The 57,671-nt window shown below is 67.7% G+C and carries 49 protein-coding genes and 1 pseudogene (2 of these 50 only partly in view); 31 read left to right on the top strand and 19 right to left on the bottom strand.

The window, feature by feature from the left end; translation table 11 throughout:
- A protein-coding gene (locus tag IEZ09_RS09260) for a type ISP restriction/modification enzyme (RefSeq protein ID WP_189253174.1) crosses the window boundary here: on the top strand, window positions 1–3,090 show its 3' portion. 243 nt of this gene lie to the left of the window's left edge; the window shows 3,090 of its 3,333 coding nt (coding positions 244–3,333); its start codon lies off the left edge, out of view; it ends in the stop codon at window positions 3,088–3,090.
- Window positions 3,091–3,099: 9 nt separating this feature from the next.
- Here the strand turns inward: IEZ09_RS09260 and IEZ09_RS09255 are convergent, their stop codons facing one another.
- A complete protein-coding gene (locus IEZ09_RS09255) occupies window positions 3,100–3,630 on the bottom strand; it encodes a hypothetical protein (RefSeq protein WP_189253173.1) in 531 nt (176 codons plus the stop codon).
- 83 nt (window positions 3,631–3,713) lie between these two features.
- Here IEZ09_RS09255 and IEZ09_RS09250 point away from each other — a divergent pair, with 83 nt between their 5' ends.
- Genes IEZ09_RS09250 through IEZ09_RS09230 form a run of 5 tightly spaced genes read left to right on the top strand, consistent with a single transcriptional unit; the run spans window position 3,714 to window position 7,096 of the window.
- Entirely contained in the window at window positions 3,714–4,166 is a 453-nt protein-coding gene (locus tag IEZ09_RS09250; RefSeq protein WP_189253172.1) for a YbaB/EbfC family nucleoid-associated protein, read from the top strand.
- Window positions 4,163–4,471: a hypothetical protein gene (locus tag IEZ09_RS09245; RefSeq protein ID WP_189253171.1), complete on the top strand. Its 309-nt coding sequence runs from the start codon at window positions 4,163–4,165 to the stop codon at window positions 4,469–4,471. The genes IEZ09_RS09250 and IEZ09_RS09245 overlap by 4 nt, the downstream gene beginning before the upstream one ends.
- Window positions 4,468–5,766 carry a WXG100 family type VII secretion target gene (locus IEZ09_RS09240; protein WP_189253170.1) on the top strand — a complete coding sequence of 433 codons (1,299 nt, stop codon included), beginning with the start codon at window positions 4,468–4,470 and terminating at the stop codon, window positions 5,764–5,766. Before IEZ09_RS09245 ends, IEZ09_RS09240 begins: the two co-directional genes overlap by 4 nt.
- Entirely contained in the window at window positions 5,763–6,209 is a 447-nt protein-coding gene (locus IEZ09_RS09235; RefSeq protein WP_189253169.1) for a DUF6346 domain-containing protein, read from the top strand. The genes IEZ09_RS09240 and IEZ09_RS09235 overlap by 4 nt, the downstream gene beginning before the upstream one ends.
- Window positions 6,206–7,096 (top strand): DUF6346 domain-containing protein, encoded by an 891-nt coding sequence (locus IEZ09_RS09230; protein ID WP_189253168.1) that lies wholly within the window; start codon window positions 6,206–6,208, stop codon window positions 7,094–7,096. Before IEZ09_RS09235 ends, IEZ09_RS09230 begins: the two co-directional genes overlap by 4 nt.
- A gap of 409 nt (window positions 7,097–7,505) precedes the next feature.
- Here IEZ09_RS09230 and IEZ09_RS09225 read toward each other — a convergent pair whose 3' ends face one another.
- Genes IEZ09_RS09225 through IEZ09_RS09210 form a run of 4 tightly spaced genes read right to left on the bottom strand, consistent with a single transcriptional unit; the run spans window position 7,506 to window position 9,971 of the window.
- Complete coding sequence (locus tag IEZ09_RS09225; protein ID WP_189253167.1) at window positions 7,506–8,123, bottom strand: hypothetical protein; 618 nt, start codon at window positions 8,121–8,123, stop codon at window positions 7,506–7,508.
- A gap of 26 nt (window positions 8,124–8,149) precedes the next feature.
- The gene (locus IEZ09_RS09220) at window positions 8,150–8,854 is read right to left on the bottom strand and encodes a hypothetical protein (protein ID WP_189253166.1); all 705 of its coding nucleotides are present in this window, start codon (window positions 8,852–8,854) and stop codon (window positions 8,150–8,152) included.
- Window positions 8,855–8,887: 33 nt separating this feature from the next.
- Complete coding sequence (locus IEZ09_RS09215) at window positions 8,888–9,229, bottom strand: hypothetical protein (protein WP_189253165.1); 342 nt, start codon at window positions 9,227–9,229, stop codon at window positions 8,888–8,890.
- Window positions 9,222–9,971: a YbaB/EbfC family nucleoid-associated protein gene (locus IEZ09_RS09210; RefSeq protein WP_189253164.1), complete on the bottom strand. Its 750-nt coding sequence runs from the start codon at window positions 9,969–9,971 to the stop codon at window positions 9,222–9,224. Before IEZ09_RS09210 ends, IEZ09_RS09215 begins: the two co-directional genes overlap by 8 nt.
- Before the next feature lie 232 nt (window positions 9,972–10,203).
- On the opposite strand from IEZ09_RS09210, the gene IEZ09_RS09205 reads away from it, so the two are divergent.
- The 8 genes from IEZ09_RS09205 to IEZ09_RS09170 all read left to right on the top strand — a co-directional run bounded on the left by IEZ09_RS09205 (window position 10,204) and on the right by IEZ09_RS09170 (window position 25,412).
- The gene (locus IEZ09_RS09205) at window positions 10,204–11,250 is read left to right on the top strand and encodes a hypothetical protein (protein ID WP_189253163.1); all 1,047 of its coding nucleotides are present in this window, start codon (window positions 10,204–10,206) and stop codon (window positions 11,248–11,250) included.
- Window positions 11,251–11,327: 77 nt separating this feature from the next.
- Window positions 11,328–12,842: a TIGR02677 family protein gene (locus IEZ09_RS09200; protein ID WP_189253162.1), complete on the top strand. Its 1,515-nt coding sequence runs from the start codon at window positions 11,328–11,330 to the stop codon at window positions 12,840–12,842.
- A complete protein-coding gene (locus IEZ09_RS09195; protein WP_189253161.1) occupies window positions 12,839–14,005 on the top strand; it encodes a TIGR02678 family protein in 1,167 nt (388 codons plus the stop codon). Before IEZ09_RS09200 ends, IEZ09_RS09195 begins: the two co-directional genes overlap by 4 nt.
- A gap of 5 nt (window positions 14,006–14,010) precedes the next feature.
- Complete coding sequence (locus IEZ09_RS09190; RefSeq protein WP_229812383.1) at window positions 14,011–17,949, top strand: TIGR02680 family protein; 3,939 nt, start codon at window positions 14,011–14,013, stop codon at window positions 17,947–17,949.
- Entirely contained in the window at window positions 17,946–19,112 is a 1,167-nt protein-coding gene (locus IEZ09_RS09185; protein ID WP_189253159.1) for a TIGR02679 family protein, read from the top strand. The genes IEZ09_RS09190 and IEZ09_RS09185 overlap by 4 nt, the downstream gene beginning before the upstream one ends.
- A 42-nt stretch (window positions 19,113–19,154) precedes the next feature.
- Window positions 19,155–20,555 carry a TIGR02677 family protein gene (locus tag IEZ09_RS09180; protein ID WP_229812382.1) on the top strand — a complete coding sequence of 467 codons (1,401 nt, stop codon included), beginning with the start codon at window positions 19,155–19,157 and terminating at the stop codon, window positions 20,553–20,555.
- Window positions 20,552–21,637, top strand: coding sequence for a TIGR02678 family protein (locus IEZ09_RS09175; RefSeq protein WP_189253158.1), 1,086 nt, complete (start codon window positions 20,552–20,554; stop codon window positions 21,635–21,637). The genes IEZ09_RS09180 and IEZ09_RS09175 overlap by 4 nt, the downstream gene beginning before the upstream one ends.
- Window positions 21,630–25,412: a TIGR02680 family protein gene (locus IEZ09_RS09170; RefSeq protein ID WP_189253157.1), complete on the top strand. Its 3,783-nt coding sequence runs from the start codon at window positions 21,630–21,632 to the stop codon at window positions 25,410–25,412. Before IEZ09_RS09175 ends, IEZ09_RS09170 begins: the two co-directional genes overlap by 8 nt.
- On the opposite strand, the gene IEZ09_RS09165 is transcribed toward IEZ09_RS09170, so the two are convergent.
- The 3 genes from IEZ09_RS09165 to IEZ09_RS47685 are packed head-to-tail and all read right to left on the bottom strand — an operon-like array spanning window position 25,396 to window position 29,365.
- Window positions 25,396–25,917, bottom strand: a complete 522-nt coding sequence (locus IEZ09_RS09165) for a hypothetical protein (RefSeq protein ID WP_189253156.1) — start codon at window positions 25,915–25,917, stop codon at window positions 25,396–25,398. The two genes, IEZ09_RS09170 and IEZ09_RS09165, sit on opposite strands and share 17 nt — an antisense overlap.
- On the bottom strand, window positions 25,914–27,059 hold the full coding sequence (locus tag IEZ09_RS09160; protein WP_189253155.1) for an exonuclease domain-containing protein: 1,146 nt from the start codon (window positions 27,057–27,059) through the stop codon (window positions 25,914–25,916). Before IEZ09_RS09160 ends, IEZ09_RS09165 begins: the two co-directional genes overlap by 4 nt.
- Before the next feature lie 35 nt (window positions 27,060–27,094).
- On the bottom strand, window positions 27,095–29,365 hold the full coding sequence (locus IEZ09_RS47685; protein WP_301325017.1) for a LuxR family transcriptional regulator: 2,271 nt from the start codon (window positions 29,363–29,365) through the stop codon (window positions 27,095–27,097).
- Between the two features lie 84 nt (window positions 29,366–29,449).
- Between IEZ09_RS47685 and IEZ09_RS09150 the strand changes: the two genes are divergently transcribed.
- Window positions 29,450–30,502, top strand: a complete 1,053-nt coding sequence (locus IEZ09_RS09150) for a cytochrome P450 family protein (RefSeq protein ID WP_189253154.1) — start codon at window positions 29,450–29,452, stop codon at window positions 30,500–30,502.
- Here IEZ09_RS09150 and IEZ09_RS09145 read toward each other — a convergent pair.
- Genes IEZ09_RS09145 through folP form a run of 3 tightly spaced genes read right to left on the bottom strand, consistent with a single transcriptional unit; the run spans window position 30,459 to window position 32,568 of the window.
- The gene (locus tag IEZ09_RS09145; protein ID WP_189253153.1) at window positions 30,459–30,743 is read right to left on the bottom strand and encodes a hypothetical protein; all 285 of its coding nucleotides are present in this window, start codon (window positions 30,741–30,743) and stop codon (window positions 30,459–30,461) included. The two genes, IEZ09_RS09150 and IEZ09_RS09145, sit on opposite strands and share 44 nt — an antisense overlap.
- Before the next feature lie 48 nt (window positions 30,744–30,791).
- On the bottom strand, window positions 30,792–31,730 hold the full coding sequence (locus tag IEZ09_RS09140; RefSeq protein WP_189253152.1) for a hypothetical protein: 939 nt from the start codon (window positions 31,728–31,730) through the stop codon (window positions 30,792–30,794).
- A 1-nt stretch (window position 31,731) separates the two neighbouring features.
- On the bottom strand, window positions 31,732–32,568 hold the full coding sequence (folP, locus tag IEZ09_RS09135; RefSeq protein WP_229812381.1) for a dihydropteroate synthase: 837 nt from the start codon (window positions 32,566–32,568) through the stop codon (window positions 31,732–31,734).
- 62 nt (window positions 32,569–32,630) lie between these two features.
- On the opposite strand from folP, the gene IEZ09_RS09130 reads away from it, so the two are divergent.
- The 4 genes from IEZ09_RS09130 to IEZ09_RS09115 all read left to right on the top strand — a co-directional run bounded on the left by IEZ09_RS09130 (window position 32,631) and on the right by IEZ09_RS09115 (window position 35,813).
- Complete coding sequence (locus tag IEZ09_RS09130) at window positions 32,631–33,668, top strand: DUF2786 domain-containing protein (RefSeq protein WP_189253151.1); 1,038 nt, start codon at window positions 32,631–32,633, stop codon at window positions 33,666–33,668.
- 40 nt (window positions 33,669–33,708) lie between these two features.
- Window positions 33,709–34,944: a TolB family protein gene (locus IEZ09_RS09125; RefSeq protein ID WP_189253150.1), complete on the top strand. Its 1,236-nt coding sequence runs from the start codon at window positions 33,709–33,711 to the stop codon at window positions 34,942–34,944.
- A gap of 49 nt (window positions 34,945–34,993) precedes the next feature.
- Complete coding sequence (locus tag IEZ09_RS09120; RefSeq protein ID WP_189253149.1) at window positions 34,994–35,476, top strand: hypothetical protein; 483 nt, start codon at window positions 34,994–34,996, stop codon at window positions 35,474–35,476.
- A 64-nt stretch (window positions 35,477–35,540) separates the two neighbouring features.
- Complete coding sequence (locus tag IEZ09_RS09115; protein ID WP_189253148.1) at window positions 35,541–35,813, top strand: GlsB/YeaQ/YmgE family stress response membrane protein; 273 nt, start codon at window positions 35,541–35,543, stop codon at window positions 35,811–35,813.
- 853 nt (window positions 35,814–36,666) lie between these two features.
- Here the strand turns inward: IEZ09_RS09115 and IEZ09_RS09110 are convergent.
- Both IEZ09_RS09110 and IEZ09_RS09105 read right to left on the bottom strand, forming a co-directional pair.
- Window positions 36,667–37,488: an SWIM zinc finger family protein gene (locus IEZ09_RS09110; protein WP_189253147.1), complete on the bottom strand. Its 822-nt coding sequence runs from the start codon at window positions 37,486–37,488 to the stop codon at window positions 36,667–36,669.
- Window positions 37,481–40,456 (bottom strand): DEAD/DEAH box helicase, encoded by a 2,976-nt coding sequence (locus IEZ09_RS09105; RefSeq protein WP_189253146.1) that lies wholly within the window; start codon window positions 40,454–40,456, stop codon window positions 37,481–37,483. Before IEZ09_RS09105 ends, IEZ09_RS09110 begins: the two co-directional genes overlap by 8 nt.
- A 29-nt stretch (window positions 40,457–40,485) precedes the next feature.
- Between IEZ09_RS09105 and IEZ09_RS09100 the strand changes: the two genes are divergently transcribed.
- Genes IEZ09_RS09100 through IEZ09_RS09090 form a run of 3 tightly spaced genes read left to right on the top strand, consistent with a single transcriptional unit; the run spans window position 40,486 to window position 43,840 of the window.
- Window positions 40,486–41,952, top strand: coding sequence for an aromatic amino acid ammonia-lyase (locus tag IEZ09_RS09100; protein WP_229812380.1), 1,467 nt, complete (start codon window positions 40,486–40,488; stop codon window positions 41,950–41,952).
- Between the two features lie 41 nt (window positions 41,953–41,993).
- Window positions 41,994–42,992, top strand: coding sequence for a zinc-binding dehydrogenase (locus IEZ09_RS09095; RefSeq protein ID WP_229812379.1), 999 nt, complete (start codon window positions 41,994–41,996; stop codon window positions 42,990–42,992).
- Window positions 42,993–43,039: 47 nt separating this feature from the next.
- The gene (locus IEZ09_RS09090; RefSeq protein ID WP_229812378.1) at window positions 43,040–43,840 is read left to right on the top strand and encodes an alpha/beta fold hydrolase; all 801 of its coding nucleotides are present in this window, start codon (window positions 43,040–43,042) and stop codon (window positions 43,838–43,840) included.
- A gap of 546 nt (window positions 43,841–44,386) precedes the next feature.
- Here the strand turns inward: IEZ09_RS09090 and IEZ09_RS09085 are convergent.
- Both IEZ09_RS09085 and IEZ09_RS09080 read right to left on the bottom strand, forming a co-directional pair.
- Entirely contained in the window at window positions 44,387–44,671 is a 285-nt protein-coding gene (locus IEZ09_RS09085) for a MoaD/ThiS family protein (RefSeq protein WP_189253143.1), read from the bottom strand.
- Complete coding sequence (locus IEZ09_RS09080) at window positions 44,668–45,747, bottom strand: WD40/YVTN/BNR-like repeat-containing protein (protein ID WP_189253142.1); 1,080 nt, start codon at window positions 45,745–45,747, stop codon at window positions 44,668–44,670. The genes IEZ09_RS09085 and IEZ09_RS09080 overlap by 4 nt, the downstream gene beginning before the upstream one ends.
- A 141-nt stretch (window positions 45,748–45,888) precedes the next feature.
- Here IEZ09_RS09080 and IEZ09_RS09075 point away from each other — a divergent pair, with 141 nt between their 5' ends.
- The 4 genes and pseudogenes from IEZ09_RS09075 to IEZ09_RS09060 all read left to right on the top strand — a co-directional run bounded on the left by IEZ09_RS09075 (window position 45,889) and on the right by IEZ09_RS09060 (window position 51,580).
- Window positions 45,889–47,571, top strand: coding sequence for an acyl-CoA dehydrogenase family protein (locus tag IEZ09_RS09075; protein ID WP_189253141.1), 1,683 nt, complete (start codon window positions 45,889–45,891; stop codon window positions 47,569–47,571).
- Between the two features lie 218 nt (window positions 47,572–47,789).
- A pseudogene (locus IEZ09_RS09070) lies at window positions 47,790–48,161 on the top strand (glycoside hydrolase family 27 protein); the annotation flags it as partial.
- Window positions 48,162–49,933: 1,772 nt separating this feature from the next.
- Window positions 49,934–50,557, top strand: coding sequence for a DUF4241 domain-containing protein (locus IEZ09_RS09065; protein ID WP_189253140.1), 624 nt, complete (start codon window positions 49,934–49,936; stop codon window positions 50,555–50,557).
- A 795-nt stretch (window positions 50,558–51,352) separates the two neighbouring features.
- A complete protein-coding gene (locus IEZ09_RS09060) occupies window positions 51,353–51,580 on the top strand; it encodes a hypothetical protein (RefSeq protein WP_189253264.1) in 228 nt (75 codons plus the stop codon).
- 259 nt (window positions 51,581–51,839) lie between these two features.
- Here the strand turns inward: IEZ09_RS09060 and IEZ09_RS09055 are convergent, their stop codons facing one another.
- From IEZ09_RS09055 to IEZ09_RS09040, 4 genes are all read right to left on the bottom strand, one after another.
- The gene (locus IEZ09_RS09055) at window positions 51,840–52,550 is read right to left on the bottom strand and encodes a hypothetical protein (protein ID WP_189253139.1); all 711 of its coding nucleotides are present in this window, start codon (window positions 52,548–52,550) and stop codon (window positions 51,840–51,842) included.
- A gap of 288 nt (window positions 52,551–52,838) precedes the next feature.
- Window positions 52,839–53,510 carry an Rv1352/Rv1906c domain-containing protein gene (locus tag IEZ09_RS09050; protein ID WP_189253138.1) on the bottom strand — a complete coding sequence of 224 codons (672 nt, stop codon included), beginning with the start codon at window positions 53,508–53,510 and terminating at the stop codon, window positions 52,839–52,841.
- Window positions 53,511–53,639: 129 nt separating this feature from the next.
- The gene (locus IEZ09_RS09045) at window positions 53,640–54,443 is read right to left on the bottom strand and encodes an inositol monophosphatase family protein (RefSeq protein ID WP_189253137.1); all 804 of its coding nucleotides are present in this window, start codon (window positions 54,441–54,443) and stop codon (window positions 53,640–53,642) included.
- Window positions 54,443–55,327, bottom strand: a complete 885-nt coding sequence (locus IEZ09_RS09040; RefSeq protein ID WP_189253136.1) for a DUF5919 domain-containing protein — start codon at window positions 55,325–55,327, stop codon at window positions 54,443–54,445. The genes IEZ09_RS09045 and IEZ09_RS09040 overlap by 1 nt, the downstream gene beginning before the upstream one ends.
- A gap of 194 nt (window positions 55,328–55,521) precedes the next feature.
- On the opposite strand from IEZ09_RS09040, the gene IEZ09_RS09035 reads away from it, so the two are divergent.
- The 5 genes from IEZ09_RS09035 to IEZ09_RS09015 form a co-directional block, all read left to right on the top strand.
- Entirely contained in the window at window positions 55,522–55,917 is a 396-nt protein-coding gene (locus IEZ09_RS09035) for a hypothetical protein (RefSeq protein WP_189253135.1), read from the top strand.
- Window positions 55,918–55,920: 3 nt separating this feature from the next.
- Window positions 55,921–56,226, top strand: a complete 306-nt coding sequence (locus IEZ09_RS09030) for a hypothetical protein (protein ID WP_189253134.1) — start codon at window positions 55,921–55,923, stop codon at window positions 56,224–56,226.
- Window positions 56,223–56,474, top strand: coding sequence for an AMED_5909 family protein (locus IEZ09_RS09025; RefSeq protein ID WP_229812377.1), 252 nt, complete (start codon window positions 56,223–56,225; stop codon window positions 56,472–56,474). The genes IEZ09_RS09030 and IEZ09_RS09025 overlap by 4 nt, the downstream gene beginning before the upstream one ends.
- Before the next feature lie 19 nt (window positions 56,475–56,493).
- Window positions 56,494–56,760: a hypothetical protein gene (locus IEZ09_RS09020; protein ID WP_189253133.1), complete on the top strand. Its 267-nt coding sequence runs from the start codon at window positions 56,494–56,496 to the stop codon at window positions 56,758–56,760.
- Window positions 56,761–57,179: 419 nt separating this feature from the next.
- Window positions 57,180–57,671, top strand: the 5' end (the start) of a protein-coding gene (locus tag IEZ09_RS09015) for an FtsK/SpoIIIE domain-containing protein (protein WP_229812376.1). The gene runs 957 nt beyond the window's last position; 492 of the gene's 1,449 nt are visible here — the first part of the coding sequence; its start codon is at window positions 57,180–57,182; its stop codon lies off the right edge, out of view.

Genomic DNA, 57,671 nt, shown 5'->3' with positions numbered 1-57,671 from the left:
CCGAGTGGCCGTGCGGGCTATGTCGAGCTCAAAGCGCCGGGCAAGGGAACGCCGGAAACGAGCACATGGCGTCCACACAAACACGACCGTGAGCAGTGGGAGAAGCTGAAGGCGTTACCGAATCTGATCTACACGGACGGTAGTTCGTTCGCTCGCTACGAGAAAGGCGTACTTGTCGGCAGCGTCGCGAGACTGGACGGCGACCTCTCGAGGGCCGGAAGCCGGCTCACCGCACCGGACGCCTTCGAACGCCTGATACGAGACTTCCTCTTCTGGCGGCCGCCGGAACCCAGAAGCCTCCGCGCGATCGTCACCGAGGTCGCTCCGTTGTGCAGGCTGCTCCGCGACCAGGTGCTGGAGACCCTGCAGAAGGAGAAGTCCACGCCTGGCCGTAAGCCGTTCACGGGCTTGGCGAGCGAGTGGAGGGACATTCTCTTCCCCAACCCCGACGGGCGGGACAACGACGCCAACTTCGCCGACTCCTACGCACAGGCCGTCACGTTCGCTCTGCTGCTGGCACGCGTCGACGGGATCAACTTCGAAGGCCGTACGCCGTGGGCGATCGCCGAGCAGCTCGCCAAGAAGCATTCGTTGCTCGGCGCGGCACTCGCCATGCTCGCGAACCCGAAGTGGGTGGGTCACCTCAACATCGTGGATTCGCTGGTGCGGGTCATCGGCAACGTCGACTGGACGCACGTCCAGCTCGGTGACGCCGACACCTACGCGCGGCTCTACGAAACCTTCCTTGAAGACTACGATCCCGCGCTCCGGCGCCAGAGCGGCACTTATTACACCCCTGCGCCGGTCGCGAGGTCGATGGTCGCGTTCGTCGACCAGATCCTGAAGAAGCGACTCAAGAAGAAGCGTGGGTTCGCAGCCGATGACGTGACGGTCCTGGATCCGTCGATGGGTGCAGGCACCTTCCTGGCCGAGGTACTCGAAAGTGCGGCCAACACCCTGCGCCGCATCCGCAACACCGACGCCGTTCCCGCCGCCCACCTCCGCGAGCTCTTCGCCAACCGGCTCGTGGGTTTCGAACTGCAGGCCGCGCCGTTCGCCGTCGCGGAGCTCCGGCTGCATGCCGTGCTCAAGAACCGGTACCAGGTCGAGCTGCCGAAGGACGAACCACGCTTCCTCACCAATGCCCTTGACGACCCCTACGCCCAACCGTTCCCCCTCGGTCAGCTGTATGAGGTGCTGATGGAGTCGAGGGAGAAGGCTAATCACCACAAGCGGAATAAGCCTGTCATGGTCGTGATCGGCAACCCGCCGTGGCGCGAGAACGCCCGCGGCGCCGCGCCGTGGCTGGAGCGACGCCGCGATCCCAAGAAGCTCGTCGACACCTCGAACAGACCTTCGCTCGACGAGTTCCGCGTTCCCGGTGCAGGACGCCACGAGTTCAACCTGAGCAACATGTGGACGTACTTCTGGCGGTGGTCGGCGTGGAAAGCGTTCGAAGCCAACGACCCCGCTGGTGTCGTCGCGTTGATCACGCCCAGCGCCTACCTCACCTCGAAGTCATACGCAGGCATGCGCAGGTATCTGCGGGAGACAGCGGATGAAGGGTGGATCATCGATCTGTCCCCCGAGGAGCACCGCGCCGACACCAACACAAGGATCTTCCCGATCACGCAGCACAAGATCTGCATAGGCGTCTTCGTTCGCGCAGGCGAGCCGCAACCTGAAGTGCCTGCGAAAGTGCATTATCGGGCGCTGGAGGGCACGCAGGCGCAGAAGTTCGAGGCTTTGGCGGAACTGGATCTCGACACTGGGTGGTCGAGGTGCTCTCCCGACTGGCAGGCAGCCTTCCGGCCAAGCGACGACACCTGGGCAACCTATCCGGCACTCGGAGACCTGCTGCCGTGGCAACAACCTGGCGTGAAACCCAACCGGAACTGGGTGTACGCACCCGACGCCGACACACTGATGCAGCGATGGGCACGCCTGGTACAGGCCGACAAGCAGGAAAAGGCAGTGCTGTTCAAAGAAACTCGGGACCGAACCACTGTCGAGCACGTTCGACCGCAGCCCGGCGTCCCTGCTGGTGCAGCTTCCATCGCGACTGAATCGGAGCTCACTCCGCGGCTGGTTCGCCTCACCTTCCGCAGCTTCGATCGCCAGATGGTGATCCACGATCGCCGGGTGATCGACTTTCCCAGACCTGAACTGTGGCAGGTAAGCGGCCCGCAACAGGTCTACGTGACCGAGCAGCATGCCGACGTCTTCAGTGAGGGAACCGCACTGCATTTCACAGTCAACGTTCCTGACATGCACTGCTTCAACAGCCGTGGTGGGCGAGTGTTACCGCTGTACCGGGACGCACGAGGCACCGTCCCGAACATGGCTCCCTCTCTGCTGACAACCTTGCGACACTTCACCGGAATGCAGGTCAGCGCCGAGAACCTGTTGGCTTACATCGCCGCGATCACCGCGCATCCCGGCTACACGAAACGGTTCCGCGAGCAGTTGAAGACGCCAGGCATCCGGGTACCGATCACAATGGACGCCCGGCTGTGGCGACGAGCCGTCGAGATCGGGCGCAGAGTCATTTGGCTGCACACGTTCGGCGAGCGGATGGTGGACCTGGCCGCTGGGCGCCCCGCGGGGATACCGGACGACGCCAAGCCCCAACCTGTCTCGCCGGTACCGTCAGGAGAGGGAGAAATTCCCAGTTCGGCGCGTCTGGACGAGGCGACGGAGACCCTCATCCTTGGCGAGGACACGCTGTTTCACACGGCTGGCTGCTTCCGGCCGGTCAGTCGCGCCGTGTGGAACTACACGACAGGTGGCATGCCGGTCGTCCGCAAGTGGCTCAGCTATCGGCAGAGTGATCCCCGGCACCGCAAGCGCACGTCCGAGCTGGACGACATCAACCCGCAGCGGTGGACCGCCCAGTTCGACGACGAACTACTGGAACTCCTAGCCGTGCTTGACATGTGCGTCCAGCTCGAACCCGAGCAAGACCAACTGCTCGACGAGGTGGTCAGCGGTCCGCTTGTCACCGTGGAGGATCTCGAACGTGAGGGAATCTTGCCGATATCAGCTGCCTACCGAAAGCCGCCCAAACTGGGTGAGCCCCCACTTCTCTGACTGATCGAGTCAGTCGAGAATTACGGCGCGCAGCCCTTCTACGAGCAACTCGCCCGGAATCTCGAACTGGACGCCACCCTGCGCGGTGACCAGCAGCGTGACAGGCCGCTCCAGCGCATCGACGACGACCGCAAGCTCCACCCCGCGAAAGCGATGCCAATACGGCGGCCAGTCCCGTGGCCGGGCCTGTTCCGAAGCGAAGACATCCACGATGTCGCCGCGCATCACCAGGTGCCCGCGCGGCTCGCGAGCCGGATCGGCGGGCAGCACCAGGTCGGCCGCCAGGACCGCGTCCACGAGCGTCTGCTTCTCCTCGTACCCACGCTGTACGAGGTACATCGCCGATTCGAGGTCGTTCTCGAAGGTGATCTCACGCGGCTGATACCGAGGGTTCGGCACGTACTGGTCGGTGATCTCACCCCGAGCGTCGACGAGGTACCGCCCGATCACAGCCTCGGCGGGAACGCCGCCGGTGCTGTCGTGGGCGGGGTCGACAACGTGCAGCCAGTTGTTGGGAGCGCGCCTGGCGCGTTCCCTCATCTCCCTCGTCACGAGCGGCTTGATCATGCACGCATTGTGCCGAACAGTGCGCGGAGAGTACGACTGAATGGGATCATCCGGTCGTGACCGATCCGCACCAGTACCTCGCTGACTTCGAGCAGCGGCTTCAGCAGGCCCAGGAGCAGGCGAACGCCATCCAGACCGCGTTCCGGGAGTCCCGCACCCAGGCTCAGAGCCCGGACGGCTCAGTCATCGTCACGGTGGGCTCCGGCGGCCGCATCGAGTCGCTCCAGCTCACTCCGCGCGCCGACGACCTCGGCCACACCGCGCTGGGCCGCACGATCATGGACACCATCCGCCGTGCCCAGGTCGAAGCCGCGCACAAGATCGAGGACACCATGCGGCCGCTGCTCGGCGACGGCGAGGGCATGGCGTTCCTGCGCGAACAGGTCGAACAGGGCATCGCCGTGATCGACCCGGCCGGCACGGTCGAGGAGCCGAAGCCTGCGCCACGCCGCCCCGCACCGCCGCTTAGTGATGACGACGACTTCGGCGGAAACTCGGTGCTGCGATGAGCGGCGGCTTCCAGACCCAGGCCGAGACCGTCGCCGCTCACGGCAAGATGCTCGTCGGCCAACTGTCCCCGTCGTTGCAGGAGGCCGTGTCCGCCTCACAAGTAAGTTTGGGGCCGAACGTAATGGGCGAACTCTGCCAGGCATGGTCGTGGATCTTCAACGACGAACTCGACAGCGCCAAGAACCTGCTGGCGGCCCTGCCCAAGGCGTTCGAGGCCACCGGTGACGAACTGTGCTCGGCCGCCGAGACCTACCGACAGGCCGAGGAAGGCAACCGGAGCGCCATGCAGGGGATGGACCGATGAGCAACCCGCTGATCGCGCAGAAGGAAGACGACAAGAAGCGGCTCGCCGGCGCCGGCATGTTCGACACCGCCGAGGACCTGGTCAAGCCGTTCGCCGAGGGCAAAACCATCGATCCGGTCGCGCTCGGCATCGACGGCGCCGCGCTGGCACTGGACGTCGCAGGCTTCCTCACGGACCCGCTGGGGACGCTGGCTTCGTCGGTAGTCGGCTGGATCATCGAGAACATCGGCTTCATCCGGGAACCGTTCGACAAGCTCATGGGTGATCCACCGGCCATCGAGGCGATCGGCACCACTTGGGAGAACATCTCCAAGCGACTGAGCGATGAGGCCACCGCGTACGAGTCTCACGCCAAGACGCTCGCTGACTGGACGGGTGACGCCGCCGACAGCTACCGGAACCGTTGCACCACCCTTGCTGCGCAACTCCGCGGGTCATCCGCCGCGGCGTCGTCCGCCGCGAACAAGATCAAGGTGGCCGGAGCGGTGGTCGCCGCAACGAGAGCCCTGATCCGCGACCTGTTGGCCGACCTGGCGGGAACCCTGTTGATGTGGGGTATTCCAGCCGCAGCGTCGGCGATCCCGACCGCAGGTGCCTCGATCGCGGCCTTCATCACCCGAGCGGTCACCAAGGCCGTCGAGATCGGCACCAAGATCGCGCGGTTCGTCGCCAAGCTGTTCAAGGCGTTGGACAAGCTCGGCTCGCTGGCGAAGAGCGCAGGCGCCGCGATGCGCAAGCAGGCTGACGACCTCGCCGCCCTGAGCAGGCAGATGCCGAACAGCCGCTACGGCAACCAGCGCGCGGCCGAACTCGCCGCCGACTCCGCGACGAAGGTGTCGAGGGCCGACTCGCTCGACAACCTCGGTGACGGACTCGGCAACGTGAGCAGGCGCATCCAGGACGGCGTCGACAACGCGATGAACAAGATCGACGACATAGCTCAGCGCACGAGCCAGAAGGTCGACGATTGGGCGGCCCGCGTGAAGGAGAACGGGCCGGCGCGCAAACAGAAGGTCCGGGACTTCTACGAGTCGATGAACCAGCCGCCGTTGTCCACGCGCAAGGAGAACATGGGTGATCCTCAGTCCGGGCTCGGCCGCGCCGCCGACCGGGTGGACGCGCCGATGAGCAAGGGACTGCTCGACGGGCAGAACTGGGTCCGCGCCGTGGCCAGCCGGGACATCAGCCACCTGATGCCGAACTGGGGCGACCTCGTGCATCCGGTGAAGGAACTGTCGAAGGAGCTGAACAAAGCCGAAGGCGGCGGCCACAAGGACCCCAAGGAAGGCCGATGATGAAGACGAAGCGCATCGTCATCGCTGCAGTCCTGTGGATCGTCGCCCTCTACGCCGCCCACGCGGGCACGCTGTTCTTCGACGGCGAGGCAGGCTCAGGCGGGGAGCGGAGAGGCTACGCGGAGAACGTCTCGTGCAAGCGCAACTGGTGGGCCTTCGGCGCCCTCTGGTACTGCGACGCCACCATCGTGGCCGATGACGGCAAGCGCCATCCCTATAGCAGCAAGAACTCCGGTCTCACGCCCGCGGACATCGGCAAGCAGGTCCCGATGACCAACAACCTCGTGCGATCTGGAAGATCGTCGCAGGCAAGCCCGACATGGGCACTCGCCGAACGCAGGGAGCCGAACAAGGTCGCGTACATGCTGTGCCTCATGGGCCTGCCCGGGATCGCGCTGTTGATCACGTTCCACATGTTCCGCGACAAGAACCCGGTGCCGTGAAAGGACATCACCAACGCTGGCTCGCCGTGGTCTGGCTCGCCCTGTGCGCGTACGGCGCGGCGTTCCTCGTGCTCTTCTGGGAAGACCACGGTCCAAGAGGCGAGCCCGTCGCCCACGCCGACAACATCCAGTGTCAGCGCAACTGGCTGCTCCTCGGGACCCGCTGGAGCTGCACCGCGATCGTCACCGACCAAGGCGTGCGGTACCGCTACACCAGCGACTCCTCCCTGCTAACCCCGGCTGACACCTCCGTCCCCATGCAACGCCTCGCCCCGCACCACTTCGCCCCCGCCCGCGCATCCTTTAACCCCGCACCGTGGCCCACCATGGGCGCCGTCACCCTCGTGGCCCTCGGCCTCGTCGGCACCGGTGTGCTGTGGCAGAACAGCCGCGCGAAACGGCCGGCCGCCAAGGCCGAGGCGCGGCGCCTGCGTGCCCAGGCTCGCTGGTATGTCGGCGCGGGCGGGCTCGCCTTCCTCGCTGCCTACTTCGTCCACGGCCTGCTGATCACCGCCCGCGCCGATGTCTGGCCACGGCGGACGGAAGGCACGGGTGTGGCGACGTCGTGTGAGCGGGATTGGCGCTACTTGGGAGCCCAATGGCGTTGCGATGTCGACATCACCGCGGAAACCGGCCAGAAGCTCGCGCAGACGATGAGCCACTCGCAGTTCACTCGTGCGGACATCGGCATTCCGAAGCCGGTGACCGCCATCGGTGTCCGGTGGGAGGCCGTCGACCAGCCGTACGAACACAGGTTCGCCAAGGCGTTGTTCGTCCTTTTGCTGGCCGGCGGTATGGCGTTGCTGATCAAGCCGACGTACGACCTGGCAAGAGTCCGGAATCTGGAGAACCCGGACCTGCCGCCGCGGTTCCTCCCCGTCAGGTGACCGAGTACCTCACCGAGTGCCGGCTGTGGCCAGCCGCACCAGGTGCTCGCCCCTCAGGTCCGCGCCCACCTGCCCACCGGGTTCACCAGCACCAGGAGTCCCGGCAGCGCGGACAGCAGGTCCTTCAACGCCAACCGATCCGGCGTCGGCCGTGAGGTAGCGAGTAGAGCGTGAGCAGGTTGTTGTCCTGTTCGTCCGGAGCGGGCAGGATCGATGTCCGGGTCAACACAGCCAGCCGCCCGGTGTCTTCATCGCCTCAACGCGCATCGCGTCCGAGATCGATGGCAGTCCCGGATGCGTCGCCTCAACCGGGTGCGTACGCGGGTCGAACGCGAGAACGCTTCCCTTACCTGACCAACCCACCGAAGTGATCACCGCAGCCATCACAGCGACACCAGACCCTGGCGGATCAGTTCGGTTGCACGGCCGCATAGATCTTTCGTGCCACGTCGCGTGCACCTTGACGGCAATGCTCGCTGTGTGAATTGCTGCCCTTCTCCTGGTAGGCGATCGACAGAATTGCGTTCTCGTCGAGAACCTCCAGCCTGCAAAGGACGTCTGGCCTGGGGGTGACCCAGCGGGCCTCCGAGCCGATGTTCACACTTACATCCTTTTCCGTCTCCGAATTCGAAGTGTTACCGAAAGCTGTCCTCGCGACTTCCGCGGCAGAGTGGAAGCCGTACCCGTCTTGCTTGGTTTCATAGAGAATCACCCGGAACGTGAAGTACACTCCTTCAACTTTCCTGTTCGTGAATTCACATTCCTGCGTGAACTGGTTCGCCCCCTCGCCGCGCTCGGACTCCACCGGCGCAGGAGGCAGTTCGGGCTCCTTCTGCTGGATTTCCTCGCAGGTTCTGAACGTGGCCGAGGCGTACTTGGCCGGTCCTGGAGCCGAACTGCTCGACGTACTGGCGCTGAACGTGGGCACCGCGACCGGCTCGGCGCTGCAACCGGCGACAATCATCATCGCCACAGATGCCAGGACGACGAACGGTCGCTTCGGGGTGCGGTGGGGTTTCGTGCGCATGTCCTCTTCTTGTGATGAGTACGACATCAGCCACTGACTGCCTGCGGCCAGTTGCCATTCGGAAACTTGGGCTCGGCCGTCAAGCTCATGAGGTCCCGGACCTTGCTGAGCGCCTCCGCAAACCTCTTGGCGATGCCGACCAAGTTGTCCAACGCCTGCGTGACGAGGGTGCCGATCGCACCGGCGAGGTCCTTGACCGCGAACGGGATCCCGATGACCGTCGCCCCCTCGATGGCCGCGGTCACGAGCGCACCGAGGAAGCCGGTCGCCATCTTGGCCAGCTCGGTCATGTACTCGATGTTGTACTTGGCGATGTCCATCAACCACTTGCTGACGCTGTCCGCCTTGGTCGCGAAGACGGCGATCGCCTCGTTCTGCGACGTGATCTTGCGCTGATATTTGGCGCTGGCCTCGCCCGTCCAGTTGTCGACCAGGTCGCTCGCATCGTGAGTAAGGCCGACCACGGGACGCTGGACGTCTTCGATCCACCTGAAAGACTGCACGATGAGCGACACGACGGGAAAGTGGTGTTCCACAGCTGTCCTGATCAGCTTGAACAGCTTCTCCAGACCGTCGCGGACGATGTCAAGAGCTGGGCGGATGGCGAGCATCGCCGGACCGAGCACGAACCGCCAGTCGTTGATGTGATGGACAGCAGCGTTGAACTTGTCTCCACACTCCCGAGCTTTGTCCTCCAACCCCTCGAAGCCTCGGTCGAACAGGCCTTTCATTTCCTCAGAACCAGGCATCGGGGCCATCAACTCCTACACGCTGTAGAACTTCTTGAGATCGACCTCGTTGGCACCTTCGGTGCGGTCGTACTCGTCGGCGATCCTGCGCAGTGCGACATCTATCTGGCCGAACTCGATGACCGCACCTTGGAGAACTTTCTCCATGAACGTGCGGAACTCCTCGTACTGACCGGCCTCGAGCTCGGCGTTGGCGATTCCCGCGGCAAGAGTCGTGAGGTCGCCGACGAAGAACGCGGAAGATGACAGGTAAGCGCCCTGCACCGCCCGCACGATCGGTTCGGTCTTGTCCACCTTCTCCTGCCAAAGCTTGGCTTCTTTGCGCAGTTCTGAGGTGACAACCTTGAAGTCAGCCATTTCCGTCCCTGTTGCCCAGCACCTTGAAACCGTCGAAGTACTCGTCGTCCGCGTCAGACCCGCCGTCATGCGGGCGCTCCGACCGTGGCACTGGACGTGGCCGTTCGCCTGGTTCGACGCCGAAACCCGCGCGGGCGAACAGGTGCAGAATGTCCTCGGCCAGCACGGAGTCGGACGCGTTGTCCAGCGCCTGGGGATTGCCGTGGATCGCAATCGGGCCGCCGTCGCGTATACGCATCGTGAGATACCCGAGTGGACTGCGGATCTCGATCATGTCCGCTCGTGAAGCCTGTTCCTGACGCCGGATCGCGTCGTACTCGGCATCGATGGCCTCGAACCGGGACCTGGCCCTCGCGATGAACTCCTCGACCGACAGTTCGGCGGGGTCCACGGAGGCCTCGCCCGGCGTAGAAAGACTTGAGGGACTCTCCTGGTTCTGGGACAGGCGGGTGGTCTCCAGCGCGAGCGCGCGCTGAACCGCGGTGATGTACGTGTTGTAGAGCGCGGCCGGGAACTCTTCCGGCCGCAGCTGCTCGAACCACCGAGGACGAATTCGGATATTCGTCACCATCTGGAACCTGTTCACGGTGACGGTGATGAGCCCAGCGGGATCGCGAGCCTCGTACGTCTCGGCCAGCTGCAGTTCAACGCCACCAGGACGGGTGAGTTCGGAGATGCGAGCTCTCGTTTGGGGGTCGTCAGGAATGTTCAGGTGGGCCAGCTCAATGTGCTCAAGCGGCACAACGCCTCCCCGGACTCAGATATGGCCTATGCGCACGAGCGACCATAGCGGCCTGCCACGAAAAGCGTGTGATTTGACGTAGTCAGAAGATCACGCTTGGTAACCGCGCGGGCGCGGCGTCAGCCAGAGTCGAACTATTGGCTGAGGCGCCACCACGAGAGGTGAAGGCCAACATCGCACAGTATGACCGTTCACTCGGACAAGCGACGCAGCCAGCTATATCATCACCCGAATGGGTGGTCATCGAGCGGAACCCTACATCCTTCTTGCACCGTGTTACGGCAACCCGAAGACGCGGCGTCGCTACCACAAGACAATCGAGGCGAGCATCGATTTCGAGTCGAACGAGTACCGCGAACTGCTCGAGCACACCGAGCTGGCCGCGTTGCGCGCTCTGCACCCTTCGGGAACCGCTCACTTCTGGGGAGCGATCGCCACTCACAACAACATGATGGACAGGCTCCGCACCGGCGACATCGTTGTGTTCACCGGGGAGAACAAGGTCAAGGTGGCCGGCGAGATCGGTCACCTCTTCCGCAACCAGGCCATGGCAGATCTCATGTGGGATCAGTTCGACAGCGGGCGGAGTTTCGTCAACGTCTACAGCGTGCGCAACATCCAGGTGATCGAACGATCCCGGCGGGAGGTCTGGCGTCGGCTCGGTTTCGACGAGGGCGACAACGTGGCCGGTCAACGACTGGTCATCGGCGACCGGGTACCGAGGATGTTGTCCGAACTTCGTGTCGTGCCAAGCTCGGACGAAGCGCGAATCGGCGCACAGCTGGAAGCCGTGGACCGTGCGCTCGCCACGGGCTCGCAGGTCATTCCAGTCGAGACCTTCCACACCGACGTGGTGTCGCTGCACATAACCGAGCGGACCGCGCAACACGAGCGAGTGGAAAGCCAACTGCTGTCCCGCTACCAGCAGTTCCATCCGGACGTGACATTCACGAGCTTTCGCACGCACAACGGCAAGCGTGCCGACCTCTACCGCGTCGAAGAGGGCGAGGTCGAGATCCTCGAAGCCAAGAGCCTGGCCAACCACGAGAAGGTGCGCGAAGCCGCAGGACAGCTGCTCGACTATTCTGCCGAAAGCCCTCAACCGGTGACACGGCTGAGCGCACTCTTCCCACTGAGGCCAGACCAGTACGGGGTCGACTATCTGCACCGCCTCGGTATCGACTGCGTGTACCGATCCGACAGTGGCACATTTGTGCGGGAGGAGGCTCCTGAAGACCGGCGCAGCTACATGCACGTCGTGTGGCGTGGCGGTAGTTAGGCGCCTGACGACGTACCTCCGCGGCTGACAGCCGTTCGGCTCCGAAACTGTCGGACCCTGCTGGCACACTGGGCGCCATGCCGGACTTTCAGCCGTTCGCGCACCTGACGACGCCGAACGCCGACCTCTATCGCGCCGTGATGGGGGAGTTCGTGCGTGCCAAGAGGCGGTTCGTCGTGCACCTGCGGCCAGAGGACCTGGAGCTGGACGCGGACCTCGCGACGGTCACGGAGGCGCTGGGCAGGCTGAAGGACTGGGGCAACCTGCGGGCCGACCCGGACACCAGCCGCGTCACGACGGTGGAGGACTTCCACCGTGCCCGCTTCCTCTACCAGCTGACGCCCGCGGGTGAGGCAGCTGAGCAGGCGCTCCAGACGTTCGACGAGGCGCTGGGCCGGCGGGGAGCGCTCCAGGCGGTGGCGCTCACCGACATCGTCACCCAGCTCCGGGCGCTGCTGGAGCTGGCGCAGCAGGACGAGCCCGATCCGGCCAAGGTGCACCTGCTGTTGCGGGGGCTGGTCGGCCGGTTCACAGATCTCGCGAACAACGCGCAGGCGTTCATGGGGTCGTTGCAGCGGTCGATCGACCTGCACGACGTGGACGTCGACGCGTTCCGGGCCTACAAGGATCAGCTAATCGACTACCTCGAACGGTTCATCAAGGACCTGGTCACGACGGGAGCGGAGATCGCAGGTCTCGTCACGGAGATCAACGACGCCGAGCGACTGCTGGTGATGGCTGCGGCGCGTGAGGCCGAGGACGCGGCGCCAGGCGAGGACCAGGACCGCAAGAACGAGTTCGAGCGCGGGCTGGCGTTGTGGCGGGAGCGTTGGCTCGGGTTGCGGCAGTGGTTCGTCAGCGAGCCGCAGCATCCGAGTCAGGCCAAGTTGCTGCGGGCACGGGCGAGGGCTGCGATTCCGGCGCTGTTGCAGGTGGTGTCGGCGCTCAACGAACGGCGAGCGGGGCGGTCGGATCGGTCGGCGGACTTTCGCACGCTGGCGCGGTGGTTCGCGCAGGCGCCGGACGAGGCCACGATGCATCGGTTGTGGCGTGCGGCTTTCGGACTGTCGTCGGCGCGGCATCTGACGGTCGACGCGGACACCCTCAACGAGAGGGACGAACAGCCGGTTGCCGCCAGCACGCCGTGGTTCGACGCGCCGCCCTTGTTGATCAGCCCACAGCTGCGCAAGACGGGCAGCTATGAGCGCCGGGGCAAGCCGAACAAGATCGTTGATCGGACCGAACAGCGCCAGATTCTGGCGGAGCGGGCCGCGCGGCAGGCGGAGGAGACCGAGCTGGCGCGCAAACGGCTGGTGACGCATCGGCCAACGAGGCTGAGCGAGGTCGGGAGGCTCGATCCTGCCGAGTTCAGGCTGTTCCTGGGGCTGCTCGGGGACGCTCTCGCGGCGCGCGGGCCACACCAGAGAGAAATCTCCACGACCACGTCCGACGGCACGCTGGAGATCAGGTTGACCGCGCTCGACGAAGGCGTCGCGGAGGTCCACACGCCGGACGGCACGTTTCGCGGGCCGGACCACCTCCTCGAGATCATCGACCTGACCGCCGCGGAACCCGAGGAGTGGTCGGCGTGACACGCTCGCTTTCGGACGCGCTGAGTGCCTCGTCCGCCGACGACCGGCGGAAGGCGGCGCGGGCGTTGCTGCGGCGGCCGTTGCTGCGTGCGGGCGCGCAGGCCGACGAGTATCGGCTGGTCCGCAAGTACGAGGCGGAGCTGCGGGCGTGGTTCGACCTCAACACCGGCTGGCGGCTCATCGTCGACAGCGAGGTGGCCCGCCTGGTGAAGGTCGCCGCGACCACGGACGACGCCACCCATCCGGCCATGGACACGCGGTCGAAGCTGCCGTTCACGCGACGCCGTTACGTGTTGACCTGTCTGGCGCTGGCGACGCTCGACCGTGCCGACGCGCAGATCACGTTGGGCCGGCTCGCCGGGCAGGTGGTCATGGGTGCGGCGGATCCGGAGCTGGGTGTCGACTTCACGCTGACCGGGCGTGAGGAACGCTCGGACCTCGTCGCCGTGGTCCGGTTGCTGCTCGATCTCGGGGTGCTGAGCAAAGTCGCGGGCGAGGAGGACGCCTTCGTGCGCGACACCGGCGACGTGCTGTACGACGTGGAACGCCGGGTGCTGGCGACCATGCTGGCGACCAGCCGCGGTCCCTCCACAATGGATTCCCTGGATTTCGCCGAGCTCACGATGGATGTCGTGCCGGACACCGACGAGCTGCGCAACCGGGCGATCCGCCATCGGCTGACCCGGCAGTTGCTGGACGAGCCGGTGCTGTACTACGACGAGCTGAACGAAGACGAACTCGCTTATCTGAATCGGCAGCGTGCCGCGCTCACCCGCCAGGTCGCCGAGCTCACCGGGCTGGTCGCCGAGGTGCGGGCGGAGGGCATCGCCATGATCGATCCGGCGGACGACCTCACCGACGTGCGCATGCCCGAGAGCGGCACCGAGGGTCACGTCACCCTGCTCGTCGCGGAACATCTTGCCGCGCAAGGAGAGGCACACATCAGTGATCTGCACGACCGGGTGCGCGAACTGGCGCGGGAGCACCGCTCGTACTGGCGGCGCAACGCGTCCGAACCCGGCGCCGAAGCCGAACTCGTCGAGCAGGCTCTCACCCGGTTGACAGCGCTGCATCTCGTCCATCGAGATCACGACCACGTGAGCGCCCGCCCCGCGCTCGCCCGCTACGCCCTCGCCGAGCCGACCATCACCACCACGAGGTGACCGACGTGCTGCCCCTTCCCGCCCGTGCTCGCTGGCAGCCGCTGCGTGCCGGTCTGGTCGACCTCTTCTACTACGACCAGGAGGAGTTCCGGTTCCGCGACGGGCGGCTGTTGCTGCGCGGCAACAACGGCACCGGCAAGTCCAAGGTGCTGGCGTTGATGTTGCCGTTCCTGCTGGACGGCGAGCTGTCGCCGCATCGGGTGGAGCCGGATGCCGACCCGAAGAAGCGCATGGAGTGGAACCTCCTGCTCGGTGGCGCGCACCCGCATCCCGAGCGGCTGGGATACACGTGGCTCGAGTTCGGCAGAGTCAACGACGACGGTATCGCGGAATACCGCACGATCGGTTGTGGACTGAAGGCGGTGGCCGGTCGTGGCATCGCGCGGCACTGGTTCTTCGTGACGTCGCAACGGATCGGACAGGACCTCTCGCTGGTCGACGCCACGACCACCGCGCTCGCGCGTGACCGGCTCGCCGATGCCCTCGGCGAACACGGCACGGTCTACGACCGGGCACGGGAGTACCGGCGTGCGGTGGACGAGGCGTTGTTCGGACTCGGTGAGCAGCGCTACGCCGCGCTCGTCGACCTGTTGATCAACCTCCGTGCGCCGCAGTTGTCCAAGCGTCCCAACGAGAAGGCATTGTCGAACGCACTGACGGAGGCACTGCCGCCGCTGGACCAGGCGATCATCGCCGACGTCGCGGAGGCCTTCCGCAGCTTGGAGGAGGACCGCGACGCCCTCAAGGCCATGACGGAGGCACGGGACGCGGCGGAGTCCTTCCTCGGCCACTACCGGCGATATGCCCGCGTGGCGTCACGTCGGCGGGCAGCACAACCCCGCAACGCGCAGTCCAACTACGAACGCGTCAACCGCGAGCTCACGGCCGCGCAGGAAGCGCACGCGCAGGCACAGCAGGCCCTCGACGAGGCCGAGAACCAGCTCGACCAGCTCGAACAGCACGCGGTGCGCCTGCGAGCCCGCGACGAGGCGTTGCGAACGAGTCCCGAGATGCGCAGCGCACGCGAGTTGGAGCGGGTCGCGCAGGAAGCTCAGCGGCTCCAGCGTGAGGCCGGACGGCTCACCGCCGAAGCCGCCAGGGCCGCGGATACCGTCGCGTATCGCACCAGGCTGGCAAACGAGGCGGCAGAGATCCTCCGTGACGCGGCAGGCGCCCTCGAAGCCTGCCACACCAGCGCTGTCGAGGCCGCTCGTGCCGCGTTGCTGGACGAAGCGGTGCTCGACGACCACGCCGAAGCGGATCGTGCGGCCGACCGTCAGCACCGGGCGGTCCGGCACGTCGACGCGCTGATCACGTCGGTCGACCAGGCGAGGGGGAAGCTGGACCAAGCGAGGCAGCGGGTGGACGAGCTGGCTGCCGAGGCCGACGCGCTCGCCGAGCGCCGCGCCGAGGCCATCGACGTCGTCGGGCAGCAGGGCTTGGCACTGCTGACCGCGGTTCGCCGGCACCTCGCGGCCACCGTCGAACTGCGTGCCGAGGTGCCGGCCGAGCTGGACCTGTGGGTCGAGACCCTGGATGGCCCGAACCCGGTGAAGGCCGCCGTCGATGCCGCCGGACACGCCGCGAGCACGGTCCTGGCCGGCGCCGAGGCGGACGCGAGGGCGCGCGAGTCCGCCGCGCACAGCCGCGGCGCGGATCTCGCCGACCAGATCGCCAAGCTGGAGGCGGGCGAGGACAGCGTGCCACCGGTCCCCCACACCCGTGGCGCCGACCGCGACGGCAGGCCCGGCGCACCGTTGTGGCAGTTGATCGACTTCGCCGAGGAGCTCTCCGGTGACCAGCGGGCGGGACTCGAAGCCGCGTTGGAGGGCTCCGGCCTGCTGGACGCGTGGGTGACCCCGGACGGCGAGCTGGTCTCCCCCGACACCGAGGACGTCTTCCTGCGTGCCGCCGAAGCCGAACCGGTGAACCTGACGTCGGTGCTGAGCGCGGACGACCAGGTCTCCACGATCCTCGCCACCGTCGGCCTGGGAGGCGGCCGGAACTGGGTCGACCTCACCGGCCGGTTCCGCGTCGGGGTGCTGGAAGGCGCGTGGCACAAGCAGTCGGCGGAGTTCATCGGCCGCAGTGCTCGCGAGGCCGCCCGGCTGGCCAGACTGGCCGAGTTGCGGGCCGAACTCCTCGTCGTGCAGGAGGAACTGGCCATCATCGCGGCCGAGCGGCAGAAGTTGCGCGAACGGCGCGCCGCCCTCGCCGCCGAGATCGCGGCGTGCCCGGACGACACCGCGTTGCGCAAGGCTCACGCAGACCTGCACGCGATCGATGGCGAGCAACGCCGCCTCGCCGACCGTCGGCGCATCGCGGAGGAGAGGCGCGTCGAGGCCGCGGCTCTCTTCGGCACGGCACAGAGCCGTCTCGTCGAAGAAGCCGCCGAGGTGGGTCTGCCCGCCACTCGCGGTGAACTCGAAGCGGTGTCGGAGGCCTTGGCCCGGTACCGCGTCGCCATTGCGGCTCTCCGGCCCGCCCAGCGCCGCCACAGCGACGCGATCCGTGACGACGAGCGTGCTCGCTGCGAACTCGCCTCCGCGACTGAGGACCACGCCTCACGACAGGAGCAGGCGACAGAAGCCGCCTTGGCGAGCGAAGCGGCCACCGAGCACCACGAGACCTTGGCGGCCACCGTCGGTTCCGCCGTGGCCGAGTTGCAGCGCCAGCTCGCCGAGGTGGCGAACGCGCTGAGGCAGTGCGGTGACGATCGCAACGCCGCGGACGGCCGCCGCACGGACGCCCTCACGAACCGGGGCAAGGCCGAGGGTCAGCTCGACACGCTCCAGACACAACTGGAGGAAGCGACGGCGAGCCGCGCCGAGGCGGCGGAGTCCTTGCGGCGCTTCGCGACGACCGGACTGCTCGGGGTGGCGCTGCCCGACCTCGCCACACCCGATCCGGCGGCGCAGTGGGCGCCGGACCCGACCGTCCGGCTGGCCAGGCTGATCGACCGTGAGCTCGCCGACCAAGCCGACGACGACCAGGTGTGGGAACGCGTCCAGCGCAAGGTCAACGACGAGCTGAAGACGTTGACGGACACGTTGTCACGGCACGGCAACTCGGCGACGGCGAGGTTGCTGGACGACGGCATCGTGGTCGACGTCCTGTTCCAGGGCCGCACCACGAGCACGCCCGAGCTCACCGACGCGCTGCGGGTCGAGGTGGCGGACCGCGGCCGGATCCTCGACGAACGTGAGCGCGAGATTCTGGAGAACCACCTCGTCAACGAGGTCGCGAGCACGCTGCAGGAGCTGATCTCCGCAGCGGAGGCCCAGGTGGCGCGGATGAACGCCGAACTGGCTGACCGCCCGACCAGCACCGGCATGCGGCTGCGGTTGCAGTGGCAGCCCGCCGACGACGCACCGACCGGCCTGGCCACCGCCAGGGAACGCCTGCTGCGCCAGACCTCCGACGCGTGGTCCGACGAGGATCGCTCGGCCGTCGGCGAGTTCCTGCAGGCGGAGATCGCGAACGTGCGGTCCCGCAACGCCTCCGGCACCTGGCTGGAGCACCTGACCGAGGCGCTGGACTACCGCAAGTGGCACCGGTTCGTCATCCAGCGCCATCAGAACGGTCAGTGGCGCACCGCGATCGGCCCGGCTTCCGGTGGTGAGCGCGTGCTGACGGCGAGCGTGCCGCTGTTCGCCGCGGCCTCTTCGCACTACGCCTCCGCGGGCAATCCGCACGCACCCCGGCTGGTGACGCTGGACGAGGCGTTCGCGGGTGTCGACGACGACTCACGGGCGAAGTGCATGGGCCTGCTGGCCGCATTCGACCTGGATGTCGTGATGACCAGCGAACGCGAGTGGGGCTGCTATCCCGAGGTACCTGGGCTCGCGATCGCCCAGCTGTCCCGGACCGACGACATCCCGGCCGTGCTGGTGACGCCGTGGGAGTGGACCGGCCACCGCCGCGTCAGAGTGGCTGCCGGATGACGAGACTGCACCGCTTGCTCGGCGGCGACGAGCTGGCCTGGCTCGTCGCTCGGGTGCGCAAACGCCTCGAACGTGACGAGCCGCTCGACATCGCCGTGACTCTCTCGAACCCGACGGAAGAGCAACGGCAAGCCGTGCATCGCCTGCTCGGCCGGGCGCCACGCCCTGGCCGGACGTTGAGCGTGTCGTTGCCCGCCGTCGACGACGTGCTGCGCCGATCCGGTGCCCACCCGGACGGGCTCGCGTCGGCGGTGCTCGAACTGACCGGCCCGCTTCCGGAGGCCGGCGACCTGGAGGGGCTGTGGGACAAGGCCTTCGCGGAACTGACGGACACGCGCCTCGCCGAGTGGGCACTGTCGTTGCGCGCCAGTGGCGTCATCAAACGCCTCGCACCGACCCCACAACGTGCGGCCGATCTGCTGGCCATGTTGGACGTCGTCGTGCGACAGCTGCCGTCGCCGGGCGAGCCGATCGGCCGGTTCGCCGCGCGCACGACGGGTGACGCCCACGCGCTGGACGACGACCGGTCACTGGCGACGCTCGCGCTGCGGGCCGCCCGCGTGCTCTCCGGTCTGCCGGACGGCAGCGGCGCGGAATGGCGTCGTGAGGTCTGGGCATCGGTCGGCCTGATGCGCGACGAGCTGTCCACCACGGTCATCACCCTGGGCCTCACCGGGCACCGAGGTCTGGAGGCGTGGCTCGGCCAGCCGGTGCACCTCACGCTGCGCCAACTCGTCCGTGATCCCCCGCGCCTTGCCCCACTGGATGTCTTCGTCTGCGAGAATCCCGTCGTCGTGGCGGCCGCCGCCGACCACCTGGGGCCGTCCTGCCCGCCGTTGGTCTGCACGAGCGGCCAGCCGAGTGCTGCGGTGATGCATTTGCTCCGCTTGATCGTCTCCGCGCGCGGGACCCTGCGTTACCACGGCGACTTCGACTGGGGCGGCATCCGCATCGCGAACGTGTTGCACGACCGCGTGCCCTTCACACCGTGGCGTTTCGACACCGCGTCGTATCTCGCTGCCGGTGACGTCGGCAGGCCGCTCACCGGAACACCGGTCGAAGCCCGTTGGGATCCCGCACTGACGACGGCGATGCACCTCGCCGGACGCCGTGTCGAGGAGGAACTGGTGCTGGACGACCTTCTGAACGATCTCTCGGCCTGATGGCCGCTCACCGCGTCACCCGAAGGAAGTACGGTGAGCCACGTGACCACGTCTCCACGGGTGCCCGCGGACCTGTTCCGCTTCACCACGGCCGAGCGCGCTGAGCTGCACACCGCTGTGCTGCGGGCGTTCGGCCTGGCGAACGAGCGCTTGGAGACGTCGCTGACGCTCGACGACGTGCAGCTGCGGCTCAGGGACGCCGGCTGGGCCGAGCAGGTGACGGACGACGACCTGGCCACGTCGCTCGCTGCTCTGCGTCAGTGGGGCCTGATCGACAGCACCCAGCACCGGTACGGGCTGACGAAACACGGTGAGGCGGCGTACGCCGGCGTTCAGCACGCGCTCGAGACCCTGACCAGCAGCGGCTCGCTGCAGACCGCGGTGCTCGACGCGATCGCGGACCGGCTCGACGAGCTGAGCAAGCCGCAGGACGACCGCCGCACGTTCACGGCGCTGCAGGAGCTGGAAGCCCACGTCAAGGCGCTGCAGACGAACACCACCAGGTTCAACGGCGAGCTGCAGCGGCTCCTCAGGGACGAGCACGACCTCGCCACGTTCCAGGACGTCAAGCGCACGACGATCACCTACCTGCGCGGCTTCATCGCCGACCTGGACGCGCGCAAGCAGCAGATCCGCGAGAAGATCGACGGCATCGATCCCGTCAAACTGCACGAAGACGCGCGAAACGGCGCCGACCTGTACGACGACGAGAACTGGCTCCAAGCCCGGACGGAAGCCTGGGACAGCCTCAAGGCCTGGTTCCACGACACGCCTTCGAAGGCCGACGAGCTGCAGGACGTCGCGCGGAAGGCGATCGTCGGGCTGCTGAGGGTGCTCGACCGGATCAGCGAGCAGCGGAAGCGTCCGACGAACACGGCCGCCGACTTCAGGGCGCTGGCCAGGTGGTTCGCCCGGACGAACACCGAGGACGAGGCGCACGAGCTGTTCAACGCCGCGTTCGGGCTCTTCTCCGCGCGGCACGCCCACCTCGCGCACGCCGACGGGGAGCTGATTCCGAGCGCCGAGCCGTGGCACAACACGCCTCCTGTGCAGTTGTCGCCGCAGCTGCGGGCCACCGGCAAGCAGGAGCACATCGGCAGCACCGGCAAGATCCGCAACGTCGACGAGGTGCGCCGCAACCGCCGCCGGCAAGCGGAAAAGGAACGCGAAGAGCTCGAGCACGCGTGGCGGCAGATCCAGACCGACGGGCCCATCAGGATCTCCACGCTCACCAACCTCGACCACGACACCTTCCACCGGCTCATCGACCTGGTCGGGCGGGCGCTCGGCAGCGATCCGGACAGCACCGGCACGCGCACTGCCGGGACGACGGACGGGCGGATGCAGATCAATCTCCGCAACGCTCGCGGCTGGGCGACCATCACCACCCAGAAGGGCACCTTGAGCGGGCCCGACTACGTGATCGACGTGCAAAGCCGATGAGCAGGACGGGGAATCAGCTCGCCCGGCTGGAGAGCGAGGAGGTGGCGCGCGGTGTGCGGCTGTTGCTCGCACGGCCGTTGCTCGCCGCCGTGCACGATCCGGACGGGTTCGACCTCGTCAGAAGGCGCCGCGAACCGATCGTGAAGTGGTTCGACTACTACTGCGGCTGGCGTGTGCTCGTGGAGCCGCGTGCCGGGTATGCGCGCCTGTTCAAGACCACGCAGCGGCCCGACCGGACGCGTCCTGCCCGAGGCTTCGACCGCAGGCGCTACACGTTGCTGTGCCTCACGTGTGCGGAGTTGCTCAGCACGACGACGATCACCGCCGACGCGCTGGCCGACCGGATCGAACAAACCGTTGCGCTGGAAGACCTGCCGCCGTTCGACCCGGACAGGCGCGCCGACCGGTCCGCGTTCGCCGACGTGCTGGACTTCCTCGAAGAACGCGGCGCCGTCGAGAACGACGGGACGCACCTGCGCAGCGATCCGGTGATCATCACGCGGCTGCTGGCCGCGCCGGTTTCGCCGTCCACTGTGGACAGCATCGAGGACCTCACTCGCGAGACCCGGTACGAGGCCGCGCACCGGAGCTTGTGGCAACGGCACTCCACGATGCGCCGGCTCATGGACGACCCCGTCGTGTACCGGGACGAACTGACCGCGGGCCAGCTCGCCTTCCTGACGTCCCCCACCGGGCGCAAGGTCGTTCAGACGGGCATCGGGCTCGCCGGGTGCACGTTGGAGGAACGCGCCGAGGGGTTTCTCGTGGTCGATGCCGACGCTATCGCCACGGACACGAGGTTTCCCGACGACGACAGCCACGCGAAGGTCGCCGCGTTGTTGTTGCTCGACCGGTTGGCACGTGGTCCTGCGACCACAGAGGACCTCGTCGAGGAAGCACGCGAATTGCTGACGAAGTTCCGCAACTGGGCCAAGGCCTACCAGTCGGACGGCGGGGCGGGCAGGCTGGCGGCGGACGGCCTCGCGCTGCTGGAGGCGTTCGGGCTCGCGCGTGAGGAGAACGGCACCGTTCGACGGCTGCCCGCGGCGGCCAGGTACGCGGTGGAGGAGCAGCATGACTGACCGGTGGCACCCCAGCCGCGCCGGGATCATCAACGTCTGGCGCTACTACGACGAGATCTTCACGTTCCACCAGGGAAGACTGCTGCTCAGAGGGCCCAACGGCACGGGCAAGTCCAAGGCGCTCGAGCTGCTGCTGCCGTACCTCTTCGACGCGAACCTGCGCCCGCACCGCCTGTCGACGTTCGGCAGCGCGGACCGCACCATGCACTGGAACCTCATGGGCGAGGGCAACCAGGGCAGCACCCGCGTCGGCTACGTGTGGCTGGAGTTCCAGCACGGCGAAGAGTGGTTCACGTGCGGTGCGCGGCTGCAGGCGACGACGAACACGTCCAACGTCAACGCCACGTACTTCACCACCAGCCAACGCGTCGGGGACCTCGCGCTGGTCAACGAGGCCGGACGGCCGTTGACCAAGACGGATCTCATTGCGGCGATTGGTGAGCACGGCGTTGTGCACGCCTCTCCGGCCGACTACCGGCACACGGTGCGCACGACGTTGTTCCCCGGCGTGAGCGAGCAGCGGTACGACTCGTTGATCACCGCGCTGCTGCAGCTGCGGACGCCGAAGCTGTCCGAGCGGCTCGACCCGAGCGTGCTGTCGTCGTTGCTGTCCAAGGCGCTTCCGCCGCTGGACCAGTCGGATCTCACCGAGATCGCCGAGGGCTTCGAACGGCTCGACCGGCAGCGCGAGGAGCTGCGCAGGCTCGACGAGGAGATCGCCACCGCCGAGCGTCTCGCCGACGTCCAACGCACCTATGCGCAACGCGTGCTGGGTGCCGCAGCACACGCGTTGTCGTCTTCGTCTGAGCAGCTCGAAGACCTGACGCGCGCCGCACGGATGAGCGAACGGCGGTACCAGCGCCAGGTCGCCCTGGCCGACGAGGCCTTCGAGCAGCTGGCGGTGCTGGGGCGCGAGGCGAGCGCGGTCGACGCGGAGATCGCCGGGATCTCCGACCTGCCCGCCTATCAGGAGGGCAAGCAGCTCGACCTGTTGCGGCAACAGCATTCCGCCGCCGTGCACCGCGCCGGTGAGGCTGCCGCGCACGCCGCGAAACTGCGTGCGCTGGCCGTGACGGACGAGGAACGAGCGGCGCAGGCCAAGGCCGACGCGGCCGCACGCGCGGAAGACGTGCGGCGTTCGAGCGTGGAAGCCCGCGAAGCCGCCGAGCGCGCGGGCATGCTGTCGGTGTTCGAGGAGATCGACGCGGGCACCGACGCGCGTGCGGGCCGTCAGCTGCTCAGCGACGCCGCGGATGCCCGCACCGCCGAAATCAATGCCGTCATGCGCGCCATCGCCGTCCACGAGAGGGCTGTCGACGCACGGGACGCCGCACGCCAACGGCTCGACGAGACGCGTGAAGAACTCGAACTGGCCACGGACGCGGAGGTGGTGGCGCAGCAGGCGTTCGAGCAAGCGTTTGCGAAGTTCGGCGCCGACTTCGAGACGTGGGCACACGGCTGCACTGAGCTGCGCGTTTCCGAGCACGGCGAGGTCATCGAGGCCGCTGCACTGGCTCGCGAGGACTTCAGCGCCATCGAGTCACGTCTGAGCGAGACGCGTGCGGCGTTGAACGGCCAACTCGCGCAGTACAACGCCATCCGCGAGAAGCTCGCCAATCAGGTCGACGTCCCGCCACCCGCGCCGTACACGCGCAACGCCGAATACCGCTCTTCTGCCGTGGGCGCTCCTCTGTGGCGTCTGGTGAACTTCCGTCCCGGCACCCCACCTGACGTGTGCGCCGCTGTCGAAGCCGCCCTGGAGGCCTCGGGGTTGCTGGACGCGTGGCTCACGCCGGGCAACTCGTTCGGCCTCTCCGACCAGGACCGCTTCGCCGAACCACTGCTGGCCGCCCCGGCTCCCGGCACCACGTTGCTCGAAGTGCTGGTCACCGACGACGACCGCGCCCATCGGTTCTTGGAAGGCATCGCCTTCGGTGAAACCGCCACGGGGCACACGGCGGCCATCGGCGCTGACGGAACATGGCGCCTGGCCAACGTTCACGGCAGTTGGAGCAAGCCCTCCCCCACCTACATCGGCGCCGATTCCCGCCAACGCGCGCGTGCGGGCCGGATCGCCGAGCTGACCGGCCTGATCGAGCAGCTCGCCACGGAACTGGCGGACGTGGACGCCGCGCTGTCGCAGATCGCGGTCCGCCGCGCGACCCTGGCCGGCGAGCTCGCCAGGCAACCGTCGACCGACCCGGTGGAGATCGCCGAGGAACACCGCACCAAGGCCCAGTTGCGGTGCGCGGCGAGGAAGGACGCCGTCGCCGCCGCGACGCGCCAGGTGTCCGAAGCCGACGCACTCGTCGCCCAGACACAGCGCATGATCAACGGCGACGTCTCCGTGAACCTGGACGCCGTCGCCGCGTTCCGCACCGCGGGCCACCGCTGGCTGGACGACCGTCACGACGCCCTCGGCGCGGAAGCCCTTGCGGCCGAAGCGATGAACCGTTCGTCGGCGAGCAGCGCCCTGGCCGACGAGGCCGAGGAAGCCGCCGCCGCCCGCCAGCAGGAGGCCGCCGACCTCGCCATCACCCTGGAAACCGTCGAACGCTCCGCGGGCTCCGAGTTCCACGCCCTCGACCAGCAGCTCATCACGTTGCGCACCAAGGCCCTCGAACTGGCCGAGCAGCGCGAAACGTTGCAGGACAAGCAAACCGCTCTGGCGCGCACCCTCGGCACGCTGGAGGAGAAGCGCAAGGTCGACGCCTCACGTGCCGCGGAAGCCGCTGCTGTCCGTGACGCGGCCGAAGCCCGCTACCGCCACCTCACCAGCGGCCACCTGCCCGCCGACGCCGGCGACGTGCCCGAGGGCGCCGTGGACGCACGGCTGATCCGCGACGCCGAGTCACGCCTCAGCCTTGCCGGGCACGACGCCCAACAACAACTGGCGGGCCGCATCGACCTGTCGCTGGACCCCGACGACGACGTCACGGTCCTGACCGCGACTCTCGACGACGCGCGCATGGGCGCGCACGCGCTGCTTCAAGCGTTGCGAGCCGAACGCGACCGCATGCGCACCCACATCACCGACGCCGAACGCGACCGCTTCGACCAGACCCTCACCGGCGACACCCGAAGGCACATCGCCAAACGCATCCAGGGCGCCTCCGAACTCGTCGACACGATGAACCAACGCCTGGAACGCGTCCAAACCGCGTCCGGCATCCGCGTGCAGCTCGTCTGGCAGGTGGACCCGCAACTCCCGCCCGGCACCCGAGAAGCTCGCGACCTGCTGTTGCGCTCGGACCTCGACGCGTCCGAACGCGCCGTGCTGCACCAGTTCTTCCGCGAGCGCGTCGAAGAGGCACGCGCACACGACACCGCCACGGGCTGGGAACAACAACTCGCTCAGGTGCTCGACTACACGACGTGGCACCAGTTCGTCGTGAAGGTGGACCGCGGCGATGGCTGGGTGCCTGTCACCAAACGAGTCCACGGCGCGTTGTCCGGCGGTGAGAAGGCCATCGTGCTGCACCTGCCGTTGTTCGCCGCAGCGGCCGCGCACTACCACGCGACGCCGACTTCACCCCGCCTGATCCTGCTGGACGAGGTGTTCGTCGGCGTCGACGCGACCAACCGCGGCCAGCTGCTGGAACTACTGGTGGCGTTCGACCTCGACCTCGTGCTCACGTCGGACCACGAGTGGTGCGACTACCGGGAGCTGACCGGTATCGCGATCCACCAGCTGACCACGGGCACCGACGGCGACGACGCCGTGACGACGGTCCGCTTCACGTGGGACGGCCACAGCCTCAAGGCTGATGACTGAACAACGCCAGCAGTTCCCGCTGCTCCAGCGTGAGCACGAACTCCGGGTTGTGCCGCGGATACACCTCCGCGGCCTCCCACACGTGCGCGCGCACGCTTGAGGCGACACCGATCTTGCAGCCACGCGCCCTGAGGTCCGCCACCACAGCCGCCGCGTCGAACAGGTACACGGCGTCGATGACCAACGGCCGCACCGCGCCGACCGAACTCTCCGCGGGCGCCTTCGGCCCGGTCAGCACGAGGTAGCTGTCCGGCCCGTCCTCGCGCAGGTCGAGCAGGTTGTCCCGCTTCGCGTACCACCTGATGTTCACCGTCCGGCCGTCCGCGAACCTGCCGTCGACGCCCCTGGCCGTGGTCTGCTGCTCCAGCTCGATCCCGAAGACCTGGGACGCGATCCAGTCGCCGAGGTGCCCTGGGAGGGCGGGGCGTCGGATGCACGCCGACAGCGCGGCGTCGATGCGGTTGCGCTCGCGGAGCAGTCCGGCCACCCGTGCCACGTCGTTCACGCGCGCTCTCCCGTGAGCTCGCCCAGCAGTCCCGCGAACAGGTCCTCCGACACGATCGGAATGCCGTAGCTGCGCGCCTTGTCCGCCTTTCCCGACAGGGAATTCGGATCCGCCGCGATCACCAGCGCGGTCTTCTTGGTGACGCCGCCCTTCACCGCCAGACCGGCGGACAACGCCCTGCTCTCCCACACCTCACGCGGCTCGCGCATCTCACCGGTGAAGACGACGAGATCTCCCAGCGAAAGCCGGACCGTGCGCCGCGGCACCGCCTCGCCCGGATCCACGCCGAGCAACGACGCGACCAGCCGCAGATCGGCCTCCTCGTCGGCCGTCACCACGCCGTCCTCCCGCGCGGCCTCGGCCAGCGCGGCGACGTAGTCGCGGTGCAGCCCCATCACCTCCGGCAACCCCAGGTCGAGCGCGCAGGCCACGTCGAGCAGCTCCTCCTGCTCCTCCGCCGAGAGATGCCGATCGACCAACGCCCGGTCCAGCACGGCGAGGTACTCGTCACCCCGCGGCGTCTCCACGCGGGGCAGCAGCCGGACGAGCTTCGCCAGGAAGTGCTGCTCGGCCGCGTGACCACTACTGCGTTGCACCGCGAACGCACTCGTCCGAGGCAGATCAAGCCGCACGGGCGGAACACCGCCAACGCGGTCAAGGCAACGCACGAGCAGACCGGCGGCCGCGCGCGCATCGTGCAACGCCGAGTGCGCGGTACCCATCGGCACGCCGGCCGCCGTACAACACGCGGCGAGCGAACGTGACGAAGCGCCGAGGTACCGGCCGGACAGCTCCATCGTGCACAGCCCCGAAGCCGAGAACTCGTGCCCCAGCCTGGCGAACTCGGCGTGCAGGAACCGCAGGTCGAACGACAGGTTGTGCGCGACGAGCACCCGGCCGGTGAGCCGCGCGGCGAGCTCACCCGCGATGCCCGCGAAGTCGGGAGCGCGACGGGCCTCCGCGGTGCTGATGCCGTGCACGTGCTGCGCGCCCAGGTCGCGGCGCGGGTTGACCAGCGTGCACCACTCGTCGGTCCGGCGCCCCGACGAGTCGACGTGCACGACGGCGACCTCGATCACCCGGTGGTGGCCGGGTGAGAGCCCGGTGGTTTCCACGTCGACGACGGCGTACCCGTTGCTCATGCCGGGGCTGTCGTTCGGACCCGTGCATTCCGTTATCAGATGTCATCCGATAGGACTAACGCGAGTTCGCCGCGGGTCGTGATGCCGAGCTTCGCGTAGGCGTTCGACAGGTGGTTGTCCACAGTGCGTACGGAGATCACCAACGACGACGCGATCTCCTTGTTCGTGAGGCCACGTGCGGCCAGCACGGCGATTTCCCGTTCACGACGCGTGAGCGGCGTTGCGGTCATGAGAGCCAACGCAGGCGTGCGCGCGCCCTCGCAGTGAGCCATCAACCGTCCGAACAAAGCGCGGTTGCCCGACTCCGCGGCTGCTTCCGCCGCCAGCAGCAGGTAGCCTGCCTCCTCGAACCGCGAGGCGACTTCCATCAGCGCATCGGAATCGTGGCGCACCAACGCATCCGCATGGGCGTAGTACGTCGGCACGAGCAGACCCGTGGTCGACGAAGCCAGCTCCCCCAACCGTTCCAGAGCGGCAGCCGCGTGCCCGAGCCGCACCGCCTCGTGCAACAGCCACGCCTCGGCAGCGAACTCGCCGTGCGCACGAGCGTCTTCGGCGGCCTCGAACGGTGACGTGCCGCCCGCCCAGATCCGCGCGAGCCACAACCCGAACCGGCTCGGACGCTGGCCTTTCGGCACGAGCTTCTCCGCCTCGGCCAGCACGGAGCGCGCGTCGTTGCCCAGCAACGCCTCCACTTGCGCAAGTACGCACAACTTCACGAACGGCTGCACGGGACGCGCCTCTCGCAGCAACCGCCGTGCCTCCAGAAGACGCCCACCAGCCTGTGCCAGCCCGGCCAGCGACACGGCCCAGGTGGCCCGCATGGAGTCCCACTCGGTCTTCTCCCGATGCGCTTGCACGGCAAGACGTTCCGCAGCGGTCAAATCGCCGTGCATGGAGTACGTGAACACCTCGGCGAACACCGTCGTCTCGAACCCCAGCCCGACGGTGGGATCTGGCGGGACGACCGGGAACGGCCCCACGTAGCGGCCCTGCACGGCGTCGACCATCGCGAGGATCGCGGCCTGCTCCGGCACGTCGTAGGACAGGAGCGCGCGCACCTCGTCGTACTTGCCCGCGTCGAACAGCAGTACGGACCGGGAGACGTCGTCCTCGATCATCGCCGCCGCTTCCTCGCTGCGCCCGAGGGCCCAGCCGAGGTTCAGGGCACGCATCATGCGCAGCGCGGGCGGGTCGTCGTCGGTGGCGACCATCGCGAAGATCTCTTCGGCCTCCTCGGGACGATCGGTGAAGATCAGCACCTCGGCCAGCAGCCGGCCGGCCTCCACGCCGCCGCCAACGGCCCATGCGGCGCGTGCGAGTCGTTCTGCCAGAGCAACACCACCCGTCGCGGTGGCCAGGCGTCCTGCCGTCAGCAACTCCGCCGGGTCATCGGCCGTGCCGCTGTCCAGCCGCAACACGGCTACCCGCAACGGATCGTCCAGCACCGAGGCCAGATAACGCTGATGGTTGCGCTTGCGCAGAGGTGGGCATTGCGCGCGCAAAACCTCGCCGTACAGCGGATGCGCGAGCCTCAGGCCGTCGGAGGACACGGTGACGAGCCCGTCCAAGGCCTCGGAGGCGGCCAGGTCCAGCGGCTCACCGAACGCGAGCAGCTCCAGCACCCGGCGTTCCTCGTCGGGCACGGCGGCGAGGTGCGCCTCGATGAGCTCGACCAGCCGCGGCGACAACGGCAACGGCCCGTCCAACGACCAGACACCGCCGTGCGACGTCCACTGCGCGGCGAAGTGCATCTCGCGCAGCAGCAACATGTTGCCCGCCGAGGCGGTCCACAGCCGATCGGCCGTGGTGCTGTCCACCGGGCCACCGAGCACGGTCTCCAGCACCTCGACCACCGCGGCACGCCCGAGCGGTTCGAGCTCGATGCGCGGCAGCAGTTCGTCCTTCCACAGCGCCACCACGGGGTCCGGCGCGCGCTCGCCCGAACGCAACGTCGCCACCACCACGGACTCGCGGTGCTGCACGAGCATGTGCAACAGGCCGGCTGACGCGTCATCGAGCAGATGCACGTCGTCGACCACAACGACGCGACCGGCCAACACGGTCCGTACGGCGGTCAGCATCGCCAACGGCGAGGGATCGATCGACGGCAGGAAAGGCGCCATCACGCCGAGGGGAATCCCCGAGGTCGCGGACGTCGCACGCAGCCGGAAGTCACACGCCACCTCGTCCAGAAGCCGTGTCTTGCCCACACCCGCCGGCCCGGCCACGATCAGCCCGTTGCCCCGCAGCGCACGCCGGACCTCGGCGAGCTCGGCGTCCCTCCCCACGAACGGCCACCCCATGCCGTCAGGCTAGGTGATCCCCGCGAGAAAGATGGGTGATCACGTACTCAGGCCTACGACCAGCGCGAACGCCACAGTGAAGCCATGAGCTTCTTCACGGATCCGACACCGTACTTCGACCAGTGGCGCGAGCAGGGGCCCGCGCTGATCGACACCCCGGACGGCCGGCGGGCGTGGGTGATCAGCCGCTACGACGACGTCGTGCAGGCGCTCGGCCACCCCGGCCTCAGCAGCGCCGTCATCCCCGGCGGCATGCTCAACCACACCGACCCGCCGGAGCACACGCAGCTGCGCAAGCCCGTCGCGCGCGCGTTCTCCACACGGCGCATGGAGGCGTTGCGGCCGCGCATCGAGCGGATCACCAACGACCTGCTCGACGCGTGGGAGACCGAGGACGAGGTCGACGTGATCGACACGTTCGCCTACCCGCTGCCCATCACGGTCATCTGTGAACTGCTGGGCGTGCCCGAAAGGGACAGGAACGAGGTGCGCACGCTCACCTCCGAGCTGATGGCACCGGAGACCATGGTCGAGGCCTACGGCAGGTTCGCGCTGTACGTGCAGAACCTCCTGGAGACCAAGGAGCCCGGTGACGACGTCATCACCGACCTCCGCGACGAACCGAACCTCGTGCAGACCCTCGTGTTGCTCATCACAGCGGGGCACGAGACGACGGTGCAGCTGATCGGCAACGGTCTGCTCGCGCTGCTGCGCGATCCGGCCGTGAAGCAGAGGCTGATCGACGACCCGATCCTGCTCCCGGACGCCGTCGACGAGTTCCTGCGCCTCGACGGTCCGCTGGCGCTGGGGGTGTCTCGGATCGCCACCGCCGACGTGGAGATCGGAGGGGTCACGATTCCGCGATCTTCGCAGGTCACCGTCTCACTTGGCGCGGCGAACCGGGATCCGTCCCGGTACTCCGATCCGGACGTGTTGCAGCTGGGTCGAGACCCGCACGTCGCGTTCGGACACGGGATCCACTACTGCGTGGGAGCGCGGCTGGCTCGCGTCGAAGGCGAGATCGCGTTCGGAACGCTCCTGCGGCGTTTCCCGGAACTCGCGCTCGCCGCTGAGCCCGAGTGGCGGGAGTCATTCATCCGAGGCTTGGCGTCATTTCGCGTGCGGCCGAAGCCCTGATGGCTGCTCTGGCGGCCGACAGGTCGTCGACCGCGTAAATCTCCGGGCAGGAGGCGATGACGAGATCCTTGTCTGACGCAACGGTCAACAAAGAAACTTTCTCGCTCAACGACTTCGCTTGCCGGACAACTCCCTTGGCATCGACGCGGATCAACGTGACCCACGTCTCTGACCAGGGAAAGTCTGCTACGGCGCTGGATTTCCGCAGGCCTTCCACATCGAACTCGGCAAATCTGGGCATGCCACCAAGATAACGAGTGGAGGTTGCGGAAAGTCAAAGATCACCCTTTCACCGCAATGCCGCCAGCAGATGAGACAGGTTGACACCAACGGCGTCGGCCAACCGGCGCACGACTTCTGGAGCGGGTGCCAACGGGTGGGTGTCGCGGGTGGCCGGCAGTCCTTCCCCGCCGGAAAATTTCGATTGCGGAGTAACGGGCGCGAGGATCGGGTAGACGCGCCAGCGCGGCACCTTCGAATCGGCCATCGCGAGCGTGTTCCCGTGCCACAGCATCACGGCGGACTGGCGTTCGTTGCGCGCGAGGACGCAGCCATAGCCCGTGAGGGTGATCGCGCGTGCGGCCGCACGGACGGGATTGCGGAAGTCTCCGTCCACCACCCAGACGCCGTTCATCACCTCCGCGTTGAGCCCTTCGGCCTCCAGCGCGGCCAGCGTCTCGGCGTGCTGGTCGTCCGCGGCGGCCGTGGCCAGTTCCACGACCTCCTGGACCTCGGAGGCCGTCACCACACGCGCACCGGCCTCCGTGGAGTGGTGCAGGAGGCGTTCAACGTAACGGTCCTCCGCGTAGGCCGCCCACTCCTGCGCCTTCTCCCACGCCGCCCGTGCGAGGACATCGGCCTCGGAACCACCGCGCAGCCGTGCGTCCTGCAGCAGCTGTGCGAGCACCACGGCGATGACGGAGCTCAACAGGGCGTCGTCCCGTGACTCGTCGCCTTCGGGCACAAGCGTGGCCACCAGGTCGCGCAAGTCCGCGCGCCAGCTCTCGTCGCCAGCCCACACGCCGATGGCGAGCAGGTTCAGGTAGTGGTCCGCGATGGCCATCCGCACGAGCAACGGCTGAGAGGCCGCCTCACGCGCGTCACGCCGTGCGGCCACCTTCACCTGCTGCCGTTCCGCGGGGTCGACCACGCTCACGCGGATCTTGTCGAGTTCGTCGAGGAAGTCGTCCCACCGGTTCTCCGAAAACCGGGCGAAGACGTCGTCCACCTCATACCTCCAGCTCAAGTCGAGCGACGGACTCGAGTACTCGTCTGGTGCGCGCCACCTCGTGCGCGCGGAACACCGCGGCGCCCGCCACCGCCGCGATCGCCGTCGCGACGAGGGTGCCCTCGACGCGCTCGTGCAGTTCTACGCCGAGGGTCTCCCCGACGAAGTCCTTGTTGGACAACGCCATCAGCACCGGCCACCCGGTCGCCACCAGCTCGTCCGTGTGCCGCACCAGCGCGAGGCTGTGCCAGGTGTTCTTGCCGAAGTCGTGTGTGGGGTCGATCAGGACGCTCTTGCGCGGCACACCGAGCGCGACCACGCTTTCGGCGTGCGCGGTCGTCTCCGCGATGACGTCCGCCACCACGTCCGGATAGCTCACCCTGTGCGGGCGCGTCCGGGGTTTCACGCCGCCCGTGTGCGAGCAGACGTATCCGGCGCCGTACTCCGCGGCGACCTCGGCCAGCCTCGGGTCAGCGCCCGCCCACGTGTCGTTGAGCAGGTCCGCACCGGCCTCGCAGGCCAGCCTGCCGACGTCCGCGCGCCACGTGTCGCTGCTGATGACGAGGTCGGGGTAGGCGTCGCGCACACGGGCGATGAACGGCACGACGCGGCGCACTTCCTCGTCGGAGTCCACGAGGTCGCCGGGGCCCGCCTTCACACCGCCGATGTCGACGATGTCCGCGCCTTCCTCGACGACGCGGTGCACGGCCTCCATGGCGACGTCCTCGGCGTAGGTGGCGCCCTTGTCGTAGAAGGAGTCCGGGGTGCGGTTGATGATCGCCATCACCAGCGCGCGGTCGCGGACGACGGTCCGGCCGCGGAACTGGAGCTCGATCACATCCCGTGTCTACCAGGTGGTCCCCGGCCTTGGCACATGGCGGACGTCTCATACTGCACCGCGTGGAACTGGTTCAGGCGATCGACGAGCTCTGGCAGCGCGGCTGGCTGCCGTACGACGTGCGCGAGGTGGTGTCACGTTCGCTCTACGAGACGCACACCTCTCTCGCGGTGGACGCGATCGCTTTGTCCTGTTCGCCGCATGCCCCGTCGACGGTGCATCCGCGGTGGCAGCGTCAGCTGGACGAGATCGGTGCCTCGGTGTGGTGGGAGGGCCCGCTGCTGGAGGCGTGGGCCAAGCGTCACATCGAGACCGAGGAGTTCGCTTCTCGCATCGCCGCGAGGCTGGTGTGGTTCCTCCGGCGGTTGCCTCAGTTGCCGCGCATCCTGCCGTTGCCCGGTGACGCGTTGATGTCGGCCGTGCGCGCGGGCGTGGACCCGAAGGTGCTCAACCGGGTGCGCGCGCTGCTCGCGAAGGCCGAGTCGACGTCGTTCCCCGAGGAGGCGGAGGCGCTCTCGGCGAAGGCGCAGGAGCTGATGAACCGGCACGCCCTGGAACGGGCGATGCTCGACGCGGACCTGCCGCCGCTCGCGACGTCGCGGCGGATGTGGCTGGACAAGAGCTACTTCAAGGAGAAGTCGCGGCTCGTGCACGTGGTGTCGACGGCGTTCCGGTCGCGTGCCGTGGCGTATGACAGCTTCGGGTTCGTCACGCTGGTGGGTGACGAGGTGGACCTGGAGAGCGTGGAGCTGCTGTCGACGTCGCTGCTGGTGCAGGCGACGCGGGCGATGGTGGCGGTCGGCGGCCAGGCGAGGAAGGGCAGCGAGGCGCGCTCGCGACCGTTCCGGAAGGCGTTCCTGACGGCCTACGCAATGCGGATCGGCGAGCGGCTGCGGGAGGCGCCCGCCGTGTCCGACGAGCGGCTGCTGCCGGTGCTGGCCAGCCGGAAGCAGGCCGTGGACACGTTGTTCAACGAGATGTTCACCCGGACGAGGACCTCGAGCGTGACGGTGCGGTCGGCGGCCGGGTGGGGTGCGGGTCGTGCGGCTGCGGACGTCGCCGACATCGGTATCGGCCGTAGTTCCGTGACTTCCGGCTAAGCTGGCGCCGCCGCCCCGCGACCTAGGGTGGTGCACGTCTTTGTTCGGGAAGTCTCTTGCTGTCGCCGCGGTGCTCGCGGTGGTCTGCGCGTCCTCCGCGTCCGCTTCGTTCTCGCTGCTCAGACCGTTGACACGGGGCAACGGTGATTCCACTACGCCGGTCATCAGCGCCGATGGGCGCTATGTCGCGTTCCCCTCTCTCGCGTCGAACCTCGTGCACGGGGACCGCAACGGCGTGTCCGACATCTTCGTGAAGGATCTGCGCACCGGCGTCGTGCGGTCGGCGTCGCGTGGTAGCGACGGGCCTTCGTTCGATCCGCCCGCGCTGAGTGCGGACGGGCGGTTCGTGTCGTTCGCGTCGTCCGCGTCGAACCTGGTCGCCGGTGACACCAACGGCGTGGACGACGTGTTCGTGACCGACATGCGCACCGGGCGGGTCGAGCGCGTCAGTGGTGGCAACGGTCCTGCGTTCGGCAGCCCGGCCATCAGTGCCGATGGGCGTTATGTGGCGTTCCGATCCGAGGCGTCGACGTTGGTGGAGGGCGACACCAACGGTGTGGCGGACGTGTTCCTGGCCGACCGGGCGTCGGGTGTCGTGAGGCGGATCAGCACGTCGGCTTCGGGTGCGCAGGGCGACAAGCTGGTGCACCACGGGCTCGCGATGAGCGCCGACGGACGCCTCGTCGTTTTTCCTTCCGCCGCGACGAACCTGGTGCCGGACGACACGAACGGCAGCGTGGACATGTTCGTGAAGGACGTCGTTTCCGGTGCCGTGGAACGAGTCAACGTGTCTGCTGATGGTGTGCAGACGTCCTCCTACACGCTGATGCCCGCCATCACGCCCGATGGCTCGCGGGTGTTGTTCGTGGCGTGGGGCGACACGCTGGTGCCCGGTGACACCGAGGACACGCCGGACATCTTCATGAAAGACCTGCGCACCAAGGCGATCACGCGCGTGAACACGCGTCCTGACGGGACGGTGTCGGACGCGCAGCCGTACCAGCCGTCGGTGAGCGCGGACGGCCGGTTCGTGGTGTTCTCGTCGCTGGCGTCGAACCTGGTGCCGCGCGACACGAACAACGTGGACGACGTGTTCCTGAAGGACATGCGCACGGGTGCGGTGACGCGCCTGAGCGAGCGTTTCGGCAGGCAGGGCAACAACTTCTCGCTGGCGCCGACGATCAGCGCCGACGGCCGCTCGGTGGTGTTCTCGTCGAAGGCGACGAACCTGACCCCCACCCCTTCGAGTGAACTCCTCCTTCACCACCGCATCTGAGGGCGCTCCCCGCCAAAAACCGTCAGACCCCCTCCCTAACGTCAACCCCATGACATCCACCTACCGCAACGAGATCAAGCTCGGCGAGGTCCACTACCGGCTGAGCGCGACGACGGACTCCGCGGAGTCCCTGACGCTGGAACTGCAGGGAGCGCTCGACTCGGGAGAGGTGATCGCGGACGGCTGCCTTCGACTCCCCGTCGAAGGCAGCGCCGCGGTCGGCAAGCTCCTGTCACGCGTCCTGGGCGCCCACACGCGCCTGCGCGGCCGCACCTCTCGCTACGCCAACGCCAACCAGCCCTGGACCGACTCCCTCGACACCACCCTGCGCACCACCTGGCTCACCCCGACCGACACCCCGGCCCAGACGCTGATCAGGTCCATCGCCGACGACATGCAACGCTCCCCCACGGCCATCCGAGCCCGCCTGGCCCGCGTGGGCTGCGACCCGGACGTCCCCGGCCGCGAACTCTCCGCCGCGGCGGCCACCCTGCTGGGGTCGATGTCAGGGACCACTCAGGGAAAGACCTGATTCGCCGCACCCCCGGCCCGGCGCACCCTGGAGCCCTGAGCACCAGAGCTTCAGGGGGTAAACAGTGGAAATCAGCGGCTTGTTCACCGCACTGCTCTTCGGAGCCCTCATCGGCGGCCTGGGCCGCCTGGTGGTCCCCGGCAGGCAACACGTCTCGCTGCTGGCCACCATCGCGGTAGGCATCGTCGCCGCCCTGCTGGGCACCGCGGCAGCCACGGTCCTGGGCGTGGCCGACACCCCGGGCATCGACTGGATCGAACTGGCCCTCCAGGTAGGCCTCGCCGGCGCCGGCGTGACCATCCTGGCCAACCGCGCCAAGCCCAAACTCCCCCACTGACACCACCGGGCACGGGCGGCCAAGCCGCCCACCCACCCGTACCCACCAACCCGGCCACCAGACCCGAGCCGCCGTGCCCTCCACCGCCCAGCCGCGCCAGGACCGCACCGCGCCCAACGGGTCCCAGGCCCGCGCCCGGCCGCCAAACCCGAGCCGCGCTGCCCTCCGCCGCGCCATCGCGCGGACCGCAGCGCTCCCAACGGGTCCTGCGGCCCTGCGACATCGGCACGCACTCAACCAGTAGCCAGCCTCGGCTTGCGCGCAACACCGGACCCACGAGCGGCCAGCCGAACCGCGGACAACGACTCACCACTCACCAACGCACAACCCACGTCCCGAAGAGGCCGACAGATCCGAGCCGCCGTGCCCTCCGCCGCCTCGGCGCGCCCGGACCGCACAGCCCCAACGGACCGCAGGCCAACCCAGCTGGCAGACCCGAGCCGCACCGCCCTCCGCCACGTCACCGTGCGGACCGCACCCGCGCCCAACGGGTCCTGCGACCCACCACCGTCGGCCCGTCCGCGCGCCACGGCAACGCCCCCCACAGAGCAGTCTGCTGTCCCTGCCCGCAGGCCGACTCACCACTCGCCGAGGCACAACCGTGTCCTCCACCCCTCGCCCCGTGCGGATCGCGGCGCTCCCCGACGAATCCCAGGCGTCCCGCTCCACCACAACCAGCTGCACTGCGGGCCGACACACCTCTCGCAGCCACATCACCCACGCACCACGCCACCCACGGCTGCGCACCAGCGGCTACCTAACCCACCCACAGATCCGAGGTGCTTTGCGTCCCCACAACCACCATCCGCCATGACTGATCACCGCGCCTCGACGGAGCCGGAATCAGCGAGCTCTAGTCGCCCGGCTTCAGCGCCAGGTACGCCGGACGCAGCAGCTCGACGAGGTCCGACCCGCCCACGGTGATCGGCACACCGTCGAGCTGGTCGAGCACCGCGTCCACGCGCACGACGGCCGTGGGGTCGCCGAGCGAGAGGCTCGTCGCGGTCTGCTTCTGCCAGAACGTGTCGAGGCACTTGGTCAGCGGCGGCGCCTCGTCGCGGACCACCGCGGAACGGGTGGCGCCGCGCAACGTGCGGAGGCGTTCGAGCAGGTCCTCGCGGCTGCGGCCGCGCCAGGCGAAGATCTCGAACGGGTCGTTGTCGAACGACTCGGCCAGCAGGTAGCAGGTGGCGGCGAGGTGTTTGCACGGCACTTCCCAGTCCGGGCAGGTGCAGTCCATCGTCAGCTCGCGGGACGTGGCCGGGAAGAGCTGCAGGCCAAGGGAGGCGAACAGGGTTTCGATGTCCGGCGGCATCTCGCCCGCCAGCAGTTTGGCCGCGTACAGGGCTTGGCCGGCCAGGGCGTGTTCGATGCGCTGCCATTCCGGGGTCGTGAAGGCCTTGATGGCGATGCGCGCCTTGTACGGCGTGGGGCGCGAGCCCTGCACCAACGCGATGACCATGCTCGTCGACAACGACAGGGAGAGGACTTGGCCCTGGCGCGCGTAGTTGCGGCCTCGGGTCAGGCGGCCGCCCATGCCGAACGACTCCAGCACGTCGATGAAGCGGCGTGACCACCAGGTGGCGCCGATGTCGCCGCGCTTGCTGCGGGCCTTGAGGCCGTTGTCGACCTTGATGGTCTTGCCGTAGCGGGGTCCGGACCAGTGTTCACTCACCGACGGCCTCCCCGGAGAGGGTCAGGAGGTCGCGCAGCTGGGCTGTCGACAGCTCGGTGAGCCAGTTCTCGCCGGCGCCGACGACGAGCTGGGCCAGTGCGCGCTTCTCTTCGATCATGGTGTCGATGCGTTCTTCGAGGGTGCCGATGCAGACGAACTTGCGCACCTGCACGTTGCGGCGCTGGCCGATGCGGAACGCGCGGTCGGTCGCCTGGTCCTCGACGGCCGGGTTCCACCAGCGGTCGAGGTGGATCACGTGGTTGGCGGCGGTGAGGTTGAGGCCGGTACCGCCCGCCTTCAGCGACAACAGGAAGAGGGAGGGGCCGTGCTTGTCCTGGAAGCGTTCGACCATGCGGTCGCGTGCAGCCTTGTTCGTGCCGCCGTGCAGGAACATCACCTCGGTGTCGAAGCGCGCGGCCAGGTACGGCACGAGCATGCTGCCGAACTCGGTGAACTGCGTGAAGCACAACGCCTTGTCACCCTCGGCGAGCACTTCCTCGAGCACCTCCTCGAGGCGCGCGAGCTTGCCGGAGCGGCCGGCGACGCGCGAGCCGTCGCCGAGGAAGTGCGCCGGGTGGTTGCAGACCTGTTTGAGCTTCGACATCGTCGCGAGCACCAGGCCCTTGCGCGCGATGCCCTCGGACTCCTCGATCTTCTCCAGCATGTCGTTGACGACGGCCTGGTAGAGCGAGGCCTGTTCGGTGGTGAGGTTGCACAGCTGGCGCATCTCGACCTTGTCCGGCAGGTCGCTGATGATGCGCGGGTCGGTCTTCACGCGGCGGAGCACGAACGGGTTCGTGATCTTGCGCAGGCGGGCGGCGGCGTCCTGGTCGTTGTGGCGTTCGACCGGGACGGCGAAGCGGGCGCGGAACGTGTTGATCGTGCCGAGCACGCCGGGGTTGGCGAAGTCCATGATCGACCACAGCTCGGCGAGCCGGTTCTCCACGGGAGTGCCGGTCAGCGCGACGCGGTGGCGTGCCTTGAGCCTGCGCACCGCCTGGGACTGGCGGGTCGCGCTGTTCTTGATGTTCTGCGCCTCGTCGAGCACCACGCGGTCCCAGGTGAGGTCTTCGAGCGCGTCGGCGTCGCGGGCGGCCAGCGCGTAGGTCGTCAGCACCAGGTCGTGGCTCTCCACGGCCTCGCGCAACGCGTCGCCGTCCAGGCGGTCCGCGCCGTGGTGCACGTGCACCGAGAGTTCCGGGGTGAACCGGGCCGCCTCGCGTTGCCAGTTGCCGACCACCGACATCGGGCAGATCAGCAACGTCGGCGGCCTCTTGCCGTGAGCGCGGTTCAGCGCTTCGAGCGCCAGCAGCTGGACGGTCTTGCCGAGGCCCATGTCGTCCGCGAGGCACGCACCCAGGCCGATCTTGTCGAGGAACGCGAGCCACGCGAGACCGCGTTGCTGGTACGGGCGCAGCTGCGCACCGAAGCCCGGTGGCGGCTCGACGGGTTCGATCTGCTCGTCGGCCTTGCCGGACAACAGGTCCCCGAGCCAGCCGTCGGCCTCGACGGAGGTCAGCGGCAGCGGCAGGCTCTCGTCCTCCTCGGTCAGTCCACTGTGGAGCATGACTTCGGCCGCGGTCATCCGGCCGCCGCCGCGCTTGAGGAAAGCGAGTCCCTCGGCGAGGCGCTTCTGGTCGACCTGCACCCACTGGCCGCGCACCTTCACCAGCGGCACCTTCGCCCTCGCGAGCTCGGCCAGCTCGGCGTCGGTGAGCGTGTCCTCGCCGAGCGCGAGCTCCCACTTGTAGTCCACAATGGACTTCAGGCCGATCTCACTCTCCTTGGCGACGGTTCCGGCCGTGCCGCGGCTCTTCGTCGTGAGCTTGAGGCCCAGCCGCACCCGCTGCTGCCACCACGACGGCAGCAGCACGCCGAACCCCGCCTGCGCCAGCACGGGTGCCGCCGTCAGGAACCGGTACGCGCCCTCTGCGTCGACCTCCATCTCGGCCGGGTGCGAGCCGCGCAACGCCTCGTCGAGGTCGGGGTGCAGCCTGCTCGCCCGCCCGAGATCGGCCAGCAGGTGCTCCTGCGGTGCCGGGATCCAGCGCCGCAGCACGCTGTCGTCCGCGAACCACACCTGGTGCGCGGGCACCAGCACGCTGGGTTCGTCGACGGCCTGCAGCAGGAACTCGACCGCCCACTCGTCCTCGTCGCGCTGTTCGGGCGAGCGCAGCCGGAAGCACGTGCGCACCGGGCTCTCGTTGCCCGCGCTGTCCCGCCAGCGGTCGAGCTGTTCGCGCAGCTCGTAGAGCTCGACCGGGTCCGCGTCGAACACCGGCTCCCCGGTGAGCGCGGCGAGCCAGGCCTCCGCGGTCGTCGCGCGGCCACGACCTTTCGGCGCGAGGACCGTGCCGTTCAGCCGGCTTCTGACCTGCTCGTCGACGGCGGCCGTGAGCGCCGCGCGCACCAGCTCGGCCGGATCGCTGACGATCTCCTCGCACCGGCAGGCGGGCGGCATCGCGGACTGCAGCGCCGCGAACCGCGCCGAGTCCGTGCCCGACAGCACCGGCACCCACCGAGCGACGGCCTGGTCCGGCGCGACCGACGGCAGCACGCGCCCGCGGTCGACGAGATCGGCGGCGAACCCCGCCACGTCGAACACGAACCGTGCCGAGTCGCTCAGCCGCACCTCGGCGCCGGGCTCCGGCCTGGCCGTCAGGCGGACCGTCGGCACGCTCCACTGCCGCAACCCGACCTTGCCGCGCTGCGCCCGCCCCGCCGCCAACGGGTCGCGCACCAGCTCCGGCGACGCCATCGGACCGGAGGAGAACGACGGCAGCAGCAACGCCCGCGTGGTCGTCTTGAGCGCTTCCTGCCCGAGCGCGGCGGCCAGCGACTCGGCCGTCGCCGCGAACGGGTGCGGCGCGTCCCGTCGCGTGCTCTCACTGCGAGCGGGCAGCCCGGAGTCCTCCGCCCACAGCGCGAGTACGCCGTCGGTCGTGCACAGGCCATGCAGTACGAGCACCTTTGAACCCTATGTGCTCACATTGGGCCATGGTCGATGACTCCCCTGTCGTGCTGGACGGTCAGTCCCTCGGTGCCGACGACGTGGTCCGCGTCGCGAGGTACCACGCCCCCGTGGCCCTGCACGCCGACGGACTCGACCGGCTCGAAGCGTCGTGGCGCGCCAGCCAGCGCCTGGTGGTGCGACGGCAGGTCTACGGCCGGACCACCGGCGTCGGCGCGAACCGCGACCAGATCGTCAGCACCGAGGGCTGGGCAGAGCACGGCCTCCGCCTGCTGCGCAGCCACGCGGGTGGCCTCGGCGGAATGCTCCCAGAGGAACAGGTGCGCGCCATGATGGTCGTGCGCCTCAACCAGCTCCTCGCGGGCGGCGCGGGCGTGCGCAGATCCGTGGCCGAGGCCCTGCAGGCCGCTCTGAACAGCAGCTGCTACCCCGGCGTGCACGAGTACGGCGCCATCGGCACCGGCGACCTCACGGCACTGGCCGAGACCGGCCTCACCCTGCTCGGCGAACGCTACTGGCTCGGCTCCACGCAGACCCCCGACCCGATCGAGCTCGACTCGGGCGACGCGCTGGCGTTGATCAGCAGCAACGCCCTGACGATCGGCATGGCTGGCCTCGCCTGGCAGGACGCCCACCAGCTGCTCAAGGCCACTCACGTCGTGGCGGCGCTGTCGTTCCTCGCCGTGGACGGAGCCGTCGAGGCCTACGACGAACGCGTGCACCTCGGCCGCCCCCACCCCGGCCAGGTGGCGGTGGCGGCCGAGATGCGCAGGCTGCTCGGCGAGCCGTCGCGTCCACCCGCCCGCATCCAGGACCCGTTCGGCTACCGCTGCTTCCCGCAGATCCACGGCCCTGCCGTCGACGCCGCCACGGACCTCGCCCGCGTCCTCGACGTCGAGTTCAACGCCGCCGCCGAGAACCCCCTGATCGTCGCCGACCACTTCGGCCCTGAGGACGACGCCGCGTACCACCACGGCGCCTTCCACAGCGCGTACCTCGGTCAGGCGCTCGACCGCCTGCGGTTGTCGATGCTGCACACCGGCCACCTGTCGACCGCCCGCCTCGCCACCCTGGTGGAGCCGAACTTCACGGGCCTGCGCCCGTTCCTCGCCGAGGGCGTGCGCGGCAGCTCGGGCGTGATGATCCTCGAGTACAGCGCCAACTCCGCGCTGGCCGAGGTCCGCACCCTCGCCGAGCCCGCGAGCATCGGCAACGCCGTGGTGTCGCGAGGCCAGGAGGAGAACTCGAGCTTCGCCTTCCAGTCCGCGTCCCAGGCCCTGCGGTCGCTGGGAGCGTTCCGGCTGGTGCTGGCCTGCGAGATCGTCGCCGCCGTGCGCGCGCTGCGGTTGCGCGGGGTCCGGCCGGACACCGCGCCGTTGCAGGCCGCCTTCGAGATGGCGGAGGCGAAGCTCAACCCGGACATGGCCGACCGCCAGCTCAGCCCGGACGTCGAGGTCGCGTCGGGTCTTCTGGACGACTTCGCTTCCTGCTGAGGAAATCTCGGCTTGATCTCCACCTTGGTCGAGCTTTTACGGTGAACACGACCGAAGTGATCGAGACGGGGGAAGTGGTCGTGATGAAGGCTGTCCGCGTGCACGAGTTCGGTGGACCCGAGGTGCTGCGCGTCGACGAGATTCCTGAGCCGGTGGCAGGTCCAGGACAGGTGGTGGTCGGCATGACCGTCGCCGACGTGATCTTCCTCGACACGCTGTTGCGCAGCGGCTGGGGCGGCGAGTTCTTCCCGCGCCATCCTCCGTACGTGCCCGGCGGTGGCGGCGCAGGACACGTGCTGTCGGTCGGCGAGGGCGTGGATCCGGCCTGGCTCGGCCGTCACGTCATCGGCCGCGGACCCGAGGGCTACGCGGAACAGGTCGTCTTCGCGGCCGACGAGATCGTCGCGGTCCCTGACGGCCTGGGCTCGGCCGAGGCAGCGGCCATGCTCCACGACGGAGCCACCGCGGTGAACCTCTCCCGCCGGGTGAAGGTCGAGCAGGGCGACTGGGTCCTGATAGCGGCGGCCGCCGGCGGCGCGGGTTCGCTGCTGGTGCAACTGATGCGCGACGCCGGCGCACGCGTCGTCGCCGCCGCTCGCGGCGAACGCAAACTCGCCCTGGCCCGCGAGCTGGGCGCGGAGGTGACCGTCGACTACTCGCTCGACGGCTGGCAGGACCAGGTCCGGGCCGCGGCCGGCGACATCGGCGTGGCGTTCGACGGCGCGGGAGGAGCTCTCGGCAGGGCGACGTTCGACCTCGTGGCCAGCGGCGGCCGCTTCGTCACCTACGGCAGCTCGGACGGCTTCGCCGACATCGATCCCTCGGTGGCGAGCCGTCGGCAGGTGCACGTTGACAACATGCTCGCCACAGCCCCGGACCCCGCGACCGTGCGAGAACACCTCACGGAGGCACTCGCCCTCACCGCGCAGGGCCGGATCCGTCCGGTGATCAGCGCGACGTACCCGTTGGCGGAGGCCGAAAAGGCGCACACGTCACTCGAGCAACGCACCACGCTCGGCAAGTCGCTGCTGCTCATCTGACGCCAAAACGCCCTCGGGCACCTCCACCCGATGTGATGATCCTCTTCATGGGTCTCGCACACGATGAACTCGGCTCCGGCGCACCCCTGCTGGTCGTACCCGGCGGCCCGCTGCTCGCCCCGTCGTACCTGGGCGACCTCGGCGGGCTCCCCGCGCGCCTGCACCTGCTGCACCTGCGGGGCACCGGCAGGTCCGGCCCCGCAGACCCGGCAGAGCTGCGCTTCGACCTGCACGTCGACGACGTCGAGGCCCACCGCGCCCACGCCGGCCTCGACCCGGTGGACGTGCTCGCGCACTCGGCGGGCGCGGCCATCGCGATCCGGTACGCCCTGCGCTACCCGTCGCACGTGCGGCGGCTGGTGCTCGTGACGCCCAGCCTCCGCTCCCTCGGCCGCGGCCCGGACCTGGCGCAGCTGCGGGCCGTCGCGGAGTCCCGGTCGGACGAGCCCTGGTACCCAGCGATCAAGGAGGCGCTCGAGGCCGTGCTCGCCGGCAGTGTCGAGGGGAGTGACTGGGCCGTGATGACTCCTTTCTTCTACGCGCGGTGGGACGACGCGGCTCAGGAACACGCCCGCGCGTCCGAGGCCACCCGGCTGCCCAACGCGGCGGCCGCCTACTACGCGGCCGGTGCGCCGGTCGCGACGCCGGAGGAACTGGCCGAGCTGGACGTGCCGGTGTTGATGCTGGCCGGTGGGGTCGACTCCTTCCCCTCGCCCGCTGCGGCGCAGGAGGTGGCTCAGCTGTTCCGGCGTTGCAGCGTCGTGGTGCAGACCGGTGCCGGGCACTACCCGTGGCAGGACGACCCGGCGTTCTTCCGGAACGCCATTGGCGGTTTTCTGGCCGACTGACGGCGAACGGTGGAGCAGGCAGCACGCCGGACGGGCTGGGTCAGGACTGGCGGGGCAGGGCCTGGACTGGCAGAGCTGGCCGGGCCGGGCCGGGCCGGGCTGGGCTGGGCTGGAGGGACAGGGCTGAGCTCGGCTGGCGGAGCTGGACTGGCACGGCGGGCCGGGCCGGGCTGGCTGGGCTGGCCGGAGTGGGCTGACGGGGGCAGAGCTGAGCTGGGCTGGCAGGCCGAACTCGGCTGGCAGGGCTGAGCTGGGCCGGCGGTGCGGCGCTGGATTGGCTGGGCTGGCAGTGTCAGGCCGCACAGGCAGGCACGGCCGGGCAGACACGGCCGGGCAGACAGAGCTTGGCTGGCTGGACAGGTCGGGCGTTTGTCGCCGCCCGGTGGAGCGAGCAGCTCGGCGCTCCCCGCACACCACCGCCGGTGCCGCACCCCCTGTTCCAGGCGCGGCCTTCGCGTCCCGTGCGGCTCGGCGTTCCGGGCCGGGTGGCCGGGGTGCGCCGCCATCCCCGGTGCGGCGCATCCCGGCCTGGGCCGGTCCGGGGCGTCAGCCGCCCGCCACCGACGGCAGGATCTGGATCTCGGCGCCCGCCGGGAGCGGGGTGGCCGGGCCCGCCAGGCGGCGGCACTCCTCGCCGTTGACGTAGAAGTTCACGTAGCGGCGTAAGGCGGAGCGTTCGTCGCGCAGGCGGCGGTCCAGGGCCGGGTAGGTGTCGGCCAGGACGTCCAGGGCCGTGCCCAGGGTGGCGGGCTCCGGGACGTCGACGTCCAGGTGTGCGGCGCCGTCCGTCGCGGTGCGGAGGACGCCCGGGATCAGGACCGTCACCTTCACGTCGGGATCACCGCTGCCCGCACCGACATCACGTCCGGCAGGTGGGCCGCCACCTGGTGCCACGTCTCGCCCTCGTCCGGGCTCGCGTAGACCTCGCCTGAGCGGGAGCCGAAGTAGACGCCGGGGACCTCGGCGTTGTCGGTGCACATCGCGTCGCGCATCACGGCGGTCCAGAAGTTGTCGGGCAGGCCGGTGCCCAGCGCCTCCCAGGTCTTGCCCGCGTCGCGGGAGCGGTAGACGCGGCACTTGCCCTCCGGTGGGAAGCGGCGGCCGTCCGCCTCGATCGGGAACGTGAAGATCGTGTCCGGGTCGTTCGGGTGGACGACCATGGCGAAGCCGAAGTCGGTGGGCAGGCCGTCCGCGATGGACTGCCAGGAGTCGCCGCCGTCGTCGCTGCGGTAGACGCCGTGGTGGTTCTGGGCGTAGAAGCGCGACGGCGAGGACGGGTGCTGGGCCACCTTGTGCACGCACTGGCCGAACTCCGGCCACGGGTCGGGGAAGAAGTACGCCTTGATGCCCTTGTTGCAGGCCTCCCAGGACTTGCCGCCGTCTGACGTGCGGTAGACGCCGCCGGTCGACATCGCGACCAGCACCCGGTCCGGGTCGGACGGGTGGGGGACGATCGTGTGGACCGCCTGGCCGCCGGCACCTCCCTCCCACTCCGGGCGGTGCGGGTGGTTCCAGAGACCTTCCACGAACTCGAACGAGCGGCCGCCGTCCGTCGACTTGAACAGGGCGGAGGGCTGCGTGCCCGCCCACACCACGCCCGGCTGCGAAGCCGGGGCCGGTTGGAGCTGCCACACGCGCTCCAGAGCGGCGTCGTCCACCGGGAACGCGATCGGCGGCGAGGAGGACTCCTCCCAGGTGGCCCCGAGATCGTCCGAAATGGACACACCCGGCCCGAAGTGCGGCGACGACACGCCGGTCAGCAGGCGCAGACCGGAGCGGGTGTCGAAGGCGACCGCGTACACCTCCTGCATCGCGTGGTGCGGCCCGTCGACCTCCCAGGTGACCCGATCCTCGCTGCGGGCGAGCCACAGCCCCTTGCGCGTCCCGATCGCCACGACCACCGTCATCTCAACCTGACCTCCCTGTGGAAGATGTGATGCGGAGCACGTTACGCCGGGGGTCTGACAATTTCCGGGCGTGCGGGAAACCCCACGTAGACCCGCAAGTTACTCACTGGTAGCGTCCGAACGGAGACGAAGGAGGCGCCAGTGCTGCTCGACCCGAACCACTACGACCCCGCCCACCTCGACGACGAGACCCGCCGCCTGCTCAGGGCGACGATCGACTGGTTCGAGGCCCGCGGCAAGCGGCAGCTGATCGCGGACGCGCAGGACAGGGTCTGGTACACGGAGTTCCTGGACTTCGCGAAGCGGGAGAAGCTCTTCGCCACCTTCTGCACGCCCGCGAGCGTCGACCCCACCAAGCGCTGGGACGCCGCCCGCAACGCCGCGTTCAGCGAGGTGCTCGGGTTCTACGGCCTGCAGTACTGGTACGCCTGGCAGGTCACGGTGCTCGGCCTCGGACCTATCTGGATGAGCGGCAACTCCGAGGCCAAGCAGAAGGCGGCCGCCCTCCTCGACAGCGGCGCGGTCTTCGCGTTCGGCCTCTCCGAGAAGGAGCACGGCGCCGACGTCTACAACACCGACATGATCGTCACGAAGACCGATGACGGTTACCGCGCCAACGGCAGCAAGTACTACATCGGCAACGGCAACGTCGCCGGCATGGTCAGCGTGTTCGGCAAGATCGACGACGAGTACGTCTTCTTCGCCGTCGACAGCCAGCACGAGAACTTCAAGCTCGTCAAGAACGTCGTCGACAGCCAGATGTTCGTGAGCGAGTTCCGCCTGGAGGACTACCCGCTCACCGAAGCGGACATCCTGCACCGCGGCCCCGACGCCTTCTCCGCCGCGCTGAACACCGTCAACGTCGGCAAGTTCAACCTCTGCACGGCCAGCATCGGCATTTGCGAGCACTCCTTCTACGAGGCGATCACCCACGCCCACAACCGGATCCTCTACGGCAACCCGGTCACGGATTTCCCGCACGTGCGCCAGAACTTCGTCGACGCGTACGCGCGCCTGGCCGCGATGAAGCTCTTCGCCGACCGCAGCGTCGACTACTTCCGCAGCGCCAACGAGAACGACCGCCGCTACCTCCTCTTCAACCCCATCACCAAGATGAAGGTCACGAGCGAGGGCGAGCACGTCATCGACCTGCTCTGGGACGTCATCGCCGCCAAGGGTTTCGAGAAGGACACCTACTTCACCCGCGCCACGGCCGACATCCGCGCGCTGCCCAAGCTCGAGGGCACCGTGCACGTCAACCTGGCCCTGGTGCTGAAGTTCATGCCGAACTACCTCTTCAACCCCAAGGCCTACGACGAGGTCCCCACCCGCCACGACGCGAGCGACGACGACTTCTTCTGGCACCAGGGCCCCGCGCGCGGCCTCGGCAAGATCCAGTTCCACGACTGGGAGCCGATCTACACCGAGCACGCCCACCTGCCGAACGTCGCGCTGTTCCACGAGCAGGCCAGGGCCATCAAGACCCTGCTCACCACCGCCGCCCCGGACGAGAAGCAGCAGCAGGACCTCGACTTCCTGCTGAACCTGGGCCACCTCTTCACGCTGGTCGTCTACGGCCAGCTGGTGCTGGAGCAGGCCAAGATCACCGGCACCGACCAGAACGTCCTCGACCAGATCTTCGACGTCCTGGTCCGCGACTTCGCCGGTTACGCGACCGCACTGCACGGCAAGGCCAGCAGCACCGAGGCCCAGCAGCAGTGGGCCGTGAGCCAGATCCGCAAGCCGCACGTCGACCCTGCCCGCTTCGACGCCGTCTGGCAGCAGGTCGTCGCGCTGTCCGGCCAGTACGAGATGCGCCCGTAGCCAAACGGGGCACAAGGGGGCAAAGCGACAGCTTTGCCCCCTTGACGCATAGGTTCCACAAACGTTTTCATTGATCGCCGCCGCTCTCCTCGGACAAGGAGCGCGTGCACGTGACCCACAGATGGCGCACCGCCGCGGTGGCAACCCTCATCGCCGCCGGATCCCTCATCGCACCCCAAGCCGCGGCCAAGGACGACGGCCTCGCCCTGACGCCCCCGATGGGCTTCAACAACTGGAACACCACGCACTGCCGCAACGACTTCAACGAAGAGATGGTCAAGGCCATCGCCGACATCTTCGTCAGCAAGGGCCTGAAGGACGCGGGCTACCAGTACGTCAACATCGACGACTGCTGGGCGCTGCCCCAACGCGACGGCAACGGCGACCTCGTCCCCCACCGGGTGCGCTTTCCCAACGGCATCAAGCACGTCGCCGACTACGTGCACGCCAAGGGCCTCAAGTTCGGCATCTACACCAGCGCCGGCACCAAGACGTGCAACAAGGACAGCGGCTTTCCCGGCGCCCTCGGCCACGAGGAGCAGGACGCGAAGCTCTTCGCGTCGTGGGGCGTCGACTACCTCAAGTACGACATGTGACGCAGCGGATGGCCTAACAGGCGCGATGAACACTGGCAAGTGCTCTGACCTGCTGGTTTGTTCTCGTTGGGTCCGGTTCCATCCGGCCGCTTTTGAACGTCCCACGGCCTGGCGACAGCCTGGGCCTCCAGCTCGTAGACGCCCCACATGGCGAGCTGTCCGGGCTGGGCCTGGTGGCGGCGGTTCTTCATGGTCAGCGCTCCTGCGGTCGAGGTCCTCGGCTTGAGTGGGGCGGGTGGCTGCTCACCCCCGCTTCCACGACCCTGGCCGCAGTTAGCACGGTGACGGTGGTGTCAAGGGTGGGCCTTGGCCCATCGCGGTAGCGACGCCGTAGGCGCCTTTGATACCGGCGTCACCGTGTTAAAGGATCTGGCCCCCGTGGGAGTAGACAGCGTGTGAGCTGCAGGTTTGCAGGCAATTCCGCAGCGCTAAACAATCTGGCTCCAGGGGAACGGGCCACTTGAACGTCCTTAGCCGCGAACACGTGATGAGTGCCGACCGGCTGCAGCGCCTGACATGCCGCTGCCACCTTGGCTCGCCGGACTGTCCAGTGGTACACCATAGAGATCATCTTTCACGCCGACGAGGGCTCGACGGAATCGGTGGACGGCTAAGAGGATGCCTGGGGCCGGATCGTCGGCTGTGACATCCCTCTGCGACAAGGAAGTTAGTTCACCTCATGCGTGCTCTGTCCACACTGGCCATGCTAGGCGCATCGGTAGCGTCAGCGCTGCTGGCTGCACCCGCTGCGCACGGCTCTCCCATCGACCGTGTCAGCGATACCGGAACTGCCGGCACCGGTGCCGCTTCGTTGACTGGCCCGATCATAGTTCCGATCGAAGCGAACCGTCTTGGCGAAGGCGCAGCCCAGGGCGCGGCTCAGAACGCCGCTCAGCACGTCAACGCCAACGTTTGTGATGTGGCTGCCGACGTCGGCGTGCTGGGCTCGCCGACCGCCCCCATTGGCGGGAAGACTACGGAGTGCGACGCCGCGCGGTTGGGGGCGTCGGTCCTCGGTCTGCGGTAGCAACACCCATCTGGGCATTGTGCGGCGGAAGACTCGTCGCGTGCTCTTCTCTGGCATGACGCCACGGAGCCCTGAGCGATCAGCGGGGCTCCGTGCTGGGGCCGGGTCGTGGTGCCTGTCAGCGGCCAGTCGGGATTCCCCGCGGACGGCCACCCACGGACGGCCAGTTGGATTCCCCGCTGGCGGCCAGTTTCACGATCAGTGGTCGCAGCAGGTTCGTCGACGCCGCGGCCATGCAAGTCATGCCGCGACTTTGATCGCGCCTGGACCGCCAGCACGCGCGGCGCGGTGGCGCAGAGAGCCGTCAATGCCAAGGTCGTGGGATCACCGTGCTGCGAGCGACAAGACCGCTTTGCAAGCTCGGCGGCGTTGTAAGAACGCGTTCTCGATAACGGTGATCGCGGCCAGTCTCCTCTTGACGAGAACGCCCTCTTCTGCCGAATTGAGGTTGTTCGTGACGCGGCGATCATCTGCGATCTGCAGGCCGTGCTGACCGGCCTCGCGGCTGGCGACGTGAGTACGAACCGTGCGGCCGCTGGCTGTGGCCGTATCGATCTGATGTGGTCGCAGACGTTCGTCTTCTGTGACTACACCTGTCGTACGAAGCCTGTCTCAGAAGGCCCTTCGGAAGGCAGCTCGCCGGGCTCCCACGGCAATCCTCTGAGAAGCACACGCGTCACGTCACGGACCGCCGCGCCGACCGGGACTGCCGGCCGTTGGGAGGTGGTTGGATGGTCCCATGCCATTGACACCGCCGGATTTCGACCGGCTACTCGTCCCTGGCACCAGGGTCGACACCGTGTCCGGATCGGGGATCGTCGCCGAACCGCTGCGCACCGAGCTGTCGCTGCCCTCGGGCGAGGTGGTTGCCTCGGAATGGCGCTGGGAGCCGATCGGGTTCACCGAAACCGCACCGCCCGGCCGCTACCCGGTGCTGCTCCACCCGCTGGTGCTCGACGGCGGAGAGACGCAGGCTCCGATTCCGCTGGCGGTGCGGTTGATCATCCGCGACCAGCCGGTGGCGTCCTGGACCATGGCGCTGCTGCCCGGCCAGGACCCCGCCGAGTTGAGCGAGAAGGGCTTCTACGGTTTTCCAGTGGACGGCGGCGAGGGCAGCTTGATCGACGCACAGTACCTCCGCGAGCTGCACGAGACCGGCACGTACCGCGAATTTGTCGACACCGCCAAGATCGACCTCGGCTTCGGTGAGCTGCTGGAGCCGTACGAGGACGAGGACGGTCGCCAGACGGTGGGGTTCACCATCGGCTGCGATGGCGCCTATCCAACCTGGATCGGCCACACCGCGGATGGTGATCTCGCCTGTTACGTGATTGATCTGCTGGAGTTCGGCCAGCGAATCTGAGGATCCTGGCACAGTCGCAACTCAGCACCGCACCGGCTCCGGATCACCCAGAATCGGGTGCGGTTGACCGGTCACCGGCCGATCTCCCGGCGGCCGACCTCGGCACCACACTCATGGGCCACCTCCGTCAGGCGCGCGCACAGCTCAGGTACTGGTCGGCGCCAGAACCGCACTGAGCACCGAATGTCGGCTTCTGCCGCTGAGCGGTCGTTCAGGAACGCCGCGGCGGCCCAACGGACCGCGTAATAACCCGTTCCACTTCCGCGCTGGTGTTGGTTGGTCCCAAGACTGGCGAAATGGTGGTCCCTCGGCCTCAGCAAAGACAGACCGAAGCCACTCCAGCCGATGGGCGGGCAGCTCTCCGCGGGCTAAGGCCACGTCGGCCGAGAGCAACGCTACGTAACCGGGTGCATGGCCAGATAGCTCCCCACTAACTGGCCGCCAGCGGGGAGTTCAAACTGGCCACCAACAGGTGCCGGTGGGTTGCGTCTCGGTGAGCTGCGGCGGGAGTGGTGGGTGTAGTGGGCGCTGGCCCTGGTGCTCGTTGCCGATTCGGGCTCCGAGAGTTGCGCGCCGTCTGCGGTGGCGCTGCCGACCATCGGCGTTGCTGTGCCAGCCCGGCCGCCGGGCCGGAGCGAAGCGGGAGGCCCGGCAGTGCCGGGAACGGCGCGGGCGTTGCTGCCAAGGTGACCGGCACTGCGCACCGCCGCAGGCGGCGTGCCTTGATCCCATAAAGCGCTCACCACGCGGGCCGTCGCCTATCTCCGCGGCGCTCGACCACCCGGACCACCACCCGTGCCACCAGCGGCAACACCGGTCACAGTCGAGCGGATCGTCTCCAGCAGCGGCGGCATCATGGTCGCCCGCCAACGCGTCCAGGTCGGCCGCAACCACGCCCGCAAAGTCCTGGCGGTGACGATCGACGAGACCACCATCCACGTCCACGACGGCCCACGCCTGCTGGTCACAGCACCCCGTACCACCACCCTCGTGGTCACGCACAAGCGGGCACAACATCACTAGATTGGCTAGGTCCGACGTCAAGGATCAGGTGAAGCCGAATCGTCAACCATCACCTGAAGCCCGACAATCGACCCCTTTAACAGGCACCGGCCCCTGACGCGAAGGCGCGGGCAAGGCTCGATTCCATCCTTGGCTCGTGCAGAGCATGCCGTCATCGCCGCGCACCTCATGGCGTACACAGCCATCAAGACTGGTCAGCGGGAGTGCGGCCGAACCACTGCGGACATAAACGGCATTGACGGGGCCAGAACCATCACACCTAGCGCCATCGCCGCATGCTCCTCAAAAATGGCTTCAGGATAATTTCCTGCAAGGTAGCGGAAAATGTCAAATTGGGTTCTTCTTTTGGGTTCCGAAGGTGGCGGGGAATCTGGCTAGTTGGAATCGTCACGACGGCACTGACACCAAGTCCAACGGGAAGTCGCATTTGAGATCCTGCAGATACCGTGGTGGCCCCTTTAGGAATACCCATGACCGTTCCAGTAACCCAAATAGACGCCGGATCGCTTGCAGTGTGGTAAACCTCAAGAGCTACACCCTGCCCGACGTCGAGGTAGTCAAACCCGATCTGGACCGCCCTGATATCCTTGGCCTCCTCCCGGAAGTCAGTTGTCACGCAATTCGTAGGCCGCGACTGGCGAGCAATAGCTAGGTTCAAGATGACACTGCCGTCAGGTATGGTGAGCATGATTGGATCCGACAGAACGACGTCGGTGCCTTTTACAACTCCCCGCCCTCGTCGCCAGATCCAGACTGCACTTTGAGTGACACGCTCGACTGACCGGCCATCGTAAAGCACGGAAATTCGATCGCTGTCTGGAGTAGCAATTATTGTGGTTCCCGAAGCCTGCACGAGCAGGCGTGGCCCCCGTGCGAACCACCAAGCGAATATAAGTCCTAGGATGGTCGATAGCAGACCCAGCGCAAGCCCGACGGGTACCCAGCCGGGAGACGACCAGTCGTTAAGCATCGGGAGATTGTCGCAGCAGCTGGCCGTTCCGCAGTCACCCAAATGAGGGTATCGCAAATTTCATGTCACTTGGCTCGCCTCAACCGCACGCACCAAGGGCGCAGCTGCCCGCCCTAGCAAGCTGTGCGCTGAGTCGACCTCAACTGGCACTTGCCCTCGGGCGTCAACACTGCGGACGGCTGCCGTCCGTCGCCCACCGCCGCTTTCGCGCAGACCTGGAGCGCACACAGGGAGTACTCGCAAATGTCGAACGCATCCAGCCGAGCAAGAGAGCTGTTGCGCCGTTACCTATGAGACGACTCTCCAAGTTCCGCAACTGCGAGTCGTGAAGGCGCCATCTGAAGGGAGGATTGTAACCGTTAGCTCCTTTGCCGCAGTCACAAACTGGTTGTCGATTATCGATCCATCGCGCGCGGTTCGCTCCCAGTAGCAGTCTTTGATGATTCCGGTTGCACGGTAGGTGCCGGGCTTTATTTCATCAGACACGAAGAATGATCCACCCGAGTACCCTCGCTTCACATTCCCGTTTATGGCGTCCTGAAGTAGCGGAAGATGCTGCGGACAGAAGAGCGGAACTCCTGCTTCGAAGATTGGCTTCTCAGCTTTCCATTCAATCTCCATCCTTTCACCGTGAGATAGCCCGGCCACCTTCTCGGGTCCGTCGAATTCTCGACAGATGCGCTTGACATACTCCGCCGGACCGCTGTATTCACTTCCTGATGTCCGAAAATCGCTTGGAGTTGCCCAGCCTTCCTTGATGGCGCGGGCGTCAAACTCCTGCTCTGGGGTGACCGCCCGTGTGGTCGTCGTTGGGGAAGTCGTAGACGTTGTTGTGGCGGCAGCAGTGGTCACTGGTGGAGGAGGAGACGACGACCTCAAGCTCGTGGTGCTGGTTGTCGACGAGCAGGCAGAGAGGAAGACTCCAGCGCTCACCAGGGCACCAAGGGTTCGTCGGCTCATCAGCACTCCTTCAGCTCACAAGCAGATCGCATCCGTGAGGCCGCTTGTTACATGCGGTACGCAGGAGTGTGGTACGCAGCGTTATCTTGACCTTCGAAGAATTTCAGGGTGTGCTGCCGGTTTGTCGCTTTACCCCATCCGCATGACAGATCGAACTAGCGCGAGAAGTTTACTTGAAATCCCTGGAGCGACCGCGATGGTGTGCGTTGAGGTGCTCGTATGCTCAGAGCCGGTGCTATCGATCACCAGCACTCCGGCCTCACGGGCGATGAGAATGCCAGCCGCAAGGTCAAGCGGCTTGTTCGAAAGAATGATTGCTGCATCAACCCGGCCTTCGGCCAGCCAGACAAGATCGTGGGCGGCGGATCCGAACATGCGGACGCGTTCAACTTGTGCAGCCAGTTCAGCAGTGAGTGCAATCCGCTGACGGTTCTTCTCGACCGCGTTCTCGCCGAGGGCATAGTCGCCCATGGCCACAATGGACTTAGCTAGCTCGGTGGTTCCGCTTGCCGTGAGCCTCTTGCCATTCACGAACGAGCCGCGACCTGCAACAGCTGAGTAGTGAAGTTCCAGGTATGGCAGTGAGACCGCACCGACGATCGTGTGAGCACCTCGCACTAGGGCCAATGAGATACCGCAAAGTGGAATGCCATGGACGAAGTTCGCAGTGCCGTCGATCGGGTCGAGCCCCCAGAGGTACGCGCTGTTCGCGGCCCTGTCGCTGCGACCTTCCTCCTCACCAACGAAGCCGATGTCGGGGGTCGCCTCGGCAAGGTACGCGCGGATCTCGCGCTCGATCCTCACGTCCACGTCAGTGAACGTATCGCGGTCCGTCTTTTCCGTGACGGTCTCCGGCCGAGCAGTCTTGATCAGCTCATGACCGATGCGGACGGCTTTGCGGGCTACGTCCGCCAAGTGGTCGAGCTGGTACATCAAGCAACCTCCCGAGCGCGGTCCCACATCGATTCGAAGACCTGAGCGAACGTCGTGTAGAGACCGGGCATGGTCTCGTCCTTCTCGATGACCAGCGTGGGCGACTCGACGCCCCGCGCGTCAGGCAGGTACGGCTGCACCACGCACTTGAACTGGTCGACGATCGTGATGTTGTAGCGGATCGGCTCGTCGTAGACGCGGATACCGAGCGAACCCTTGGCGCTTGGCGACACCTTCGCCCCGAGGCGACTCAGAGCCTCGATGTTCAACCGCGTCAGCGTGCTGAGGTGTCCCGCGGGCAACCCCTCCTCACTCTCACGAGCGGCTGTGTGAGTGCCGTTCGGGTCGAGGAACAACGCCCGGATGACTGTGCCTTCCTCGATCGCGTCCAACAGACTCTTGTCGGAGTACTGCTGGCACAACATGTTCAGCGACAGGCCGGCCATGCTGATCTGCTTCACGCCGTCGAACAACGCGCGCGGCGTGACGTTGTGCAGCAACTCGGTTCGCGTCGCATAGACGGCAGTGACGTCGGCAAGGCGGGCTTGCTGGGGTAGCTGCACAGGACGCGGGGCGGGGGCGTTGCTCGCGGTGCGCTGAGGCGGGGTCACGAGGCTTTCGCCGTCGCCCTCGTGGGGCGCGAGAAGCTGCTGTGCGGTCCAGCCCGGAAACATCTTCTCCAGCACGCGGCAGTGGTCCGCGTACGGCAAGCCCAGCAGGTCTCCGGACATCCAGCGGTAGAACTGCGCCTTGCTCGGCCACTGGCCTACCAGGTCGCCGTCGAGCTGCTTCGCGACGCGGTCGTATTCCTTGCGGAATGTCATGTACCCCTGCATGTGCCGCTGCCGCAGCAGCACTCTCAACAGCGTCGATTCGGTCGGCATGACCTCTCCCCGTGGTGCGAGTTCGACTCAACGTAGCACCCCCATGAGACCAAGACGAGACTATTTGAGTACTCGGCGCGTCAGACGAGACAGGGACGGAACGCGGACGGGACGAATCGGTGCCGAATCTAGGTAGGCAAGTTCGAGAAGTGGCACCGAGCCGCGATTGAGCGGCCCTGCAGAAGGAGAACCACGTGGGTATCCCCGCTGGCCATCGGTTCCCGATCACGTTCGACGAGTTGTTCCCGCAGGGGTTCTTCGTGTTGAGCGTCGAGCGGGCTACGGAGTACTCGGAGGGCAAGCAGCCTCGTCCGGCCGTGGACAAGCTGACGGGTCTTCCGGTGTGGACCCCGTCTGCGAAGGGCAAGAACACGGGGCAGGTCGTCAAGATCGCGTCGGAGTACCAGCCAGTGCCGCCGGGCACGCCGTTCCGCCCGGCGGTGTTCCGTGGACTGAAGGTCGCGCCGTACGTGCGGGACGGCTGGGTGAGCTACACGGTGTGGGCGGACGAGATGCTGGCTCCGCCGACGTCGTCGGGCCGTGCGCCGAAGCAGGGCAACACCACGCCTGACGCGCCCAAGGCAGCGTAAGCCGTGGCCGACCTCAAGACGTTGGGTGAGCAGTGGAAGAAGGCCTATCAACTGTTCACGACCGCCGATGAGGCGAACCGGTACGCGGCTCCTGATGATCCGGACGCTGCTGCTCGGATCGCGCCTACCTATCGGCAGGTGGCGTGGTGTTGGCGTCAACTCGCTGGTCACCCCGAAACGCCGTGGTGGGCCAAGGCGGCTGCATTGCATGCCGCTGAGATGTTCGATCACCAGGCGGAGTCACGGGAGCAGTTGCTGCGTAGGGAGTCCGACGCCTACGACGCGCCCGGAGTGAGAGGGTTGACGTGACCAAGACCAGCAGGCGCCAGACGACGTGGGCGCGGGTGGACCGGATCGTGTCGTTGAGCGAAGCACACAACGTGTTGCCCTGGCTCAAGCCCGCTGACGACGCTGAGGCGGCGGAGTTGCGGGAGTACTACACGAAGAGCGCAGAGGTGTATCGGCGGGTGGCAGAGATGGACCGTGGCCACCATCACGAGGCGCTGTACTGGGCTGAGCGAGAAGCACAGAAGGCGCAAGAGTTGGGCGGGCAGTGAGCAAGAAGGGAGCTGTGTCGTGGCCACAGAGATCCTGACTGAGGAGCTGCTGCGCACTTCGCTGGTGCGCTTGGCGCGCGAGGTTGTGAAAACTCACCCTGAGTTCGGCGAGGTGCTGACGCAGAACAATATGCGCTCGGGCGGCCTCATCCCGGCCCCTGAGCGGGCGAAGTATTACCAGGAACTCGGCGCGCTGCTCATCGATCTTGGGCGTCTGTACCTGGCCAAGTCGGACGCGCTCATGGAGCCGTCCGAGAAACCGGGGTCGGAAGACCTTGTGAGGTAAGGGGTTGCGTCGTCGGCGCGTGACTGCGGGTCGCGTGCTGGTGACGCATGCCCTTGGTGCACAACCGAAAAGTGGGTGTGCGGCCGGTTGGTGGTCGCCAGGGGAACAGCCGAAGTCTTGGCGGGCTGTGGTCTGTTCCCGTGGCAACTCACTGACTGGTCTTTCTTGTCGTCTTCGTTGCTACGCAAAGGAATCCCAGACGTGTCAAGGGTATCTGTGTGTACGGGTGCAGCGTCAAGCCGCACCGTTGGCCCGGTGGTGTGGATGTCCTCACCCTCCCCGATGTGTAGGGGTGGGGCCTGATGGGTAGGTGGGTTGATCCAGCCCCGTTCGAGGGCGTGCGTCCGCGTGTGCCGTGGTGGGCGCTGGTTCCCGGAAAACTGAAGTGGATCGCGGCGCTGGTCGCGCTGGTGTAGCTGGTGGTCGGCGGCGTGCGCCTGGCGCTGATGATCGTGCGGTATCCGGTGGTGATGCTGACTCCGGTGTTGCTGCTGGCGTGCTGGTGGCGGCTGGGCTGGGGTCCGCTGGTCCTGGTGCTGCTGGCGGTCACGGCCGGTCTGGTGATCTGGTGGGGCCTGCCGCAGGGCTCGTTCTCGCGTCAGGTGTGGCTCAGGTTGGTGACGGAGTGGCGGCGTGCCTCGGTGTACGTGCCGCGCTGGAAGACCACCGTGCGCCTGGCTGAGCTGGCCAAGGAGTGGCGGGGTCGTGAGTACCTGCCGAAGCTGCGGCGGGTCCGGTCGGATGGCTGGCGGGATCGGGTCCGGGTGCGGATGGTCCCGGCACAGTCGCACGAGCAGTGGGAGCTTCGTCGCGCTGGCCTGACGCACTCGTTCGGGGCGCGGTCGTGCCGGGTGCGGGTGCTCAAGCCCCGGATGCTGGAGCTCGACTTCGTGCACGCCGACCCGCTGGCT

The organism is Lentzea flava, assembly GCF_014648475.1.
In the GTDB taxonomy this organism is placed as follows: domain Bacteria; phylum Actinomycetota; class Actinomycetes; order Mycobacteriales; family Pseudonocardiaceae; genus Lentzea; species Lentzea flava.
This window is presented reverse-complemented; position numbering and strand designations above follow the sequence as displayed.

What these genes read in the sequence shown, in the direction of transcription:
- IEZ09_RS09145 (WP_189253153.1), bottom strand. Translation starts at nt 30,743, where the DNA reads ATGCCCAGATTTGCCGAGTTCGATGTGGAAGGCCTGCGGAAATCCAGC.
- IEZ09_RS09255 (WP_189253173.1), bottom strand. Translation starts at nt 3,630, where the DNA reads ATGAGGGAACGCGCCAGGCGCGCTCCCAACAACTGGCTGCACGTTGTC.
- IEZ09_RS09100 (WP_229812380.1), top strand. Translation starts at nt 40,486, where the DNA reads ATGGTCGATGACTCCCCTGTCGTGCTGGACGGTCAGTCCCTCGGTGCC.
- IEZ09_RS09240 (WP_189253170.1), top strand. Translation starts at nt 4,468, where the DNA reads ATGAGCAACCCGCTGATCGCGCAGAAGGAAGACGACAAGAAGCGGCTC.
- IEZ09_RS47685 (WP_301325017.1), bottom strand. Translation starts at nt 29,365, where the DNA reads ATGGGGTGGCCGTTCGTGGGGAGGGACGCCGAGCTCGCCGAGGTCCGG.
- IEZ09_RS09185 (WP_189253159.1), top strand. Translation starts at nt 17,946, where the DNA reads ATGACGAGACTGCACCGCTTGCTCGGCGGCGACGAGCTGGCCTGGCTC.
- IEZ09_RS09205 (WP_189253163.1), top strand. Translation starts at nt 10,204, where the DNA reads ATGGGTGGTCATCGAGCGGAACCCTACATCCTTCTTGCACCGTGTTAC.
- IEZ09_RS09150 (WP_189253154.1), top strand. Translation starts at nt 29,450, where the DNA reads ATGAGCTTCTTCACGGATCCGACACCGTACTTCGACCAGTGGCGCGAG.
- IEZ09_RS09040 (WP_189253136.1), bottom strand. Translation starts at nt 55,327, where the DNA reads ATGCCGACCGAATCGACGCTGTTGAGAGTGCTGCTGCGGCAGCGGCAC.
- IEZ09_RS09045 (WP_189253137.1), bottom strand. Translation starts at nt 54,443, where the DNA reads ATGTACCAGCTCGACCACTTGGCGGACGTAGCCCGCAAAGCCGTCCGC.
- IEZ09_RS09055 (WP_189253139.1), bottom strand. Translation starts at nt 52,550, where the DNA reads ATGCTTAACGACTGGTCGTCTCCCGGCTGGGTACCCGTCGGGCTTGCG.
- IEZ09_RS09080 (WP_189253142.1), bottom strand. Translation starts at nt 45,747, where the DNA reads ATGACGGTGGTCGTGGCGATCGGGACGCGCAAGGGGCTGTGGCTCGCC.
- IEZ09_RS09175 (WP_189253158.1), top strand. Translation starts at nt 20,552, where the DNA reads ATGAGCAGGACGGGGAATCAGCTCGCCCGGCTGGAGAGCGAGGAGGTG.
- IEZ09_RS09235 (WP_189253169.1), top strand. Translation starts at nt 5,763, where the DNA reads ATGATGAAGACGAAGCGCATCGTCATCGCTGCAGTCCTGTGGATCGTC.
- IEZ09_RS09220 (WP_189253166.1), bottom strand. Translation starts at nt 8,854, where the DNA reads ATGAAAGGCCTGTTCGACCGAGGCTTCGAGGGGTTGGAGGACAAAGCT.
- IEZ09_RS09160 (WP_189253155.1), bottom strand. Translation starts at nt 27,059, where the DNA reads ATGAGCAACGGGTACGCCGTCGTCGACGTGGAAACCACCGGGCTCTCA.
- IEZ09_RS09050 (WP_189253138.1), bottom strand. Translation starts at nt 53,510, where the DNA reads ATGAGCCGACGAACCCTTGGTGCCCTGGTGAGCGCTGGAGTCTTCCTC.
- IEZ09_RS09215 (WP_189253165.1), bottom strand. Translation starts at nt 9,229, where the DNA reads ATGGCTGACTTCAAGGTTGTCACCTCAGAACTGCGCAAAGAAGCCAAG.
- IEZ09_RS09065 (WP_189253140.1), top strand. Translation starts at nt 49,934, where the DNA reads ATGCCATTGACACCGCCGGATTTCGACCGGCTACTCGTCCCTGGCACC.
- IEZ09_RS09170 (WP_189253157.1), top strand. Translation starts at nt 21,630, where the DNA reads ATGACTGACCGGTGGCACCCCAGCCGCGCCGGGATCATCAACGTCTGG.
- IEZ09_RS09245 (WP_189253171.1), top strand. Translation starts at nt 4,163, where the DNA reads ATGAGCGGCGGCTTCCAGACCCAGGCCGAGACCGTCGCCGCTCACGGC.
- IEZ09_RS09090 (WP_229812378.1), top strand. Translation starts at nt 43,040, where the DNA reads ATGGGTCTCGCACACGATGAACTCGGCTCCGGCGCACCCCTGCTGGTC.
- IEZ09_RS09200 (WP_189253162.1), top strand. Translation starts at nt 11,328, where the DNA reads ATGCCGGACTTTCAGCCGTTCGCGCACCTGACGACGCCGAACGCCGAC.
- IEZ09_RS09225 (WP_189253167.1), bottom strand. Translation starts at nt 8,123, where the DNA reads ATGCGCACGAAACCCCACCGCACCCCGAAGCGACCGTTCGTCGTCCTG.
- IEZ09_RS09120 (WP_189253149.1), top strand. Translation starts at nt 34,994, where the DNA reads ATGACATCCACCTACCGCAACGAGATCAAGCTCGGCGAGGTCCACTAC.